Origin of the sequence: Flavobacterium sp. K5-23 (assembly GCF_023278045.1) — a bacterium.
GTDB lineage: Bacteria > Bacteroidota > Bacteroidia > Flavobacteriales > Flavobacteriaceae > Flavobacterium.
The window spans coordinates 1,455,172-1,512,842 of record NZ_CP056783.1; the positions used below are offsets into that span (position 1 = coordinate 1,455,172).

A 57,671-nucleotide genomic window follows, 5' to 3' on the forward strand; every position below is an offset into this window, starting at 1 on the left:
CAAATACGCTTCTCTTACTTTCTTGAATAAATTAGAGGAATAAACAAAGGCTACAACGGCTTCGTTGTCCGTTCTAAAGATTTCTTCTTTGGTTCCTTCCCAGGCTTTCAATCCGTTTTTCAGGAATAAAATTCTTTCCCCAATTTCCATAACCGAGTTCATATCGTGCGTGTTGATTACTGTGGTAATGTTGTACTCTTCGGTGATTTCTTTGATCAAATTATCAATCAATATTGCTGTATTTGGGTCTAATCCTGAATTTGGTTCGTCACAAAAAAGATATTTTGGGTTGTTCACGATGGCACGGGCAATAGCAACCCTTTTTTGCATTCCTCCGGATATCTCCGAAGGCAGTTTTTTATGCGCGTCGATGAGGTTTACTCTTTTTAAAACAAAATCTACGCGTTCCTCGATTTTTGCTTTGTCATCTTTGGTGAACATTTTCAAAGGAAAAGCCACGTTTTCAGCCACGGTCATCGAGTCAAATAATGCACTTCCTTGAAATACCATTCCTATTTCGGTTCTTAATTCCCTTTTTTCATCCGCTTCCAGTTCAGAGTATACTCTGCCGTCAAAACAAATTTTACCGGATTCAGGAGTGTGTATTCCCAAAAGGCTTTTTAGCATTACCGTTTTTCCGGATCCACTTTGCCCGATAATTAAATTCGTTTTTCCGGTTTCAAAAATGGTCGAAATTCCTTTAAGAACTTTACTGTCACCAAATGATTTCTCTATGTCTTTTACTTCTATCATGATCCCAGTAACAATTGCGTTAGTATATAATTGAAAAGTATTATCGATACCGATGTCCAAACAAAGGAAACCGTACTTGCTTTACCCACTTCCAGAGCGCCACCTTTCATGTAATAGCCGTGAAAAGCAGGAATTGTTGCCAGTAGCATTGCGAAGATTAAAGTCTTCATAAAAGCATAAACAATATGAAACGGAACAAAATCAATCTGGGCTCCATTAATAAATTCAGCGCTGGTGGTAAATCCACCGTAAACACCAGCCATCCAGCCGCCAAATACCCCAAGAAACATACTGATGCCTATTACAAAAGGGTACAGTAGCAATGCGATGATTTTTGGAAAAACAAGGTAGTTTAAGGAATTAACTCCCATTACTTCCAGGGCGTCAATTTGTTCCGTAACACGCATAGTTCCTATACTTGAGGTGATGAATGATCCCATTTTTCCCGCCATAATCACGGAGATAAATGTTGGGGCAAATTCCAGAATTACCGACTGTCGTGTAGCAAACCCAATAAGGTATTTTGGAATCAATGGATTGGTCAGGTTTAATGCCGTTTGAATGGCAACCACTCCACCTACAAAGAAAGAGATGAACGCCACAATACCAAGTGAATCAATAATTAAATCGTCTATTTCCTTGAAAATAAGTTTTTTCATCACAGACCATTTCGTCTGTTTGTTGAAAATTTCTTTTAGCATCAGGAAGTATCTTCCTATCTGCGTTATATATCGAATGAGCATCATAGTTTTTGAATATGGGCTAAATTACAAAAATAGTTAGGAGTAATGAATTATAGGTTATTAGTTTTTCAAATAACAATAGAGCTGATTATTTAAAAAGCTTTTCTTTCATCTTCTTTAATCGGTAAGTACGAATGAATTTTGCTTGTTCTGATGTTACCAATAATGGTGTTTTAGCAGTTTTGGCTTTCCAGAAACCTTTGATGTAATCAATAAAGAGTAAAGGTCTTTTTTTCATCATCGCCAATTTTGCCGAGGCAATTGCGGTAATAAAAAAACCATAACCCAAGGTGTAAAAAGCTTCCCCTTGTTTGTAACGTGCCGTTTTGTTATAGTTAGCTCCTGTAGGTTTTAAATGCTTAACGTGTAAACTAGCATCAGTGATTACTTTCCAATTGTAGAATTTGCAAAGCAATTCATCCACCGTGTCCCAACCCATTTGTGCTTTTAAGCCACCTATTTGTTTGAAAGTTGCTTTACGATAGGCTTTTAACGCACCGCGAATGTGATCTTTATCAGTTAGATTTTCCAGAACCCATTCTCCTTTTTTTTCGATATAACAAAATCCGCCAACCATACCAATAGTTGAATCTGATTTGAAATGGTTGATAATTGTTTCAAAATAATTAGTTGGAAAAATTAAATCGGCATCCGCTTTCATCATAATGTCATACTGGTCATCAAGTGATTCTAATCCAGTGTTAAATGCTTGAATGACTTTGCTTCCCGGTAAATGGATAGCGCTTGATTTTTTGTTTACCAATGTGATAAAAGGATATTCTTTGGCGTAAGCCAAAACAATCTCTTCCGTTTTGTCGGTTGAATTATCATTGACAATAACCACTTTTTTTGGCAAAAGTGTTTGCGAAATCAACGACTCTAATGTTAAGGTGATAAAAGCTTCTTCGTTGTGTGCTGGAATAACGATATAGTAGTCCATATGCTATATTTATAATGTTAAAATTCCAAATCCCAAAAAGTAATGGAATTTGGAATTTGTGTTTTGTTTTTTTATTTCGCTCTTTCAGCGTAAACAATATAGTATCTAGGTGTAATAAGTCTTAAAAAAGGACGAAAACCTATTTTCTTGACTGGATGAGTGAATTTTACTTTATCAATAATTTTCCAACCTGTTTTTTCTAACAGCCAGTCCAGTTGCCAATCCTCAAATTCGTGGTAATGTCTGTCCCACATATCTGTTTTGCTTCTGTAGGCAGGTGAAAACCACAGGCGCAACGGAATCGAAATTAAAAGCTTGTCTGATTTAATTTCGCTTAAAATAGTATATGGATTCAATAAATGCTCGAAAATTTCAAATGCTGTAACTACATCTTGTTTCTCTTTGGAAAAAACCGATTGGTCAAGGTCTAAATCTTCACCTGTGGTATTCTTTACGGAATAACCGTCAGCTTTCATTATTTTGGAAAAAGGATTTTCTACTCCTAAATCTAAAATAGTTTCAGATGTTGAGATGTGTTTGTTTAAAAATTCTAAAGTATGTTTGAATCTTTTATTGGGAAACGTTTTTTCGTACATAGTATTGCGAGGAACGAAGCAATCTCTCGTTCATATATTTAATTAGCAAGGCAAATATACAAAGATAAATTATTGTTTTTGCCGTTTTTTAGTCCAAGCCTAAAACTTGTGGGGAAATGAAAAATCCACACTTAAAACGAGGTTTTTTAGTGTGGATTTAAGGAATTTTCTATACCTGATTCTCATCGGGCAAGAATTATTTAATATCGATATACAAACGCATTGACATTCATACCTGCTCCTACAGAAGCAAATATTAAAACATCTCCTTTGTTTAATTCTTGATCTTTTATTTGCCCTCTTACCATAAGGTCAAAAAGGGTTGGAACCGTTGCAACACTACTATTACCCAGTTCATGGATACTCATAGGCATAATTCCTACTGGAGGTGTTTTTCCGTATTGTTTGTAAAAACGGTGTATTATAGCCTCGTCCATCTTTTCATTTGCTTGATGAATAAGTATTTTTTTAACATCATCAATTTCGATTCCGCTTTTTTCTAAACAGCTTTTCATTGCAGCGGGAACAGTGTTTAACGCAAATTCGTATATTTTGCGCCCGTGCATTTTAATGTATCTGGTGTCAGGATCTAAGTCGGGGTTGTATGATTTTCCAAAAAACAAATAATTGGCTTCATCCATGGCATAAGTGGCACTTTCGTAAGAAAGCATTCCAGTTTCATTATCTGAGGCTTCAACAATAGAAGCACCGGCACCATCCGAATATATCATAGAATCCCTGTCATGCGCATCTACTACTCTGGATAAAGTTTCTGAACCTATAACCAAACAACGTTTGGCCATTCCTGACTTGATATAGGCATTTGCCTGAAGCACACCTTCTATCCATCCCGGACACCCAAAAAGGATATCATAGGCTACACATTTAGGGTTTTTTATTTGTAACTTGTTTTTAACTCTTGTGGCTAAACTAGGAACCATATCAGATTGATTTGTACCGCATTTCACATCCCCAAAATTATGTGCGAAAATGATATAATCAATTGTTTCTGGGTCAATACCTGCACTCTCTATTGCTTTTTGAGAAGCAAAAAATGCCATATCCGAAGAGGTAAAATGATCATCAGCGTAACGCCTTTCATCAATTCCGGTTATACCTTTAAATTTATTGATGACGATATCATTTGGATAACCAAAAGCGGATCCATCTTCATTTAAAAAAACATGATTACTAAAGTCTGTATTGCTTACTTTTTTCTCAGGAATATAACTTCCTATTCCAGTTATTTGTATTTTCATCAGTTTATGTCCAAAAAATTTAGGCTAATTTATGTATAAAATATTTATTACAGCCATAAAATATACTATGCGTGCATATAATTATGAAATAATATTATTTTCCTCAATTTACTGATAATATTTGAATCAGAAGTGTGATTTTTTTGTTTTTATTCGAAAAAAACACATTCGTAAAAATTTTCAAATACGATTTTCAACAATTTTTTATTTAAGTGTCAAAATTTAAATGCTTTAGGTATTGCAAAAAAAATGCCTCGAAAGTATCGAGGCATTTTAAATTAAATATTAAAAATCTAGTTTTCCATGTAAGCCTCAATAGGCGCACAAGAACAAATTAAATTTCTATCACCATAGGTTTCATCTACTCGACGAACACTTGGCCAAAATTTATTATCACTTACATACTCTAAAGGATATGCTGCTTTTTCTCTTGAATAAGGTAATGTCCAAGTATCAGCAGTTAGCATCGCTAAAGTGTGTGGTGCATTTTTCAATACATTATTTTGCTCGTCTATTTCTGATTCTTCAATTTCTTTACGAATAGCAATCATAGCGTCACAAAAACGATCTAGTTCCCCTACATCTTCAGATTCTGTTGGTTCCACCATCAAAGTTCCTGCCACAGGGAAAGAAACTGTAGGAGCGTGAAAGCCGTAATCCATTAAACGTTTAGCAATATCAGATACTTCAATACCTTTTACTTTAAAGCCTCTACAGTCTAATATCATTTCGTGAGCTGCTCTTCCTTTTTCACCAGAATATAAAATAGGATAATGTTCCTCTAGACGCGCTTTCATATAGTTTGCGTTTAGAATTGCATATTTAGTGGCATTAGTTATTCCTTCAGCACCTAACATACAAATGTATCCGTAAGAGATTAAACAAACTAAAGCAGAACCATAAGGAGCTCCAGAAATTGCAGTGATTGCTTTTTCTCCACCCACTTGAACTAAAGGGTTACTTGGTAAAAACGGAACTAATTTTTCGTTTACACAAATTGGTCCTACACCTGGTCCACCACCTCCGTGAGGAATAGCGAATGTTTTGTGTAAGTTTAGGTGACAAACATCAGCACCAATTGTAGCTGGATTTGTTAACCCCACTTGCGCATTCATATTAGCACCATCCATATATACTAAACCACCATTGTCGTGAATGATTTGTGTAATTTCTCTAATGGCACTTTCAAAAACCCCATGTGTAGATGGGTAAGTTACCATTAAACAAGACAATTGGTCTTTATACTGAATTGCTTTTTCTCTAACATCTTCTACATCAATATTTCCGTTTTCCATTGTTTTGGTAACGATAATTTTCATTCCAGCCATTGCAGCCGAAGCAGGATTTGTTCCGTGAGCCGAAGCAGGAATCAAACAAACAGTTCTTTGGTCATCACCTCTTGATTGGTGATAAGCACGTATCGTCATTAAACCGGCATATTCCCCTTGTGCACCTGAGTTAGGTTGCAAAGTTGTTCCGGCAAAACCAGTGATTACATTTAATTGATGCTCTAATTTCTTAAGCATTTTAGTGTATCCTTCTACTTGATCTAATGGTGCAAATGGGTGAATTGTGTTCCAGTAAGGCATACTTAATGGTAACATTTCAGCAGCTGCATTCAATTTCATAGTACAAGAACCCAATGCTATCATTGAATGATTTAGCGATAAATCTTTGCGTTCTAATTTTTTGATATAACGCATCATACTGGTTTCAGAATGGTATTTGTTAAATACTTCATGCGTTAAAAATTCCGATTTTCTGTTTAAAAGCATCGGATAATTATTTTCTAAAACATATTCCGAAACTTCAAAAGCTTCTTTCCCTAATACCTCTGCGAAAATGGCAATTACTTCGTTAACATCACTAAATAAAATCGTCTCATTTATAGAAATAGAAATCGTTTCATCATCGATGTAGAAGAAATTCACTTCGTTTTTCTCAGCAATTGCTTTTACTTTTTGAGCGTCAGCTTTTACTACTATTGTATCGAAAAAAGCAGTGTTTGTTTGGTAAACACCTAACTTGTTTAATGCATCAGCTAGTGTTGAAGCCATCCCGTGCACTTTGTCAGCGATATATTGTAATCCTTTAGGACCGTGATAAACAGCAAACATTCCTGCCATAACTGACAATAATACTTGTGCCGTACAAATATTTGAAGTCGCTTTTTCACGTTTAATGTGTTGTTCACGTGTTTGTAACGCCATACGTAACGCACGGTTACCATTAGCATCTTGCGAAACTCCAATGATTCTTCCCGGCATAGAACGTTTGTACTCTTCTTTTGTAGCAAAGAAAGCAGCGTGTGGTCCACCATAACCCATTGGAATTCCAAAACGTTGTGTTGTTCCTACAACTACTGCAGCACCCATTTCTCCTGGAGGAGTTAATTTTACTAAAGATAAAATATCAGCTGCAACTGCTACTTTTATTTCACTGTCACTCGCTTTTTTGATAAAATCAGCATAGTCATAAACTTGACCGTATTTTCCTGGATATTGTAATATCGCACCAAAGAATTCATTCGAAAATTCAAATTCTTGGTGGTTTCCAACTACTAATTCTACACCTACTGGAGCAGAACGTGTTTGTAAAACGGATAAAGTTTGTGGTAAGATTTCTTCAGAAACGAAGAATTTGCATACATTGTTTTTCTTTTGATCTCTTGTACGAACATCAAATAACAAAGCCATAGCTTCAGCAGCAGCAGTACTTTCGTCAAGCAATGACGCATTTGCAATTTCCATTCCGGTTAATTCGATAACCATCGTTTGGAAATTTAAGATTGCTTCCAGTCGACCTTGAGCAATTTCTGCTTGGTACGGTGTGTAGGCAGTATACCATCCTGGGTTTTCAAAAATATTTCTTTGAATCGCTGGAGGGACAATAGTTGGGTGGTATCCTAAACCAATATATGATTTATATACTTTATTAGTACGACCTAATAATCGAATGTGATTTGCGTATTCGTACTCAGTCATAATGTGCTCCAATTCCAAAGGACTTTTTAGACGAATGTCTGTTGGAATGGTTTCATAAATTAGCTGATCTAAAGTTTCAACACCTATGGTTTCTAACATTTTTGGTAAATCGGTTTCCCTTGGGCCTAAGTGTCTTAAAGCAAATGAGTCTGTTTTCATGTATCTATGGTAATGTTGTGTTTTTTTAGTGACGCAAAATTAAGTATTATTAATAATCTAATGCCCATTTTAACATTCATTTTTTATCAAATTTTCAACTAAATGATGTTTTTATGTGTAATTGATTAATTTTGTTTAATGATTGTTTTTAAAAAAATATTTAATTTTTATATCCGAAGCAGTATTCATGTTGCTTTGTCGGTATATGCGTTAGTGTGTATGACGCATTATATGTTTCATATTAAGGACAATGGAGTTATGGCTTGGTTTGCTTTTTTCGGGACAATTGTAGGATATAATTTCGTAAAATATGATGCTTTGGCTAGAGCCAAAAAAAGAAATATGCGCACTGAGCTTAAGTTAATAGCTTTGCTGAGTTTCATTTCATTACTAGGAGTTGGTTTTTATTTTTTCCAACTTAAGTTAATCACACAAATGGTTTCGGTTTTAGTTTTGGGATTGACCTTATTGTATACACTCCCTTTTTTTCCAAACAAGAGAAATGCCAGAAACTGGGCTGGCGTGAAAATTTATATAGTGTCCTTGTGTTGGGTTGGCGTGACGCTGGTCTTGCCTTTGCTTAATGCTGATGTTCCTTTAGGACTTGATTTTTATCTCAAATGCATACAGCGGTTTATATTGGTTTTTGTGCTGATTCTCATTTTTGAAATTCTGGATATGGCTAATGATGATCCGCATTTACAAACTGTTCCACAACAAATAGGGGTGAAGCGGACTAAAATTGTAGGCTTGATGTTATTGCTTCCTTTTTATTTTTTGGAATTTCTGAAAACTGATTTTATCGAAAAACAATTGATTGTCAATCTCGTTTTAGTCATGTCACTTTCATTCTTCTTGGCTTTCGCCAATGAAAAACGCTCTAAATATTACACTTCTTTTTGGGTAGAAAGTATTCCTGTTTTTTGGTGGTTGATGGTGGTTTTCTTTTAAAACCACAGGTTTTTGGCTGCTATTCCATTTTTCAGAATCGAATATTAAATTTTCATTTATTTTCAAAATAATGGGAGTGTTTGAGGGTTTAGAAACTTCAATTCAGTTTCTCTTTGTGTTTTTCAATTCTGTAGTGACAGCACAATGAATGTCTCATATAGCAGAAAATCAACACTTGTTATAGTGGTTGAATTGTGTTCAAATCCAGATTACTAATTGAGGATTATTTTTTTTGAATTTGTATAATTAATGTAGTTGATACTGTTTTGACCCATTTCATGACAAAGAATTCCTGTCTTGTGATATTTTTATATTCTAGATTCTCTTCTTGAAGTATGTTTGATTCAAAAATCAAAAACAGGTAAAATTTGATTCTAATTAATCGATTCAAATACGGATTTATTACTCGATCAATTCTAAGAATTAGGATTATTATTTCCAAGAGATGAATTAATTGAATACAAATAAAAAAACCTTAATCAGTAAAATTTAAAAAAGCAGAAATGAAAAAAAAGATTGTGATATTAAGCATTTTATTATTGTGTATATTTTTTATATTATATAAGTTGTTTTATAATAACCCTAATTACAGCCCAATAAGTAACTGTGAAGCTCAAAGCAGTTGGTTTCCTCATTCTAAAACATTAAGTCCAGTAGAAAATGACGGTTCTAAATTTGTAACTAACTGTGATTTTCACCAATGGTCTTGGCAAAAATTTTTATACCTAACCAGAACGGATTCAAATGGGAAACTTAAATTCGAGAACTTGATTCAAGTCAATAACCACATGAGCCCTATTGGTGCAACAATAGTTTTAGATGATGTTACTCAAGCTGGTACGAGTTCTACTTTATACGATTCGAATAACAAACCAATATATTATTCAATTCATGTAAATGCTTCAATGTATAAATTTACTAACAAATATGTCAAGTTATTTGTAGATTCTTGTAGAGTAAATAAGGATTCCATTAGCCAAGTTAAACTTCATAAATTGGGATTGGATACCTTAACCTATCCTGTTGGTTCCTTCGAAGTTAAAACTTCTTGGATTTTAGCTTCTTCATTGAAAAAAGATAGTGTAGATTATTATATAACTAACGGTAAAATGAAATCAACGGGAGTTTCCACAAGGATTGCTTTGTTAGGAATGCACATAGTTGGGCGAGTAATTAATCACCCTGAGTTTATTTGGGCAACTTACGAACACAGCAATTTAGCTCCAATTGTTAAATGGCCAACTAATCACAAAAAATCGGATACAATTCCTGACTCTACACAAGTGTTAAGTAAAAAACAGCATCTGTTTTATAGTAAAGGGCTTAGGATGAATGAATGTTGTATTAATCCTCCGAAGAAAACGAATCAATCTTTTAATAATATTTTTAGTTTATTTGAACATGGTACTCAGCCGTATTATGCAGGAATTACAAAGGAGGCTAAAAAGCAGGATTTAGATAACTTGGACAATATTCGAAGTATTAATAAAAGTGTGAAGAACAAACTCGATAAAGAAAAAGGAATCTGGAAAAACTATAGTTACACCGGTTCTGTTTGGATTGATCCCAAAGTGTCAAAATTAAAGCCAGGAAACTCGTCAATAGGCGCCTTAAACGCTAAAAATTTAAGGGGTTCTAGAGCAATAAGTAATGTTACTATGGAAACGTATGCACAGTTTGATAACCCTACAACTTCTCGTTCTTTGTTCACTCCCTCAAATTCCATGAACTGTTTTGGTTGTCACGGTACAGCTGATTTTCATTTAAACCAAGGAAAAAACAAGAACGGTTCGGCTAATTATAATCTTGCTTTAAGTCATTTGTTTAGAAACAAGTTAGATACAATAATGAAGATTAAAAAAGATAAAAAATAGTTGCCTTATTTAGGATGAAAAGGAGTCATTTGAAATTGGCTTGTTTAATTAATTAAGATTTGCAATTATGGAAACTTATTTATTTGATTGTTTCATATTTGAATAAATAGGCATCAATTAATTTTATATGAATACTAATAATGAGGGCAGTTAAATCTGCCCTTTTTTTATTTGAATTTTAGAATTATTAGGTAGGCGGAACATACTCCGTTTTTTAAGTTTGGGTTTTATTCTTTTAGTGGAAATACTAAACTTCTTTTTGGGTAGAAAGTTTTCAGGGTTTTGATGGTTGATAGAGACTTACTTCTATATATTTCAATATTGGTGAATACGTTCACTGAGATTTGGGAAATAGTGTGTGTAATGTTTATTTTTACAAATAAAAAAACCGAAGCTCTCACTTCGGTTTAAATTTATAATTATATCAATCCTGCTCTTTTTAATAAAGCATCTGGACTAGGTTCGTGTCCTCTAAATCGTTTATATAAAATCATAGGATGTTCAGTTCCTCCTTTAGATAGAATGTTGTCCTTGAATTTATCGGCGACTTCTTTATTGAAAATCCCTTTTTCTTGAAAGTATTCAAATGCATCCGCATCAAGAACTTCAGCCCATTTGTAGCTGTAATATCCTGACGAGTATCCACCTTGAAAAATATGGGAGAACGAAGTGCTCATTGCATTTTCTGTAACATCTGGATACAATTGCGTATCAGCAAATTGGTCGTTTTCAAATGCTTTTATTGATGTGATTTTCGAAGGGTCTTGTGCGTGCCAACCCATATCCAGTAATCCAAAACTCAATTGACGCATTGTGGCCATTCCTTCCTGGAAATTGGAGCTCTCCTTAATTTTTTTGACCAATTCAATCGGAATCATTTCATTTGTTTGATAATGATAAGCGAATATCGCCAAAGCTTCTGGCTCGTAACACCAGTTTTCGAAAATCTGACTTGGTAATTCCACAAAGTCCCAATACACTGAGGTCCCTGATAAACTTGGATATGTAGTGTTAGCCAATATACCGTGCAACGCGTGACCAAATTCATGAAACAAAGTTGTCACCTCATTAAATGTCAAAAGTGAAGGTTTCGTCTCAGTAGGTTTTGTGAAATTACAAACGATCGAAATGTGTGGTCTTTCATTTGCACCGTCTTTTATGAATTGAGATTTATAGGATGTCATCCAGGCACCATTTCGTTTTCCTTTTCTAGGGAAAAAATCAGCATAGAAAACGGCAACCAAATTGTTGTTATTATCTTTCACTTCATATGTGGTCACTTCGTCATGGTATTTGTCAATTTCGAAAGTTTCTTCAAAAGTGATTCCGTATAGTTTTTGAGCCACTGTAAAAGCACCATCCAATACTTTTTCCAATTGAAAATAGGGCTTTAATTTTTCATCGTCTAAATTGAATAATTCCTGTTTCAATTTCTCCGAATAATAAGCGCCGTCCCATTTTTCAAGTTGCTCGATTCCGTCTAGCTTTTTGGCGAAAGCCGTTAATTCAGCAAATTCTTTTAGGGCAGCTGGTTTTGCTTTTTCCAATAAATCATGAGAAAAAGTTTTTACCTTTTCAGGACTCTCGGCCATTCTTTCTTCAAGGACAAAATGCGCATGAGTGGCATAACCTAAAATCTGGGCTCTGTCAAAACGAAGTTTGGCAATTTTAAGCACGTTTTCTTGATTGTCAAGAGCATTGTTTTGAAAGCCTTTTGATCCAAAAGCGATTGCCATTTTTTTTCTAAGTTCACGGTTATCAGCATATGTGACAAAAGGAACATAACTTGGGTAATCTAAAGTGAAAAGCCAACCTTCTTTTTCTTGGCTTTTCGCCAAAGAACGAGCGGCTTCTATAGTGCCTTCAGGTAAACCGGACAGTTCTTTTTCATCAGTAAGATGCAATTGAAAGGCTTGGGTTTCCGCCAAGACATTTTCGCCAAAGTTGAGGCTTGTTTTTGAAAGCTCTTTGTCTATTTCACGAAGTTTTATTTTTTTGTCTTCAGGTAGATTGGCTCCATTTCTAGAAAAACTTTTATATTTTTCATCCAGTAAAGTAGTCTGTTCTGGGTTGAGGTTTAAATTCTCTTTCTGTTCGAATACTGTTTTTACTTTGGCAAACAAATCAGCGTTAAGGCGAATGTCATTTCCGAATTCTGATAATAAAGGAGAAACGTCCTGAGCTATTTTTTGGATTTCATCATTGGTTTCAGCCGAATTCAAATTGAAAAAAACACTTGAAATTCTATCTAAAATATGTCCGCTGAAATCCAAAGCCTCAATGGTGTTTTCGAAAGTTGGTTTTTCCGTGTTTTGTACTATAGCATCAATTTCCGTTTTTGCTAATGCAATCCCTTCTTGAAAAGAAGGAAGGAAATCTTCATTTTTTATTTTTGAAAAAGGCGCTGTATCGTACTTGGTATTGAATTTTGATGTAAGTAAACTCATTGTGATATGATTAATAACTTTGTGTTTATAATTTAAAAGTCAAATGTAAGGATTTAATAAAATACAGAAGAATAGAATGAAGTAAAATCAGAAAGACTTAAAAGTATTATAATAGAGGACTTTTATAAATAAAACTGGACAACAAGAATTTTACTCTTTTTTAAAAAGCGACACTATACATAAGTTTTTTTTATTTGTATTATAATTTTTTCTAAATTAGAAACTTGGATTATTACTAACAATAATCAAAAAGGATATGAAAAAAATATTTATATTGTTTCTTGTAGTTGCAATGAGTTCATGCGCAACTAAAATTGATTTGCCAGTTTCTTCAATAGTACCGGCAGCTGAAGGTACTGTAAAAGTAACTAAAGACAAAAACAAAAATTATGTGGTTGATTTAGAGGTAAGGCATTTAGCTAATGCTGATCGTTTGAATCCTGCTAAAGCGTTCTACGTAGTGTGGATTGTAAGCGAAGATGGTCAAGCAAAAAACATAGGGAAATTAGTTAGTGGTAGTTCTAATAAAGCATCCTTAAAAAGCACAACTCCATTTCAGCCTGAACAAATTTTTATAACTGCTGAGGATGATGGTTCTATTTCTTGGCCTGGAGGTCAAGAGATATTTCGAACAGAAACATTTAAAGTTAAGTAAAAGAAAAGGCTTCCAGAAACAGTGGAAGCCTTTTTTATAAGTTTTATTTTTTAAGATTGTCAGAAGCTTTATCAACCGCTTCTTTTAATTCTGTTTTGTATTGAATTATTTTGTCTAGGACATTCTTATTTTGACTTCCTATGATTTGTGCTGCTAGGATTCCTGCGTTTTTCGCACCGTTTAATGCTACAGTTGCTACTGGAACTCCTCCAGGCATTTGTAAAATAGACAGCACACTGTCCCATCCATCAATTGAGTTGCTAGATTTTACAGGTACTCCAATAACAGGTAGCGGAGACATTGATGCGACCATTCCCGGTAAATGAGCTGCGCCACCAGCACCAGCTATAATAACTGTAATGCCACGAGTGTGTGCGTTTTTACTAAAATCAAATAATTTTTCAGGTGTTCTATGTGCCGAAACGATATCTACTTCAGTTTCTATGTCGAATCCTTTTAGGATGTCTATGGCGTCTTGCATTACGGGCATATCTGAGATACTTCCCATGATTACGGCTACTTTCATTTTTGTTTAAAGTTTAAGGTTTAAAAGTTTAAAGTTATGCAATGGCAACTGAAAACTGCGACTGAAAACTGATCACTGACCACTGATTACTCTAATCGTGTTCTTCACATCCTCGGCAATTCGTCTTGCTTCTTTGATGTCTTCGTTTACTATTGTTACGTGACCCATTTTTCTAAAAGGGCGAGTTTGTTTTTTACCGTAAATGTGCGGCGTAACACCATTCCATTCTAAGATGGTCTCGATGTTTTCATAAATCACATTTCCTGAAAACCCTTCGGCTCCAACTAAATTCACCATAATTCCAGCCACTTTACTGTCCGTGTTTCCTAGAGGTAAGTCTAGAATGGCGCGTAAATGGTTTTCGAATTGAGAAGTGTAACTTGCTTCGATGGAATAATGACCTGAATTGTGTGGACGTGGGGCAACTTCGTTTACGAGAATTTCGTCGTTCTCGGTTTGGAACATTTCTACTGCCAATAAACCTACATGATTGAATTTTTCAGAAACATTTAAAGCGATAGCTCTTGCTTTTTCGGCAACAGTTTCATCTATACGAGCTGGACATATTACATATTCCACTTGGTTAGCCTCCGGATGGAATTCCATTTCAACTACAGGATAAGTCTTGATTTCTCCTGATGGATTGCGACAAACGATAACTGCCAATTCATTTTTGAAAGGCACCATAGTTTCGGCTATGCATTCTACATTGGGTAGATTATCAAGGTCGGTGTTTTTCCGAATAACTTTTACTCCGTTACCGTCGTATCCAAATTCAGTACATTTCCATACAAAAGGCAATTGGATTTCGTTGTTCTCAACTACTTTTTGAAGAGTAGTTAAATTGTTGAATCTTTTATAGTCAGCTGTAGGAATATTATTTTCTATATAAAAATCTTTCTGAATTCCTTTATTTTGAATTCCTTTAAGTGTTTTAGGGGAAGGGTAGACTTTAAGACCTTCGTTTTCCAATCTCTCTAAAGCTTCAAGGTTTACAAGTTCAATTTCGAATGTAAGTACATCTACTTTTTTACCAAAATTATATACCGTTTCAAAATCCATCAAATCCCCTTTGAAGAAATGATTGCAAGCGATTTTACAAGGAGCCTCGTCACTAGGATCCAGGACGTAAGTTTGAATATCAAATTTTCGAGTGTCAAATAAAAGCATTTTGCCTAATTGGCCACCACCTAATATTCCTAGTTTGAATTCAGAAGAAAAATAATTCATTGTTGCGTTGTTTGTTGCCGGCAAAGATACTTTATAAAGCTTGAATTGGAAAATGCTATTTTATTTTCTTCAATATTTCTCTTGCAATTGCTTTGTATCCAGCTGAATATTTCATGTAGTCATCGTTAAGTATGCGTTGTAAATCAGAATAAATCCACTTGTGTTTTTTACCAAGTTCAAACAATGCCCTGATAGAATAAGCTTTTGGCGCAACTTTAAGATCTTCCTCAATGAGCCAATCCAAACAGCTTTTAATTATTTTTTGCTCTTGGAGTTCAGTTAAAGAAAGGTGTTGTGTTGCAAACATATATGTTTTAGAAACAGACCGTAGTGCACTGTTATTATTGGATTTTGAGTGACTTTGACAAAAACGATCTAGATAATTGATGAGTAAATAAAGTTGATCTTCTAAGACTAATTCGAGAATCCAGTATGCTTTATGGTGGTTTTTGTCTTCTGTATTTAAAGAGAGTTCTAATAAATCAGGATATAAATCAGGGTTGGCTAAAATTAGAGATGCGTTTTCTTGACGGCTCGCCCTATATGCAGTGCTGTTTGATATGTTTTTATAAAGTTTAATATTCATTGTTGGTGTAAAAAAGCTCGTTATTTTTAACTGTATATATTCTTATGGTTTTAAATCTGAATTCTCAATTCAGAAATACCTATCTTTGCACATTATTTTAAATACAAAAATAATGATTCAACTTCACGATAAACAATTTGTTCCGTTTATTTCAGCTAAAGAAATAGAATTTGCAATAGCGAAAATGGTGGCTCAAATAGAAGATGATTTTACTGACGAAACACCGGTTTTTGTGGGTGTTTTAAACGGTTCTTTTATGGTAGTTTCTGATTTTATGAAAGGCTATAAGAAACCCTGTGAAGTCAGTTTTATAAAACTGGCTTCCTATGAAGGGACTTCCTCAACAGATGAGGTAAAGCAATTGATTGGTTTAAACCAAGATTTATCTGGGAGATCTGTTGTTATAATTGAAGATATTGTAGATACGGGGAATACATTAGTTGTTCTCAAGGAATTATTCAAAAAACAAAATGTAAAACATTTAAGAATAGCGACACTTTTCTTCAAGCCAGAAGCATATAAAAAAGATATAAAAATTGATTATATAGGAGTTAGAATTCCTAATAAATTTATAGTGGGTTTTGGTTTAGACTATGATGGTCTAGGTAGAAATTTACCAGAAGTATATCAATTAAAAGAATAACTACGTAATACACAACTATGATTAACATTGTTTTATTTGGGAAACCAGGTGCGGGAAAAGGAACACAAGCTGAGTTTTTAAAAGAGAAATACAAATTAATACACATTTCTACAGGAGATGTATTTCGTTTTAATTTGAAAAATAATACTGAACTAGGTAAGCAAGTACGAGTTTATATGGATGCAGGTGATTTAGTTCCTGATGAATTAACGACTAAAATGTTAATTGATGAGGTAAATAAAAACTTGGATTCTAACGGTATTCTATTTGACGGTTACCCAAGAACAATTTCACAAGCACAAGCTTTAGATGAATATCTTGAAACAATAAACTCAGCTGTAACTGCAACTGTTGCGCTTGAAGCGGATGATGAAATCCTTATTCAAAGATTGTTAGAAAGAGGAAAAACTAGTGGCAGACCTGATGATCAAGATGAAGACAAAATCAGAAACAGATATCAGGAATACAACGAAAAAACAGCTCCTTTGATGGATTTTTATAAGTCACAAGGAAAGTTTTATGCAGTGAATGGTATTGGAACAATTGAAGAAATCACTGAACGTTTAAGCTTAGTGATTGATGAATTAGAAGTGAAAGTAAAAGGATAAGAATTAGCGTTTAGAAATTTCTGATTTCTGAATTATACTCCTAACAAATTTAAAACTTTGGAAATACTAATAATACTTTTTCTAATACTCCTAAACGGACTTTTTTCCATGTCAGAAATCTCATTGATTTCGGCTAGGAAAAATAGATTAGAGACAGCTGCAAAAAAAGGGAATAAAAATGCACAGATCGCATTAGATTTGGCTAATTCTCCAAATAAGTTTTTATCTACGGTGCAAATAGGAATTACCCTTATCGGGATTCTTACGGGTATTTATAGTGGGGATAAAATCACAAAGGATGTTGAAGCTTTTGTTAGAGGTTTTGAGTTTATGGCTCTATATGCACACACAATTGCAGTAGGTTTAGTAGTAGTAGTGTTGACTTTTTTCTCATTGGTTTTAGGAGAGTTATTGCCAAAAAGGATTGGTCTGAATCATCCGGAAGCTATTGCTAAAGCAGTCGCTTTGCCGATGAAGATGGTTTCGATTGTTACTGCACCATTTATTTGGATGTTGACTCATTCAACTGATTTTTTATTAAATGTCTTAAATATAAAACCTACAGCTGACGGTAAAGTAACCGAGGAGGAAATTAAAGCTATTATAAAAGAAGGTACCGAAGGGGGAGAAGTTCAGGAGATTGAACAAGATATTGTAGAGCGTGTTTTTCATATTGGAGACAGAAAAATAAATTCTTTAATGACCCATAGAAAGTCTGTGGTTTTTTTACCATTGCATGCTACTAAAGTTCAGGTAAAGGAATTTATGCTTGAAGAATTGCATTCTATTTATCCTGTTTACGATAAGGATTATGATGATATTGTGGGGGTTGTTAACCTGAAAAGTATTTTTGCTAATATTGATAAGGAAAATTTCAATTTGCAGCATATTATGACAGAGGCTCCTTTTATGATGGAGCAAACTACAGCTTATAAAGCTTTGGAAAGATTTAAAAAAACGGGTATTCATTATTCATTTGTTTCAGATGAGTATGGTATTTTTCAAGGGGTGATAACTCTGAACGACATTTTGGAAGCTTTAGTTGGAAATGCGTCCGATTTTTATAAAGAAGATTTTCAATTGCTAGAAAGAGAAGATGGATCTTGGTTAGTTGACGGACATTATTCGTTACATGATTTCCTGACTTACTTTGAACTAGACGAGTTGATTAATGATTATGAAGTAACCACGGTAAGCGGACTAATTATGGTGGAGCTTTCTCATATTCCAAAACAAGGCGAAAAATTGATTTGGCAAAAATTTGAATTGGAAGTGATTGATATGGATGGGGTTAAGATTGATAAAATAATGGTGAAATCATTATATAAATAAAAAAGTTAACGGATTTAGTTTCTGTTTTCAGTACCATTACACTGAGAATACCAGCTATTAACTGTGACTTAAAACTGAATATTTAAGAAAAGATGACTGAAGGGAATTTTGTAGATTACGTAAAAATATATGTTTCTTCCGGAAAGGGAGGAAAAGGTTCAACGCATTTACACAGAGAGAAATTTATTGAAAAGGGTGGTCCCGATGGTGGTGATGGTGGACGTGGTGGACACGTATTTCTTGTAGGGAACAAAGCGCTTTGGACTTTGTTTCATCTTAAATTTGCGCGACATGTCAAAGCTGGTCACGGTGGAGATGGTGCTGGAGATAGAAGTACTGGTGCTGATGGAGCTGACAAATACATTGAGGTTCCTTTAGGAACTGTTGTTAAGGATAAAGAAACGGGCGAAACCTTATTCGAAATTACTGAAGAAGGGGAAAAACAAATTCTTTCTAGAGGAGGTAAAGGAGGACTAGGAAACTGGCACTTTAGAAGTTCTACAAATCAAACACCTAGATATGCTCAACCAGGATTGCCTGGAGTAGAGATGGATGTTATTCTAGAACTTAAAGTATTAGCTGATGTAGGTCTAGTAGGTTTTCCTAATGCTGGAAAGTCAACTTTGTTATCTGTATTAACTTCTGCAAAACCAAAAATTGCTGATTATCCATTTACTACTTTAAAGCCCAACTTAGGTATTGTTGCTTATAGAGATTTTCAATCTTTTGTAATTGCTGATATTCCAGGAATTATAGAAGGAGCAGCCGAAGGAAAAGGTTTAGGACATTACTTTTTACGTCACATTGAACGTAACTCAACACTATTGTTCTTAGTGCCTGTAGACACTCCAGACATCAAAGGAGAATATGATATATTAGTTAATGAATTGACTAAGTATAATCCTGAAATGCTTGATAAAGAACGTTTGTTAGTGATATCTAAATGCGATATGCTTGATGATGAATTAAAAGCAGAACTTAAAGTTGAACTGGATGTTGCTTTCAAAGATGTTCCCTATATGTTTATTTCATCTGTTGCTCAACAAGGATTGACAGAGTTAAAAGATAAGCTATGGAAAATGTTGAATGATTAATATTCATTTTTAATATAGTAAAACCGTCTCATTTTATAAGTGAGACGGTTTTTTTTATTTAATTTTTACTCGAATGCCTTTGGTGTGACTACTAAATTCAGGAGCGTACATACTTTGAATGGTTGTGATTCCATTGGAGAAATCACCTTTGTTATTTACTAGAATGTCATATTCTATTACATAAGTTCCTTTATTAATCGAGTCGAAAAAGAAATGTGTGGCAACATCTTTAGTGCTTTGATAAAAACTTAACCCATCTTTGTATTGGTGTTCAGACAATGTTTTTACAGGTTCAAAACAAGATGCTCGCATGTCTTTTAGGTGAATAAATTCCATGTTTTCCTTGGCAGTAATTATTAACCTTACACTTACTAAATCACCAATTTCCATTAGGTAATTTGATGTTGCCTTTTGTAGAATTTCACCTTTGTCTGTGTTTTTCTTTAAATACAATTCTTTAGTAACTGATAAAACACTACCGTTATGATCTTTTATTTTATCGGAATCTTCAAAATACTGCCAATATATACCACCAAAACCGGGGACTTTAGATTTGTTTTCGATAGAAATTACTGCTGTTTCTTTTTTAATTTCGTCTGCTTTCCAATTGAGTTTTAGGTAGCCTGTTTCAGCTTCTTTCTCGTTTTCGGTCAGCTTTTTGGTTAGTATTTTTTCGTCCCCAATTTTAATCCTAGTGTTGTCTTTAATACTCAGCCAATCTGTTCCTTGCATCAGTAAAGCATATACTGCTTCGGTTGTTGCTTTTGTGGTGGGCCAATTTTTAGTTTGCTTATTTTTTAAAAGCCACACTTTCATTGCATCTACTGACTTAGTATCGTTGTCGATTTCGGCGAAAGCCTCAATAAGCAAGGCCTGTGTTTCTATGGGCGCCTGATGCCAATACCAACCAGCTTTGTTTGCAATCCAATACATACCCCAGTCTTCATTATTAGAAGCGGTTTCTCTTAAATTTTCAAGTATTTTCTTGGCCGTATTTTTTTCGCTAAAACGATTTAACACCAAGGACGCCATTCCCTTTTCATATAAAGAATAGGACAGCCAATTTTCTTTGGCATTTTCTAAATAGATATCAACTATTTTTTTCAACGTATCCGAAATGGGGTTACTTTCAATGTAAAAACTTCGGGTGTATAGATAATGCAAATCCGTGTTTGGTTCTAACCAGATGGGTTTGCCGTTTTCTTTCTTGTTTTTAGTTCTTTGTTTGTAATTCTCTTCGAATCTTTTGTCCAAAAACGGAATTCCGGTTTTTGAGATTTGTTCTGTTTTTATTCTGCTGTTTTCGCTTTTGTCCAGTTTCGCTAGATGTCCCAAACCAGATAAAATATGTCTGGTGATGTATTCGTTTTCCTCGTTTCCACCAAACCATACAAATCCTCCCGATGTTTTTTGCTTTTGCTTTAACTTATCAAAAGTAACTTCTTGTTTGTTTTTCATTTTTTCTAAATCAAAAAGCAGTGCTAATTTGCTTTTCTTTTCATCCTCGCTTTGGGCATCATTTAACCAAGGTGTTTCAGCTAGAACAATCGATTTTAATTCTTCGTTTTCTTCCAGCTTCGAGTTAATTTTGCCATTCTTTCTCCAAGTATCGAAAACAGTAGCGATTTTTGGATTGCTTGAAATAATTGCTGAAGCTAATGCATTTGCGTAAAAACGCGCAAAAGTTTGCTCGGCACATTCGTGTTCATACTCCATTAAATAAGGAAGAGATTGAATCGCTATCCAAGCTGGATTTGAAGTGTATTCGAATGTGAATTGATGATTACGTAAAGTGCTTGAATTATTGTTTTTTAGATTGTCAAAAGTATATTCCTTTGTACTGTTTTCTCTAACCCAAATAGGAATGCTTTCAGTAACAATCATTTTATTTGTCAAAACAGGTAATATGTTTTCCTCTCCATCTGAGAAATTACCCGCTTTGGCTAGAACTTTGTACTGAACGCCTTGTAATCCTTCAGGGATATAAATATTCCAACTTACAGTTGTATTGCCGTTAGCGGAGACAGTATAATTTCGTATACTTTTTTCATTCAACATTTGCACATCAATAGCTTCCATTGTTGATGCATCAAATAGTTTCAAAATAGCAATTCCTGTTTTGGGTTCACTAGTCATATTTGCAATTTTGGTAGTTATTTGAATGCTGTCCTTTTCTCTGAAAAATCGAGGGAAATTGGGAATTACCATTAGATCTTTTTGGGTGACAACAATTTTTTCTAAATATCCTGAAACTGCATTTTTATTGTGCGCCAGTAAACGAAGTTTCCATGCTGTCAGTGCTTCAGGTGAATTGAAGTTGAAGTTGATATTTCCTTTACTATCTGTTTTTAAATGAGGATAAAAGAAAGCTGTTTCAGATAGATTTTTTCTTGCCTTTACATTTGCCAAAGCCACAAGTGACATGGTGGTGGTGATTATTACGACTCCGTTTTCTGCTTTTTTACCATAAAGATTGACTGCTTTTTCTTTTTCTAAGAATTCAATGGTAAGGATGTTAGAATAATCGAGTGCTTCGGCTTGATTTTGAGTTGCAAATTCAGAATCAATAATATAAAGTGCATTTGTAATGTCTTGATTTTTTGTTGCGTTTTTTATCATGATTCCTGCGGCACGGCTTTCAAGCTGAAAGTTGCTACCGGCAGTGTTGTATACTTGATTGTCTGCTTCTTCAACTATGCGCACTGCAGCAACAGCTCGAATCGATTCGGCGCTTACTTTTCTATCTAGTATTTGAGTGGAATATGCTGGTGACTTTTTTTCTCTACTGCTATAATTATATATAATTACTTCCTCTTTTAAGTCTGAGGAACCTTCTTTTAAAGCAACATCAATAGTGTTTTTGTCAATAGCAATAGTTTGAGTTTGATACCCTATATGTGAATAAATCAGTGAATCTGTTTGTTTAGCATTGATTTCATAATAGCCTTCATAATCACTTATAGCGTTTATTCTTTTATCCTTTACGTTAATTCCTACGCCAGGTATGGATTCTCCCCTTTGATCTGTAATATATCCTGAAATGTGTTCGTTATTTACTTGTCTTGGATTCTTCTTATAAAGATATTTTTGATACTTATTTAGGGAATAATAATCATTTGGGTTAGTGAAATTAAATCCAAACCACATTAATTGTGTTGCTTCCTCTTTCAAGTAAGTTGAGGTTGCGCTTGGATTTAGATTACGTAATGTTGCATAGGTTTTGTCAAAAGTTAATTGCTCTCTAAACTGAATTCGGTTGTAACTAGTTTGATTGCCATTTAGGTTATTCCAGTACCCTTTGTGGATTTGATCTAGTGAGCTGTCATACATAGAAGCAAGTACTTCCGATTCTACATTTGTATTTGTGGCAGCAATTTTAAAAGACCAGTTTTCTTCCTTGCCTGGTTGAATTTTGTTTCTAAAGCTTTCTACAGAAAAATCTAGCTTTTTTTCTTCTTCTATTAAAGGTACTATTAGTTCCTGGTTGAAATATTGATTTTCGAATATTGTTTCAAGACCAATTTTTATTGAGTTTTTAAATGATTTGTTTAAAGGTATTTGTAAGGTTAGCTGATTGTTTTTTAATTTTTTATTTTGGTTATAGAATAATATGCTTTCATAAAAGCTTATGATTTTAATATATTGATTAGGAATTATAGAGCTAATATTTAGTAGAACAAAGCCATCCTTTTTTGGATTTTCATTCAGTAGCTCAACTGTAAATATTTTATTGTGATTTAATTTTTCAGCACTCTGATTGACTTCAATGATTGCTTGACTTTCCAGAGGAAAGTTGTTCTCGTCGACAGCGGTGAGGATTGCTTTGTAGTAGCCAGATTTATAATTTGAGATAAAGTCAAGGGCAATATTTTTATCTTTCTCAGTGTCTATTTTCCTAGAATAAACGAGTGTCCCTGTTTCTTTTCCAGTTATGGGTTTTTCATTATTCTCGAAAGGGAATAATTTTTCAAACTCAGGTTTTGCGATAGTTTCAATTTCAGGAATTGGCCAAGTTCTTGGTTTTATTTTATTTGGAAATGCCCTGATGAAATATAGATTTATTTCGCCTTTAACGGCTACAAACTGACCGTTAAGATTTTTGGTGCTAATTTCTAAAGCGTTTTTGTCTTTAGTATTGATTTCTTTCGGGGCATTTATTTTTAAGTTGATAGTATGATAACCAACGTTGATTGTATTAGTTGAGGAATGTGTTTCGCCATTACTATCTGTAACATCTGCCGTAATACGATAACTAAAAACGGGTAAATTTTCCTTAGGGAAACGATCATCGGCTTTAGCAAGAAAGTTGATCGTGAATTTTCCAGAAGCATTGGTTGTTGTCTCTCCAGTCCCAATTACTCCACCTTGCCCTCTATAGATATAACTATCTTGATTATTATTATAAACTTCATAGGAAATTCTATAGGTTACTTTTGAATCAGAAATGTTTGCGCCCGAGAATGATTTCGCGGTGCCTTCAACTTTAATGTTTTGATTTATTAAATTATTCTGTTTATTAGGCTCAAAATAAACTTCAAATTTGGGACGTTTGTATTCTTCTAATTTAAAATTGATTCTTGAGTTTTCAAACTTCACTTTGTCCCAAAAAGGATCCTCGTCTTCAGTGTCATCTGGCCTTCCTGCTTCAAGTGTCATATTGCCACTCAAACCATTTTTTGGAAGGATTACTTCTCCTGAAAAAGAACCAAAAGAATTAGTGGTTACTTCAAAGTTTTGGATTTCTTTATTGTTATGGTCTTTAAGAATGATTTTTATCAAAACATTGGGAACAACTTTTGTTTCTGTTCTTTCATCGTCTTCACGAAAAGCAATTCCTTTGTAATACACAGTTTGCCCAGGACGATAAATTGCTCTGTCTAAATAGAACTCAACTTTTGCTTTAGGATCTTCTTTAATTTTGATTGTATTGTAATTATCAGCTCTTTTATAGGTAATTAAAGTGTCATTTTCTTTAGTGATTGTAATTTCAAAGTTATTGTAATTATTGTCCCCTCGTTTAAAAAAAGCATCGCCGTTTTTATCTGTGGTTAATTCAGTATTATTGAATTTTATACTTGCTTTTTCTATTGGATTTCCAGTTTTACGATCTAAAACTTGATAGTAGTCGGTATTGTTTTCAAAACTTGTTAATACAGAAAGGTTACTGACTATAATAGTTTGGTAAGCAAATGCCTTTGTGTTTTTTAAGTCGGAATCGCTTTCAAAATATACCATATAAGTACCAATCTCAAGTTGTGGCAATACAATTTCGGTAGTATAATTAAAGTAGTCATTTTTATTTGTTAGCGAGTAATTGATGCTTTTTACTAAAATATTTTTTTCAATGATACCCGCAGCAAGACTATCTCTTTCTTTTCGCCAATTGTTTAGTATTGCTAAAGTAGTATTGTCTATTTTAAAAAAGGAGACGCTTAAGTTATTTACATTTTTGGAACTTATAAATGCTCTGGTATTTTCGTTTTGATAACTATTTTGAAGAAGTTGTATGTTAAGGACTTTATCTTCGATATTTTGTTTTTTTTGTCCGGCTATTTTGTGTGCATTGGATCTGTTTTTTATAATAAGTATACTATCGAGTAGTGTGAGCGCTTTGATATTGTAATCAGGGTAAGTATCCTTTGACGCTAGGCTTGCATATAGTTTAGCTTTTTCAAGTTGTATTGTTTGTTGGGTTTCAGGATCGCTGTTTTGATATTGTATTTTTTCTAAAACATTTAAATAATCAATGTCGCTTTTAATAACGGTATTGCAGAATTGCATACGTTTGAACCGATTGATTAAAGAGTTGGTTTCTGTTTCTTTTATTTGGTAAAGTGTAATTAGTTTTCTTGAAATAGGATCTTTTACAAAATCTAGATTTAGGGTAGTAAAGCCATTTGAATCCCCAAATAATAGGTCTTTATATTTCTTGTAAATACTCGTTTCTATATTCCAATGATTTAATTTTTTAGTGTAATAATTAATGTTTTCATCTAATAGGAAATAATATAAATTTTGTTCGCTTATTTTTGAAAGAACATCTTGATCAAATATGGATTGATACGATTTTAAGGAAGTTTTTTTTAAAATATTTTTGCTTACAATGCTATTTTTATAAGCAATGTCTATTTGAGATTTCAAATCTTCATTAGACCATAACAGGAAGTTGGTGCTTAAGCTATCAGTGGTTATTCTTGATCTTAATTTATAACTATTCTGGTCATAATAATCGGCCAAACATTTACCGTAAACAAAATTCAATATTGCTTTAGATGGTTCTGAAACTGCGTTTATGTGATGTTTTAGATTCCTTAAAATTTTGGTTTGTGCGTCTTCTTCTAATGTTTGTATGTATTTTGAATTATAAAAGAAACATTTAATTATTTGTGTTTCATTATTGTTAGCAACTGCTGTTTTGTATATTTTATCCACAAGAACACTGGCGGATTTAATTTTGCCCTCTTTTTCTAATGTGATTACGGTATTCCATTTTTCATCAAATTGTTGAGCAATAGAAGAAATAGAAATAAAAAGGAAGTATAAAAATATTTTTTTCATGTAATTTTTTCAAATAATGAGTAATGATTTTACTGATGTGAAATTAGTACTATTTATCTTAAGTGTTCTTTGTTTTTATTTTTTATTACTAGTGTTTTTTGCTAATACAAAAAGGCTAGTTTATTTCGATAATCGGTCGAATAAAATGTAAAAGATTAAATATAAATTTTATTATAGTTGAAAGTCGCTCTTGAGGCAGAGCGTCTTTTTTGTTTTAATGCGGGATTCATAAAATTGACTTCTAATTTTTAGTTTTTATTATTTAATTAGGAATAGAATTGTGAAAATGAAGTATATTCGCACTGAAAAAAAATACAATCAAAGTATGAAAAAAATAATTTTATTTTTAGCGATGTGCCTTGTGGCATTTCCTGTAAGAGCCGACGAAGGAATGTGGTTCTTGATGTTTATTGAACGTTTGAACCATAGAGATATGGAGAAAATGGGATTGCAACTTACAACAGAAGAAATTTACAGTATCAACAATCACAGTTTGAAAGATGCTATTGTTCAATTCAATGGCGGTTGTACTGCTGAGATTATTTCTAAAGAAGGATTAGTTTTAACTAATCATCACTGTGGTTACAATGCCATTGCTGAACTTTCTACTGCTGAGCAGAATTACTTAAAAGATGGTTTCTGGGCCAAAGAAAAAAGTGCCGAAATGAAACCAAAATCATTGTATGTTCGTTTTTTCGTTCGTATGGATGATGTGTCAAAAAGAATTTTATCTAAAGTAAATGATAAAATGACTGAGACAGAAAGAAACAAAGCGATACAACAAGAAATGGCTTTGATAGAAAAAGAAAATAATGAAGGTGGAAAATATACCGTTTCCGTTCGTCCTTTCTTTCAAGGTAATGAATATTACTACTTTGTTTACCAAGATTATAAAGACGTACGTTTAGTGGGGACTCCTCCTGAAAGTTTAGGGAAATTTGGTGGAGATACTGATAACTGGGAATGGCCACGTCATACTGCAGATTTTTCTATGTTTAGAGTATATGCTGATAAAGATGGAAATCCTGCTGAATATTCAAAAGCGAATGTGCCATTGCAACCAAAACATTACTTACCTGTAAGTATGAAAGGGGTTAAAGAGAATGATTTTGCAATGATTTTGGGTTATCCAGGTAGAACAAACCGTTGGATGCCTGCAGGTGGAATTGATCAAAATGTTAAGTTTGCTTACCCTGCTTGGGTTGAAGGTGCCAAGACTGGAATGGACCAAATGAAAAAGTATATGGACAAAGACGCTACTGTTAATTTACAGTACGCTTCTAAATATGCTTCTACAGCAAATTACTGGAAAAACCGTCAAGGAATGATTGATGCTTTAACAAAAGCGGGAACTGCAAAAGCAAAATTTGTTGAGGAGGCAAAATTTAATAAATGGGCGAAAAAGTGTAAAAATAAAGCGCAGTATGGTAACATACTAGCTACTATTAATAATTATTACGAGCAAACAAATTTAAAGGCGCGCCACGATAATTACCTTATGCAATTAATGCGTACTTCAAGTTACGGTACTACTCCTGCTAGTTTAGGAAATGCACTTATTGCTTATAGCAAAGAGAACGAAGCTAAAAGAATGGAAATACTTCCTAAAATAAACAGTCTAATTGAGGGAGTTTACGGTGATTTCTACGCTCCTTTAGAAAAAGATGTTTTAGCTGCTCAGTTGAATTTATATTCTTCAAAAGCTGGTGAATATGGATTAGCTCCTTTAGTTGAAAAAATGAAATTAGCTAACAATGGTGATTTTACAGCGGATGTAAATGATGCAGTTTCAAAAAGTATTTTTGCTAACAAGCAAAGTGTAGAAGTTTTTATGAAAAACCCTAATGTTGAAGCTATTGCAAACGATCCTTTGTATTTAATATCAACTGATTTAATGACAAAAATACGTGCGAAATCAGATGAGCTTGCGAAATTAGATGATGATTACGCTACCGCTTACCGTGATCTTGTTCAGGGTTTGAGAGTGTCTAAACTAAATTCAGTTAAATACCCAGACGCTAACTCTACATTACGTTTGACTTATGGTAAAGTTCGTGCTTTACCAGCTGATGATCGCAATGATGCCACTGTAAATAATTATACTACAATGGAAGGTTTGGTTAAAAAGTACAAAGCAGGAGATCAAGAATTTGACTTACCGGCTCGTATGTTAGAATTAAACAAAGCGAAAGATTTTGGCGAATATGCTGATAAAAACGGTTATATGCCAGTGAATTTCTTGACTGATAATGATATTACAGGAGGAAACTCAGGTTCTCCAGTAATCAACGGAAAAGGAGAATTAATAGGTTTAGCATTTGACGGAAACATTGAAGCTATGGCTGGTGATGTTATATTTGATTCAAAATTACAAAGGACTATCAACGTAGATATTCGTTACATACTTTGGATTATTGACAAGTATGCAGGGGCGAAAAATATTATTGACGAAATGGTGATTGTAAAATAATTCAACCGCTTGTTTAGATTAAAACCATCAAAATTTTATTTTGATGGTTTTTTTATTTTAATACTTATTGATGTCTTCTATATTTCCTTATTTTTGAGGTATGCAAAAAACAACTTTACTTTTTCTACTACTCCCTGTACTATTATGGGCCCAATCTAATTTTGAGAAAGGAGAGGAATTGTACAAGGCTTCCAGTTATAATAAGTCGGCAACTTATTTTCAATTGGTTTTAAATAATTCTCCTTCTGATTTGAAAACGATAGAATATTTGGGTGACATTGCAGGGCATAATAAGGAATGGGATAAAGCCATTGGGTATTATCAACGATTAAAACAATTGAGGCCTTCAGAATCAAATTATCATTATAAATTTGGAGGTGCTTTAGGTATGAAAGCATTGGAGGTAAACAAGTTTAAAGCATTAGCTATGATTGGTGATGTGAAAGAATCTTTTGAAAAAGCCATAATCCTAAATCCAAAACATATTGAATCCAGATGGGCTTTAATAGAATTATATATTAAATTACCTGGTATTGTAGGAGGAAGTGAAGCAAAAGCATTGAAATATTCGAATGAATTATTGAAATTGTCTGCTATTGATGGGTATTTGTCTAGAGGACATATCGAAGAATGTTTTAAAAGATATAGTACGGCAGAAATATATTATAAAAAGGCAATTGCCATTGGAGATTCAAAAACAGCCTATATAAAACTATCAGATTTATACAAGAATAAGATGAATGAACCTGGAAAAGCTAGATCAATTCTTGAAGAGTATAAAGAAAAGAAACAGTAAAGATTAATCTAAATTTGGATAAATCTGTAAACATATAAACGCATAACAGTATAATAAAACCATGAAAACACATTTCATTGCAATTGGCGGAAGCGCAATGCACAACTTAGCATTAGCATTACATAATAAAGGATATCAAGTTAGTGGAAGCGATGATGCTATTTTCGAACCATCAAAATCAAGGTTAGATAAAAAAGGAATTTTACCTGTTGAATTAGGTTGGTTTCCTGAGAAAATCACTAAGAATATTGAGGCGGTAATTCTTGGAATGCATGCTAAAGCGGACAATCCAGAATTGTTAAGAGCACAGGAATTAGGGCTAAAAATTTACTCTTATCCTGAGTTTTTATTCGAACAATCTAAAAATAAAACAAGAGTCGTTATAGGTGGTTCACATGGAAAAACAACCATAACCTCTATGATTTTACACGTGATGCATTACCATGATATTGCTGTGGATTATATGGTAGGGGCTCAGTTAGAGGGTTTTGACACTATGGTTCATCTTACCGAAGAAAATGATTTTATCGTATTAGAAGGAGATGAATATTTATCCTCACCAATCGACAGAAGACCAAAATTTCATTTGTACCAACCTAATATTGCCTTGATTTCAGGTATTGCCTGGGATCATATTAATGTTTTTCCAACGTATGATAACTACGTAGAGCAGTTTGAGATCTTTATTGGGAAAATCACAAATGGTGGAATCCTAGTTTATAATGAAGATGATGCTGAAGTGAAAAGAGTAGCTGAGGTAGCTGTTAACCCAATTAGAAAGTTAGCTTATTCAACGCCAAACTATAAAGTGGAAGTCGGAACGACATTGCTGGAAACTCCAGAAGGGGATATGCCTATTGAAGTTTTTGGGGCTCATAATTTGAATAATTTGGCTGGGGCCAAATGGATATGTCAAAATATGGGAGTTGATGAAGCTGATTTCTATGAAGCAATTGCCAGTTTTAAAGGAGCTTCTAAGCGATTAGAAAAAATTGCCGAAGGTAAAAACAAGGTTGCGTACAAGGACTTTGCCCATTCACCAAGTAAAGTGGCTGCAACTACAAAAGCGGTAAAAGAGCAATACCCAACTAGAACTTTAGTTGCTTGTCTGGAATTGCATACGTACAGTAGTTTAAATTCTGAATTCTTAAAGGAATATGAAGGAGCACTTGAATATGCTGATGTCGCAGTTGTTTTCTATTCTCCTGATGCGGTTAAAATTAAGCAACTGGAAGAAGTAACTTATGAGCAAATTGCTAGTGCTTTTAAAAGAAAGGATTTAATTATATATACAAATCCAGCGGATTTTAAAGAGTACCTTTTCAATTTAAATCTTGATAATTCAGCTTTGTTACTGATGAGTTCTGGAAATTATGGAGGTTTAGATTTTGATGATGTTAAAAGCTTAGTAAGTTAATTAAAGTAAGGATGGGAGGCAAAATAATAATTAAGAAAACCACCAGTGAAAATTTAGATTTCATTAACTTAGTTGCTGAACTAGATAAGAGTTTATGGGAAAGATACCCTGAGTTGAAATCAAATTATTGGGGAAATAATATTTTAGAAATAAATCCAAATGTCGTAATTATATACTTTGAAAATGAAGCTGTTGCTTGTGGTTGTTTCAAGAAATATGACAAAAACACAATAGAAATCAAGCGAATGTTTGTTTCGCCAAAAGTTAGAGGATTGGGTTTGGCAAAACAAATGTTACTAGAATTGGAATTATGGGCAAGTGAATTAGGGTATGTTTTCTCTGTTTTAGAAACTTTGAATAAACAACAAGAAGCCATAGGTCTATATCAAAAGGTGGGGTATTCCATCGTAGAAAATTACGAACCCTATGTTGGTTTGATTAATAGTATATGTATGAATAAGAAAATATAGTTGTGAATAACTTAAGCCTTAAATTTTTCTATGGAGCAAACTAATTTTCCTATTACCCATTGGTCCGAAGACGACAAACCACGTGAAAAACTTATGCTTAAAGGCAGGGTAGCGTTGAGCGATGCTGAATTGATTGCTATATTAATTGGTTCGGGCAGTAGGAACGAATCCGCAGTGGAGTTGAGTAAAAAAATTCTGAAAAGTGTTGAGGGAAATCTTAATGCTTTGGGTAAATTATCAATTTCACAGCTAATCCAATTTAAAGGAATAGGAGAGGCCAAGGCAATTTCTATTATTTCAGCATTAGAACTAGGAAGACGTAGAAGAGCTGAAGAGGCAGTTGAATTAATTAAGATTACTTCAAGTAAAATGATTTTTGAAATCATGCAGCCTATTATTGGAGAATTACCGCACGAAGAATTTTGGATTATTTATTTAAACAATTCGAATAAAATTCTTTCTAAATCGCAATTGAGTAAGGGTGGAATCACAGGGACTTTAGTTGACGTACGAATTGTATTTAAAGCCGCTTTGGAATTTGGGGCGACAGCATTGATATTATGCCATAACCATCCTTCGGGCACCTTAATTCCGAGTGATGCCGACAAGCATATAACTAAAAAATTAAAATTAGCAGGCGAAAGTTTAGAGATAAAAGTTCTCGACCATTTGATTGTGACTGAGAATAATTATTTTAGCTTTGTCGATGAAGGAATTTTTTAAAAAAGGTAGTGATGAAAATTGATAATATAAAAGATGTTTTTTTTGATTTAGATCATACCCTTTGGGATTTTGATAAAAACTCCGAAATAACTTTTGCGAATATCTTTAAAAGGAGCCATCCCGCAATTGAAATTAAAACGTTTATCGAGAAATATGTTCCTATCAATCAAGCTTGTTGGAAGTTGTATCAGTACGATAAGATTTCTCATCAGGAATTGCGTTATAATAGATTGAAACATTCTTTTGATGCGTTGAATTATACAATTTCTGATGAAGACATAGATTTGATTTCGGTTGAGTATATTCAGTTTTTACCAGATAATAATCATCTTTTTGACGGTACTATAGAGGTGTTGGATTACCTAAACGAAAATTACAATTTGCATATTATCACTAATGGTTTTGCTGATGTGCAATCCAAAAAAATAAGTAATTCAAATTTATCTAATTATTTCGATACAATTACAAATTCGGAAATGGCTGGTGTTAAGAAACCAAATTCTATCATATTTGATTATGCTTTAAACTTAGCTAAAGCCAAAAAAGAAACGAGTATAATGATAGGGGATTCACTGGAAGCAGATGTTCAGGGTGCATTGGATTTTGGGCTTGACGCTATTTTTTTTAATGAAAATAAAGTTGACGCAGCACCATATATTAAACAAATTAATCATTTATTAGATCTTAAAAATTACTTGTAAATTTTGAGATAAACACAGCTGAAATTCGACACGAACACGAATGAAGATGTGCCATTTTACCAAGAAATTATAATTCAATAAATAACTTTTTATGAAAAAACAAATTCTTTTTCTATTCCTTCTTGTTTCAAGCCTTGGAATCGCCCAATCTGTAAATGATTACTCAGCAGTTATTGTGCCTTTAAAATATGATTTTTTAAGTGTTGAGAATGCGTATCGTTTAAACACAATTTCCAAGTATAATATTCAAAAAGCAGGTTTTGAAGCTTTTTATGTTTCTGAAATTGCTGAAAATGTAATAGGAGATAAATGTGATTTATTATATCTTGATGTAGAAAAAGAAAGTGGCTTACTGACTACTAAACTTTTTGTACTACTTAAGGATTGTAATGGGAAAGTAGTTTTTCAATCAAATGTTGGGAAAAGTAAGGAAAAAAGTTATGATGAAGCCTACCGGGAAGCATTAAACGATGCCTTTTTATCTATTTATAAATTGAATTATAAATACAATGGCAATTCTAATAAAAATGAAATTAAAAAGGAGCTTGTCGAAGTTAAGGTTAAGGATGAAAAGGTGAAAGTAGAGAGCAGTGTTCTTGTCAGCTCAGATTTATTGTCAGTTGAGAAAATAATTAATGGATACATATTAATAGATTCTCAATCCTCTAAAGTAGTCTTGAAAATGTATAAAACTTCTAATGACAACATTTTTATAGGACAATCCAAAACTAAAAACGGAGTTGTAATCATAAAAGGAGACAATGCTACTTTTGAATATTATGAAAACGATAAATTAATTACGGATAAATTAAACTTTAAGTTATAAAAAAGCTGTCTGAATTAATAGACTAATAACCATATTTACCCTTCCATCTGTTTTTTAAGAACTCGCGTGTGGTGTTTTCTCTTGAGTTATTTCCGGGGATATACAAAGGCGTGTTGCTTACAGCGTCAGGTAGAAATTCCTGTTCTGCAAAATTATTCGCGAAATCATGAGAATATTTATACTCTTCACCATAGCCTAATTCTTTCATTAGTTTTGTTGGTGCATTGCGTAGATGAATAGGAACGGGCAAATCACCAGTTTGTTTTACCAGTTGCTGTGCACTACCAATAGCTAAATAAGACGCATTACTCTTAGGAGATGTGGCAAGATAAATTGCACATTGACTTAAGAGAATTCGGCTTTCGGGATATCCTATGGTTGTAACTGCCTGAAAAGTATTGTTAGCCATTATCAGTGCCGTAGGATTTGCATTTCCTATGTCTTCACTAGATAATATTAACATACGTCGTGCAATGAATTTCACATCTTCACCACCTTCTATCATTCTGGCTAGCCAATAGACAGCTCCGTTTGGGTCACTCCCACGTATTGATTTTATAAAAGCTGAAACTATATCGTAATGCTGTTCTCCACTTTTGTCATATAAAACCGTGTTTTGTTGCACTAATGCAAATACGCGTTCATTGGTGATGATAATTTCATCTTCAGAGGATGCATTTACGACAAGTTCAAAGATATTTAATAGCTTACGTCCATCTCCGCCAGAAAGGCGCAACAACGCCTCTGTTTCACTTAGTTTTATGTTTTTCGAAGCTAAAAAGCTATCTTTTGTCATAGCGCGTTGTAAAAGAGATTCTAAATCTTCTTTTGTAAATGCGTTTAAAATATACACCTGACATCTGGATAGTAAAGCTGGAATAACTTCAAAACTTGGGTTTTCTGTAGTTGCTCCAATAAGAGTTATCCATCCTTTTTCTACAGCGGCTAATAAAGAGTCCTGTTGTGATTTACTAAAACGATGAATTTCGTCAATAAATAAAATTGGGTTTTTAGAAGTAAAAAGTCCGCCACTTTGTTTAGCTTTATCAATAACATCTCTAATGTCTTTTACCCCAGAATTTATTGCGCTCAAAATATAAAAAGGACGTTTCGATTCTTGTGCGATAATTTGGGCTAGAGTCGTTTTCCCCGTTCCTGGAGGTCCCCATAATATTAATGAAGGGATTATTCCTTTAGCGATTTGTTGTGTCAGAGAACCATTTGGCCCTATCAAATGGGATTGACTGATGTATTCTTCTAGTTTTTGAGGACGTATGCGTTCTGCTAAAGGTGCTTCCATATTGCAAAATTACTGTTTTTTATTAAAAGCTAATTCAGCATCACATATTATCTTCTTTGAAATTGTAGTTTATGATTTAGGCGAATTCTTCTTTAAATAGAAGCCTTATATTTTATGCTATGACAAAATTGCATTAAATTGTCTTTGGTTACATATTTGTTATGTATTTATTATTAATTTAATTGTTTAAAATCAAAGAAATACTAAATGGATAAAAATTTTAAATTCACAAATGCTGTAGTTGGACTTCCACTTTTTTTTGTGTTGTTTCTATGGTTTATTTATTGGCTTGAAATCCGTTTTGATTTTGATTTTGTTACAAATGGAGTTTTTCCCAGGACATTTTCAGGGTTACAGGGAATTATATTTAGTCCATTTATTCATTCTGATATTGATCATCTTTATAATAATTCCATCCCGCTTTTAGTTTTATTAGCTGCTTTACAGTTTTTTTATGCTAAGGAATCTCTTTATGTTATTTGTTATGGAATTTTATTTTCAGGTTTTTTAACCTGGGTTATAGGGAGATCAAATTATCATATTGGGGCAAGTGGTTTGATATATGTATTAGTGAGCTTTATCTTTTTTAAAGGGATCTTGACAAGATATTATCGACTGGTTGCTTTGTCACTTACTGTTATTATGTTATACGGAGGAATGGCTTGGTATGTTTTTCCCGAAGTAGATAATGCCGTTTCCTGGGAAGGCCATCTTTCAGGATTTATAGTGGGTTTTGTCTTTGCCTTTATGTTTAGGACACCTGAATATAAGAAAGTAATTAAATACGATTGGGAACAGCCAGATTATAATCCTTTGGAAGATAAATTTATGCAGCGATTTGATAAAAATGGAAATTTCGTGAATTTGCCTCCTGTTATTGAAGTAGAAAATGGGTTTTCTACTTATTATACTTCAAGTTGTTCTGTGGGTTATTGTATAATTCCAAATAAAGAAAATGATTTAGATACTGATAATTAATTCTCTTCAAGTTTTTTATTATTGCTATATAAAGTTTTATAGAAGGAAACTTGTGTGTTGTTCTGGGTTTTATTTTGTTTTAAATTTTATTATTTTCCAAAAAAAAAACAGTTACAAGATTTAACTTGTAACTGTTTTGAAATATTAATATATCATCTAAAATAAAATTTTGAATTCTCTAGATGAAATATATTTTTGTATTAATTTGGATTTTGAACAATGTTAGGGTTAGCATTTATTTCCGATCTTGGTAAAAGCCATTGCCATCTTTTGTCTCCTGCTGGAATACTCATTACAAGTGCAACTGAAGCAATATGGTTAGAAGTAGTAGCTGGTACTGTAGTAGGACCAACTCTGTCTAAAGGAGAGTCAGTTCTTTTTAAATCGTAAAATCTAAATCCTTCACCCCATAATTCAATTCTTCTGTGTAAGTAAATCTCATTTAATAAAGTTTGTCCTGTAGAAGTAGATTTTACATATGCAGGATTTCTTGTTGTAATTAAATTGAATAAAATTTGAGAAGCAGTAGCGTCATTCATTTTTGCTTTTGCTTCAGCTTCAATTAGGAACATTTCAGCAATACGCATATAAGGAACATCACATCTACTGTCTCCTGTACTTACCGCAAGGAATTTTTGGCTAGTATATGGAAATTTAACAGCAGTTGAAACTAAAGTAATATTTGGGTGCTGTCCTGTTTTGCTAAAAATTGTTGAACGCACATCAGTAGCAGGGAAAGGATCTAAAAGTTTATTAAAGATTGCTTTTGGACAAGAACGAATTACAGTTGAACTGAAGTTTCTTGACATATATGCGCCAAAATTCGCAAAAGATTCTGATTGAAGTTCATTCACGAAACTTCCCCACATCCATTCTGAATTAGTGTAAGAATTGAATCCTGAAGTGTAAGCAGTTGTACTCATTAGAGATTTTCCTGCTCTTGCAAGTATTGCGTTTGCAGATGCTACTGGCCAGTTTTGTTGAACTAAAGCAACACGAGCTTTTAATCCTTGTGCAACTCTTAAATCTAAGTGAGAGTTGTTTGGTTTAGTATATCCAACTAATAAAGCTAAAGCATCGTCAATATCTTTGTTGATTTGCTTATATACTTCTTCAACTGTAGCACGAGGTAATTGTTCGTTAGACACTTTTAATACAAGAGGTATACCTAACTGGTTGTTTGGTATTGCAGTTGCATCATATCTTTTTCCGTACAATTGCACTAATTGGAAATGACTAAACGCACGATATAATAAAGCTTGACCTTTAATTATTTTTTTGTCTGCATCTGATCCTGATGCTACATCTACAGCTTCTAATATAGTATTTGCATTTCTGTTTATTCTATAAAAAGTTCTGTATGGGAAAGCAACATCTTGTGAGTTTTCATTGCTTAGGTTATTCCAATTGTATACTCCTAAAAACCAACCGTTAGATATTGGGTAAACAATGTCTTCACCAGCAATATCTACTTGTTGCATACATCCTGCAATACCAGTTTCGTTTTGTCCTTCATATCTAATATAAAGTGATCTGTGGACTCCGTTTAATAAAGAGAATAAATTTGCTGTTGTAGAAGTTGCTGATTCGAAATCTACAAACTCCGTAGGTTTTTTCACTAAGAAATCTTCTGAACACGAGCTTAATGACAGTATCGATAATACCACCAATAAAATTGTTTTGTTAAGTGTTTTCATGATATTGTATTAAAAGTTTAAATTGATTCCTAATGAAATAGTTCTTGATGGTGAGAATCTATTTTGTGTAGTTCCATTAAAATTCGCTTGAGGGTCCATTCCTTTGCTTTTAGTGAATAACGCTATGTTTTCCCCATTAATATAAAACTTAGCTGCATCAATTTTTAATTTCGAAATTGCGTTTGTTGGTAAGTTGTATGATAACGAAACTTGTCTTAAAGATAAGTAATCTGAATCTACTAACCAACGATCAGAAGCTGCATTATGTTGAGCACTTCTAGCAATGTTTAATACTGGAACATTAGTAATGTCACCTGGTTTTTGCCATCTGTTTAAGGCGTCAATGTGTAAAGCAGAACCATAGCTGTTACCTGAATGCATTAAAGCAGCATAGTTAGAATCGTAAGTTTTCCCTCCTAATTGGTATGTAAATAATACATCCATCTGGAAGCCTCCAATTTTAAAAGTATTCGTGAAACTACCAAACAAATCAGGTAAAGACGAACCATTGTATTGGTATAACGCTTTGTTTTGATTTGTTGTAACATTAACTCCATTTACTGTTCTTGAATCAGTATCAGTAGGTGTTGTTAATAATGGATCAACGATATATAAAGCAAATCCATCAGTTGGATCTACACCATACCAAGTTCTTAACCAATAGTCGTAAATAGAACTTCCTACTGAATATTTTTTAGTACCAGTAATAATTTCTTTTTGTGGTAATGCAGTTATTTCATTTTTAATCGTAGAAGCATTGATGTTTATGTTCCATGAGAATTCTTTTGTTTTTACAATCATTCCATCTAATGAAACTTCAAATCCTTGATTAAACATAGATCCAATGTTTTCAGTTTTAGAATCTAATCCTGAAGAAACTGGTACAGGTACGTTAAAAATCAATCCGTCAGTTGTTCTGTTGTAGTATTCTACAGAACCTCTTAATCTATTTCCAAAAAAAGCAAAATCTAGAGCGACGTCTTTTTGAGTGTTTTTTTCCCATTTTAGATTAGGAGCTCCTTGATCATTAGTTAAAATTCCAACTTCGCTGGCATTATTTAATCCTAATGAAAATGTTGGGGCACCTATGTAATAATTCAAACCACCATAGCTAATATGAGAATCATTACCTACTTCTCCTACAGAAGCTCTGAATTTTAAATCATTTATCCAAGATTGTTTTTCAAGAAAAGATTCTTTTCCTAAGTTCCATGCAGCACCTACAGAGTAGAAATTACCCCATTTGTTAGCTTCAGCAAACTTTGAAGAACCATCTCTACGTACAGAAGCAGATAAAATATATCTTTCATTATAATCATACCCTACACGAGAGAAATAGGATTCAGTAGCATAATTTCTTGTATATGAATTTAATGTAGATACCGTAAGATAGTTGATAAATTCATTATTGTTAGGTACACCTTGTCCTCTTTTTGAACCAAAAATGTAATTATACTCATAATCAAAACTTTCATGTCCAGCTAATGCGCTGAAATTATGATTTTTTATGCTTTTACTATATTCAAGTAATTGATTAAATGTAATTCCTGTAGTGATAGTGTTAGTTCGAGATGCATATCCATCAGGAGCACCATCTCCAATCAATGTGTTCCAAAAAACATTATTGTTGAAATGAGTACCGTCATATGCAAAGTTAGTAGTGAATTTAAAGTCTTTTAGGAATTTAAACTCTAAATACGTACGTCCATTTACAGCAAGTCCTTTGTCTCTATTTTCATTATTTAATGTTTCGTAAATAACGTTTCTTCCGTTTGATGCACTTGATCCACGTAAATCTGAATATCTTGGTGTTCCATTTGCATTAAGCAATATCGCTCCAGTTGTCGGATTGTGACTAAACACAGGATATATAGGACCCATATAACGAATAGTACGGAATGGATTATTGAATGAAGTAGAGTTTGCCGCTCCGTCAACTGCTTGATTTGAATCAGTAAAAGTTGCTGCTAGATTTACACCTGTTTTAAATGATTCATTAAGTTTAGTGTTCACATTTAAACGTGCTGTAGTTCTTTGGAAATCAGAGTTCAAAATAGCTCCTTCTTCATTTAAATTTCCTAAGGAAACAAAATAATTAGTTTTTTCTGTTTTTCCTTGGTAAGAGAAATCAATATTTCTTCTAACACCAGCTCTTTGTAGTTGTCTTTCCCAATCTAAATCATCTGCATATAAAAGTTGTGCATCTGGGTTTAATTTTCCGTTAGCATCAAATAAATTTGCATTAGTTACATTAAAAGGATTGTTAACTAAATCTATAGGAGTTCTAGTTGAAGCAAAAGCATTAGCTGTAGCTAATAATGCAGGTGTACTCATAGGTCTACTGTTTCTGATAGCTTCCCATGTTAATGGGTAGTATTGAAAAGCATTAACTCTTTCATATTCAGGAATTGATCTTGTAGAAAGACCAGTACTCATATTCAATGTGAATTTGTCTTTTGCTGCAGTTCCTTTTTTAGTAGTAATCATTACTACTCCGTTTGCTGCTTTAGATCCATAAAGAGATGTTGAAGCTGCATCTTTTAATATTGTCATACTTTCAACATCAGCTGCGTTAATGTTGTTTATGTCACCTGAAAAAGGCACTCCGTCAACAACGTAAAGAGGTGTGTTTGAGCCACTAATAGAACTAAAACCTCTAATCCTAACTGCTGGTTGAGAACCTGGTTGCCCTGATCCACTTTGAATTTGAACACCTGAAACGGCACCTTCAATTCCAGAAAGAATATTGGTTACAGCTCTGTTTTCCAGTTTTTCTCCTTTAATGGCAGTGGCTGAACCTGTGTAAGAAGATTTTTTAGCTTTACCATAGGCAATAACTACTACTTCATCAATAGCTACTGCACTAGATTGCATTGTAACATTTATTGAATTAGAATTTGCAATAGTTAATGTTTTTGTTTCCAATCCAACAAAGGATAGAATCAAAACATCTCCTGTTTTTGCATTGATAGAATATTTTCCATCAAAATTTGTTTGAACACCGTTTGATGTTCCTTTTACTTTTACATTTACTCCAGTCAGAGGTTTCCCTTCATTGTCTGAAACAACCCCAGTTATGGTTTTGTTTTGAGCAAATGTGATTTGCGTCATTAGTACTACCAATAGTACTAAAAAGCCATTAAATTTTAGTTTCATATAATATGATTTGAATTAGTGCGCCAAATATCACAACTATTTGTTAAATAAACAATAGGTATATTTTGTTTTTGTCTTTATTTTTAACGCTTGAATAAGTTATTTTAAGGTGATAAGTTTGTTTGGAATGTTAAAAACGTATTATAAAGTCAGTATATACCTTAAAAAAGCATATTTAATTAATATTATTTTTTTGTTTTTCTTAATTTGGTGTCAAAACAAAATATTTTAAAATGACTTAAAATGTTATAAAAAACCGTGATTCCAAATTAAAACAACAACTATTGTTTTTTAAGTTAAAAAATTATTGTGGCTTTTGTAGATTTCAAGGTATAAAGCAGGGTATGCACTTCAAAAACAGATCCCTTTTTTAGAGTTTTGTTTAAGTTATAGGTGTTGATTTATGTTTTGCTTAAAAAAAATGTTCTCATAACAAAAAAAATGAATCAAAACCGGAGTCTTAATTCATTTTAATAGAATGTTATTTCAATTCGTTTATTTTTTAAAAGAAAGCCAGAGATTAACTTCTTTGTCTCACCGCTTCATAAAGAAATGCTCCACACGCAACGGATACATTTAATGATCCAATTGTTCCGTACATAGGCAGTTTTGCTTTTTCATCCACAATCTTAAGTACAGATGGGTTTACTCCGCGATCTTCAGATCCCATTATAATTGCTACAGGTTCATTTAGATTTATGTCGTATATGTTTTGATCTGTTTTTTCAGTGGCAGCAACTGTTTTTATACCGCTTGCTTGCAAAAGAAAAATAGCGTCTTTAATATGTTCTACTTTGCAAATAGGAATGTTAAATACTGCTCCAGCTGATGTTTTAACCGTATCTCCGTTTACAGGTGCTGAACCTGATTTTTGGACAATAATCCCATTTACACCTGTACACTCAGCAGTTCTAATAATTGCTCCAAAATTACGTGCGTCAGAAATTTGATCTAAAATTAAGAATAATGGTTTTTTTCCGTTCTCAATAACAGTTTCAATAAGTGACTCTAAATCAAAAAAGGAGATAGGGGAGATGCTTGCTACGGCACCTTGATGGTTATTTGGTGTAAGTCTATTTAGCTTTTCAACTGGTACATAAGAAAAGTTGATGTTTCCTCTCTTCATCACTTTCATTAAGTCTTTCATTAGTTCGCTACTCGCTTCCTTTTGAATGTAAACTTTATCAACTGTTGCGCCCGCTTGAATTGCCTCAATAATAGCTCTAATCCCAAATATTTGATGTTCTTTTTCCATGGTGCAAATATATAAAAAAAAACCACCACTATTTAAAGTGATGGTTTTTTAGATATTGTAATCCTTTATTAGTTGTTTACTGGTGTTTTAGTAACAATTGTTGGGATAGGTTTCGGTGTATTAGGATTAGCATTAATCTCAACTTGTGGGTATAAAAACCTTTGAGGAGTACCTGCATTTCCTGCTTTTAATTGAATACCTGCTAAATTGTTAGTTCTACCAAAGTCAGTGAAACCTTCAAATGATCCAATAAAATAAATATATCTTTCTTGGTATATTTCTCTTAATAAAGCATTTTGATTAGAAAGACTTCCAGATACATTTTCCATTCCTGCAATTGCAAAATCAAGAGCGTCATATGGTAAGTATCTAAATGATTCGCCATAATAACCCGCATTGTCAATACCAATAGAATAACCAGTATTTAATAATGCTCTATAATTATTGTAAGATGTTAATCCTGTTACAAATGATGTTCTAGCATCTGCTTCTGAAATAATTAATAACATTTCACCATAAGTTACTAATGGCATAGATGTACTAGTTCCAAATCTTCCGTCTGGTTCACCCCAGTCAAATTGACTGTTAATGTTCATTTCATATATCGGGAAATAATACCATCCCGGTAAATATGTGTACAAAAATCTTGCAGATTCATCCGTTTTTGCGTTACCTCTGTATAAAGCATTAGATGGATCTAATATTCTAGCAGCATAACCGTCACCTGACATATAATCATCTCTGTCGTAAACTAAAAATGAATAAAAAGGATTGAAACTTTGTCCGTATGAATTACCGAACTTAGCTTTGAAATCACCTGAAGGATTGCTAATACCTAAAACTGCATTTGCTTTAGCACTAGGGTAATTTTTAACGTGAAGATAAAATTTTGCTTTAAGTGAATAAGCTAACTTTATCCATTTAGCAGCATCACCTTCATAGTAAATGTCTTTACCGCTTGGGATTCCTTTTCCAGTTGTAGCTTGCAAATTAGTGATCGCTTGATCTAATAAAGTTTGCATTTTAGCATAAATAGATGCCTGAGTATCATATTTAGGAGTAAGGTTTTTACCAGTAATGTCAATCTCAGAATAAGGAGCGTCACCCCATAGTGAAGTTACAGTACCCATACAGTGTGCTTCAATAACTTGAGCAGCACCTTTTAATCTTGGGTTTAGTTCTTTACCAGCTTTTTCTTGAGTGATTTTAGCTTGAGTAATACAGTTTACATAAGCATTATTCCAACTATCGTCAAATTCTGACGCAGTTGTATTGTTCCAGTTATTTAAGGAAACATATTGTCTATTCTCACCATTTGCTTGGTTTAACCAAAGCATGGCATTTCTTGTAGTCGAACTAGTTTGAAAAAACTGATTAGCCAAAAGTACTCCTTGGAATAAATTTGTAGCATCAGAATCTGTCAAGTTGTCTGGATCTACATTCATGTCTTCAACAAAACTTGTACAACTAAAAACTGATGCAATAAGTAAGCAAAGACTCGCTTTTTTTATAAAAATATTTTTCATTTTTTTAGAATTTTAAGTTTACGCTAAATATTAAAGATTTAGTGTTTGGACTGTTGAAATATTGTAATCCTCTTCCGTTAGATCCTCCAGTTAGGTTAGTTTCAGGATCTTGACCTAGATCTTTAGCTTCTGTCCATAACCATAAGTTTCTACCTGTTCCTGAGAAAGTGATACTTTCAACTCCTACTTTACTATCTTTTAATTTTAATGAATATGAAAGTGTTAACTCTCTCCATTTAACCCAAGAAGCAGATTTAATAAATTGCTCACCTACTGGACCAAATCCACCACCTAAACTTTGGTACCATGATTGATCTAATAATACTGGACCAGCTCCAAAGTCTCTAATGTTACCTCTAATTGTTCCAACTGGAATAGTACTTCCAGAGTAATTTTTTAATGGTGTAGTTAAAGTAGCTTCATTTGCAGTTTCCCATGTTCTACCAAAGTTGTTTAATGCTCCATTCGTACCATCCCATAAGTCACCTCCAATAGAAGCATCAAATAAAGTGCTTATTTTAAAGTTTTTGTATGAAATAGATGTTCCGATAGCACCTCTCCAATCTGGATTAGGATCTCCAATTACACCTTCTGAATTAGCTACAGTTGGGAAACCGTTAGCGTCTAATATCATTTTTCCGGTTGTGTCTCTGTCAAATTGACCTCCCCAAAGAACTCCTAAAGGTTGACCTAATACTGCACGAGAAGACGAACCTGTAAATCCGTTTAAGAATAAAGATTCAGTTCCTTCTAATTTAGTTACTTTGTTTCTGTTTCTACTCCAGTTTCCAAAAACATTCCATTTAATAGCTGAAGTAGACGATAATAAATTAGCGTCAAATTCAATTTCTAGACCTTTGTTTTCAATTGTAGCAAAATTTCCATATATACTACTGTAAGTTGAACTACCGTTTAATGGCACATCTACTAATAAATCTTTAGTTTCATTTGAGTAATATGTAGCATTTATTTTAACATTGTTAAAAAATTCTAAATCTGCACCTACTTCAAATTCTGTTTTGATTTCAGGCTTCAAATTTGGATTACCAGCTGTACCAGATCTTTGGAATGAACCATTGTAAACACCTGAATCATATGCAGGACCCCATCCTTCAGCACCTACAGCTGAGTTGAAATAAGTAACTCCAGAATATGGTCTTGGGATAGAAGCAATTTGACCGAATGTTAATCTTAATTTACCGTCTGTAAGTATTTTGCTATCCATGTCTTTTGTGAACTTGTATGCAAATTCAGCAGTTGGGTAGAAATATACTTTCAAATTTGGATCGTAAGAAGAAGATGTCTCTAAACGTCCACCTACAGTTAAGAATAAATAATTTTTATAATCAAAAGCTGTAGAGAAATAAGCACCGCTTAATCTTGAGCTTGTTCTGTTTAAAAATGTTGTTTTATCAACGATTAGTGCATTGTCATATGAAAACGCATTGTTGTCTAATAAGAAGTTTTTATAAGTACCACCTCTTGAGTCATAACTTGATTGAGCAAAGTTTATACCTGTTAAATAGTTTAAACCTATGTTTTCGCTAATGTTAACATCTCCTAATGCAATAAAATCAACATTGTATTGTTGGAAATCAGTTACGCTTTCTGTAGCATTACCGTTTCCACCATTTTCTGCTGAGTTTTTAGGAAACATACTGATTCTCTTGTCACTATATCCATCTAAACCTAGTCTTCCAACTAATGTTAACCATTTGTTCACATCATGTTTTAATTCAAAACCTGCAACATAACGGTCTACCGTGTTAGGGTTTTTTTGAACATTTGTAGTCCATAATGGGTTGTTATAACTTGGATTTGAATCTCCATCGTACGTACCAACATCTTGTCTGTATGCTCTATGGCTATTAAAAGAGGGTACTCCGCTTCTAAAATTTGTTCCGATATAATCTCTGTTGTCAAAATCTGCAGGAGATCTGTATAATCCTAAGAATAATCCAGCTAAATTAGATCCCTGTTGTGTTCTGTTTGAGTTGATAGAAGAATATCCAAATTTACTTTTAAAGCTTGTTTTTTCACCTATTTTTGATTCAGATGAGAAGTCAATACTTGTTCTTTCGTAATCTGCATTTCTAACAACACCTTCTTGGTTTGTGTTTCCTATTCCTAAATAAAAGTTAGTGTTGTCTCCACCACCACTAATACCAATATGATTGTCAATGTTGTAACCATCTCCTAACACTGAATCCATATTAGAATCATTGAAATTTGCTGTACTTCTTTTTCCGCCTGTAGCAATTGGATAAATAGTAGCTCCACCTTGAGAAACAAAATATTGTCCAGAAGTGTCAAAAACGTCTAATCCACCTGCTCTTGTAGCAATTTTATCCCCGTATGAATTCGCATTGTTTTTTCTCCAAGAACCATTTAATCCTTGTCCAAAACGATCTTGAAGTTCCATTCTTACGTTAACCTTATCGAATGATACGCTAGAGTTAATATCCACAGATATTTTTCCTCTTTTACCTTTTTTTGTTGTAATAAGAATTACACCATTAGATGCTCTATATCCCCAAAGTGCTGCAGCTGAAGCTCCTTTTAGAACTTGTACTGATGCAATGTCGTTAGGGTTGATGTCATTTAATCTACTTTGTTGTCCTACCCCAGCAGTTCCTCCACCAAGTTCGTCATTTGTAACTGGGTTACCATCAATAACGTAAAGCGGTTGAGTTGATCCTGTAATAGAGTTTTGACCTCTAATTTGTACGTATGCTCCTGATCCTGGATCTCCAGAGTTAGATACGATACTTACACTTGAAGCTTTAGCAGATAAACTTTTCAATACAGATGTTTCACCTGAATTTTTAAGTACATCCCCTTTTACTTTAGAATAAGATGAAGCACTTTGGTTTTTTTTAACCTCGATACCAAGTACGTTAATCACAACTCCTTCAAGTTCGAAAGCGTCATCCTTCATTTTCACTTTAAGGTTTGTTGATGATGCGTTCATTTCTTGGGTTTTCATACCAATGTAGCTAAAAATCAAGACTTGGCTTGATGTTGCATTGATGGTGAATTTACCATCGAAATCAGTTTGGGCTCCGGTTTTGGTTCCTTTAACTAATACACTCACACCTGGTAAAGGCATTCCTGCATTATCAGAAACAACACCCGAAACGGCTCTCTCTTGCGCAAAAGTTAGTTGCGCCACTAGTACTAATAATAGTACTAAGAATCCATTGAACTTTAGTTTCATTTTTAATTATTTTGAATTAGTTTCACAAAACTCTTAATAATATGTTAACAATCCTAATATTTGAAACTCTTTTTTTTATATGTATCTAAAATTTAACATTATAACATAATTGTATAATTGTGTTATAAAATTTAATTTTTTGACCTTCTTTGCTTCCGTTTGCTGCTGATAAATTTAGTAAGCCGCTTTTTGTTTTTATTCCCATTCCGATCCCTAGCCCTAATAATGTTTTGTTGTTGTCTTTTTTATCTATTATTGTTGGGTCGTATGATATGCTGTAATCCGTGATAGTATGGACATATGTATTGGAGGATAAAATGTATCGGTATTCTGTAGAAAGGGCGTATAGAAAATTTGCTTGAAGGCTGTTTTCCTCAAACCCTCTAATTGAATTAATTCCGCCAAAGCGAATAAGTTCATTTGTTAAGTAGTTGTCGCTTTTTAAGTAGTGTAATTGACTATTTATATTGATTATGTTTTTGTTGTTTAAATGAAAATTATGTATTCCTTGTAGGTTTATGAAGTATTGATTGTTTGTTGGGGTCGAATTTTGTGTTTGATTTCTTTTTCCTGTTCCTGTTGTTATAGTATAGCTTGTTTCTGTGGGGAATAACGGGTTTGTGTTGTCAGTTTTTAAGTAGATCAACTTTGATGTGATAAATTTGTTTTTAAAGTCGCTTATGTTATTGTTGTTTGTGTTTTGAATATCGCTTGATTCGGTTGTTTGGTATCCGAGGTAAAGTCTAGTGTTGTAATTTAAGAAATAACTTATGTCTAATTCTGTTTTTGTGTTTTGAAAAACGGTGTCTTGTTTGAAAATGTTTATCTGTGCTTTTAGTCCTATTGGACTTTTAAATAGATAGGGTATTTCAATATTTGATCTAAATATTTTTTGTTTATTACCGTCGCTTTTCCAAAACAATGAAAATTGTTCGCCTGCTTTTAATGTGTTTTTAAGTGTTAAGTCTAAGTAGCCTTTGAATTCTATTTTATTGCTTTCGTTATTCCCGAAGCCAATGAAACCATCAAAATTATTTGCTTTGCTTTTTTTTAGATAGATGTAGACTTTGGTGCTATCTTTTGTGAATAATATTTCTGGATATTTTGTTTGCCTTACAAAACCTAAATTTTCAAAATCGTCATGAATTTCTTTTGTAATTTTTTTATTAAAAGTTTTGTTTTTGTATTTACGATTGATTTGCGCTAAATGCCCTTTCGGAAAATTCAGATTTCTTTCATTTAGAATAATTGCATTTAATTTTCTCAAATTGTTTGTTTCAATTATTAAATCTGCTAAGAGAATATTTTTTTGTTTTTTTATATTCTCCAGTTTGAGTTTAGCTAGAGAGAATCCTTTTTGTTCTAGCTTTTTTAAATTTTCGTTTAAAAAAGTTTCGATTTGTTGAAAAGCTATTTTAATTGTGTCCTTTTTTGTTTCGAATATGTTTAAATCTTCATTAGTTTTATTGTTACCTATATATATATGTACGCTTTTTATTTTTACTCCTAATTTTATTTTGGCGTAAAAAGAGGAGTCGTTTGTTTTGTTATTTTCTGTAATTTGGTTTTCAATATATCCTGTTTTCGTGAGTTTTTGAGCTAGTTTGTTAATTTCCTCTTTTATGGATTTTGCGTTTTTGTGTATCTGGGTATAGTTTAAGGAGTCTATGGTTTTATTTTCAACTTGGTTACTTCCTTCTATTTTTAAGCGTATATTTTGGGCTGTGCATTGCAGGTTTATTGTAAATATTAATATATATATGAGGATTTGTTTCAATGGAATTTTATGTTTGATGTGTGTATTGCAAATATCTTATTTTTTGTTAAGAATCAAATGTATAAATAATCTTGTTGAAAATTAATGGATTAACGTTTGTAGAGTAAAAAATAAGTTATACATTTGCAACCCCGTAAAAAGCGGGAATTTAATATACATAATAAATTTTTAGTATTAATTATGCCAACAATTCAACAATTAGTAAGAACAGGAAGAACTCAGATAACTAAGAAGAGTAAATCGGTTGCTTTAGATTCTTGTCCTCAAAGAAGAGGGGTTTGTACGCGTGTTTACACTACAACACCTAAAAAACCAAACTCTGCAATGCGTAAAGTAGCGCGTGTACGTTTGACAAATGGTAATGAAGTAAATGCCTACATCCCTGGAGAAGGACACAATTTACAAGAACACTCGATAGTATTAGTTAGGGGTGGAAGGGTAAAAGATTTACCAGGAGTTAGATATCACATCGTTCGTGGTGCGCTTGATACGTCAGGAGTAGCAGGAAGAACGCAAAGGAGATCTAAGTATGGTGCTAAACGCCCAAAAGAAGCAAAAAAGTAATTTAAAACGTTGCGCTTAAAGATGTGATTTATTGCATTCAATTAGGTGTGGCATTTTATTAAAAAAAAGACATGAGAAAAAGAGCGGCAAAGAAAAGACCACTTTTACCAGATCCAAGGTTTAATGACCAATTGGTAACACGTTTTGTGAACAACTTAATGTGGGATGGTAAGAAATCGACAGCTTTTAAAGTATTTTATGATGCAATTGACATTATAGAATCAAAAAAGCAAGATGCAGAAAAATCATCATTAGAAATATGGAAAGATGCTTTAACAAACGTTATGCCTCACGTAGAAGTACGTAGTCGTAGAGTTGGTGGTGCTACATTCCAGATTCCAATGCAAATTAGACCAGATAGAAAAATTTCTTATGCGATGAAGTGGTTGATACTTTATTCTAGAAGAAGAAATGAGAAATCTATGGCTCAAAAATTAGCATCAGAATGTTTAGCTGCGGCTAAAGAAGAAGGTGCTGCTGTTAAGAAAAGAATGGATACTCACAAAATGGCAGAAGCTAACAAAGCTTTCTCTCACTTTAGATTTTAATTCATAAGAAATGGCTAGAGACTTAAAATATACAAGAAACATTGGAATCGCTGCTCACATTGATGCTGGTAAAACAACAACAACAGAGCGTATTCTTTTTTATACTGGTAAATCACATAAAATTGGTGAAGTACACGATGGTGCTGCAACAATGGACTGGATGGCTCAAGAGCAAGAAAGAGGTATTACAATTACATCTGCAGCGACTACTTGTGAGTGGAATTTCCCAACTACGCAAGGTAAGCCGTTACCGGAAACATTGCCTTACCACTTTAATATTATTGATACTCCTGGACACGTTGACTTTACAGTTGAAGTAAACCGTTCATTACGTGTTCTTGATGGTTTAGTTTTCTTATTTAGTGCTGTTGATGGTGTTGAGCCACAATCAGAAACTAACTGGAGGCTAGCTGATCAATACAGAGTTCCACGTATTGGATTCGTTAATAAAATGGATAGACAAGGATCTAACTTTTTGATGGTATGTCAACAAGTAAGAGATATGTTGAAATCTAATGCTGTTGCAATCACTTTGCCAATTGGTGAAGAAAATGATTTCAAAGGTGTGGTAGACTTGGTGAAAAACCAAGCTATTGTATGGCATGAAGAAGGTTTAGGAGCTACATATGATATTGTGCCTATTCCTGAAGACATGCTTGAAGAGGTTAAAGAATACAGATCTATTCTTATCGAAGCAGTTGCTGATTATGATGAGAATTTGCTTGAAAAATTTATGGAAGATGAAAACTCTATTACTGAGGAGGAAATCAACATAGCTTTAAGAGCGGCTGTTATGGATATGGCTATCATTCCTATGATTGCTGGTTCTTCTTTCAAAAATAAAGGTGTTCAATTCATGTTAGATGCGGTATGTAAATACTTACCATCTCCAATGGACAAAGACGGGATTGAAGGAATTCATCCTGATGATGCTGAATTATTAGAAGAAGATCAAGTTAAAATTTTACGTAAACCAGATGTAAAGGAGCCATTCGCTGCTTTGGCATTTAAGATCGCTACTGACCCATTCGTTGGACGTTTGGCTTTCTTCCGTGCTTATTCTGGACGTTTAGATGCGGGTTCTTATGTTTTGAACACTCGTTCAGGAAATAAAGAAAGAATATCTCGTATTTACCAAATGCATGCTAACAAGCAAAACCCAATCGATTATATCGAAGCAGGTGATATTGGAGCGGCAGTAGGATTTAAGGATATCAAAACTGGAGATACATTGTGTGATGAAAAACACCCAATAATTCTTGAGTCAATGAAATTCCCTGCACCGGTAATTGGTATTGCAATTGAGCCTAAAACTAAAGCTGACGTTGATAAAATGGGTATGGCTTTAGCTAAATTAGCTGAAGAGGATCCTACATTTACTGTTAGAACTGATGAAGCTTCGGGTCAAACTATTATCTCTGGTATGGGTGAGCTTCACTTAGATATCTTAGTTGATAGAATGCGTCGTGAATTTAAAGTTGAAGTGAACCAAGGTGAGCCTCAAGTTGAATACAAAGAAGCTTTTACAAAAGTTGCTCAACACAGAGAAACATACAAGAAACAATCTGGAGGTCGTGGTAAATTCGGTGATATCGTATTTAAACTAGAGCCTGCTGAAGAAGTTGACGGTAAGGCTGCTGTAGGTTTGCAATTTGTGAATGCGGTAAAAGGTGGTAACGTTCCTAAAGAATATATCCCTTCTGTTGAAAAAGGTTTCAGAGAAGCTATGAAAACAGGTCCTTTAGCAGGATACCAGGTTGATAGTTTGAAAGTAACTTTATTAGATGGGTCTTTTCATCCAGTCGATTCTGATGCACTTTCTTTTGAACTTGCAGCTAGAATGGGGTACAGAGAAGTAGCTAAAGCTGCTGGAGCTGTAATTCTTGAGCCAATCATGAAAATGGAAGTTATTACACCAGAAGAAAACATGGGAGATATCGTTGGAGATATTAACCGTCGTAGAGGTCAGGTTAATGACATGGGTGACAGAGCTGGTGCTAAAACCATCAAAGCAGATGTGCCATTATCAGAAATGTTTGGTTATGTAACAACGTTAAGAACACTTTCATCAGGTAGAGCAACTTCAACAATGGAATTCTCTCACTATGCTGAAACACCTTCTAATATTTCAGAAGCAGTTATCAAAAAAGCAAAAGGAAACGCTTAATCTTTAAGAAAATGAGTCAAAAAATCAGAATAAAACTAAAATCTTACGATCACATGTTGGTAGACAAGTCTGCTGAGAAGATCGTAAAAACGGTAAAAAGTACCGGTGCAGTAGTAACAGGACCAATTCCATTACCAACTCACAAAAAACTTTTCACAGTACTACGTTCTCCACACGTTAACAAAAAAGCTAGAGAGCAATTCGAAGTAATGTCATACAAGAGATTGATCGACATTTATTCATCTTCATCAAAAACTATTGATGCATTGATGAAACTTGAATTACCTTCTGGAGTTGAAGTAGAGATCAAAGTTTAAGTAGCTTACTAGTAAGAAAAGGGCACAATATTTAGGTGGAAAATATTTTTTTGGTTTGTATGTAAATAAGTTATACTTTTGCAACACTTTAAAAAAATAGGATTCGCTTAAATGTTGTGTTCTATATTTATATTTAATAATTAATAATTAATAATTATGTCTGGGTTAATTGGTAAAAAAATCGGCATGACTAGCATCTTTGATGAAAACGGGAAGAATATTCCTTGTACAGTAATCGTAGCTGGTCCATGTGTTGTTACCCAAGTCAGAACCAAAGCGGTTGACGGGTACGAAGCGTTGCAACTTGGTTTCGATGACAAGAACGAGAAACATTCCACAAAAGCGGCTTTAGGTCACTTTAAAAAAGCGGGAACTGTAGCTAAGAAAAAAGTCGTTGAATTCCAAAATTTTGCAACTGAACAAAAACTAGGGGATCTTATAGATGTTTCTATGTTTGTTGAAGGAGAATTTGTAGATGTACAAGGTGTGTCTAAAGGTAAAGGTTTTCAAGGGGTTGTTAAACGTCACGGTTTTGGTGGTGTTGGACAAGCAACTCACGGTCAACACAACCGTTTAAGAGCGCCAGGTTCTGTAGGGGCTTCTTCTTATCCATCTAGAGTATTCAAAGGAATGCGTATGGCTGGACGTATGGGAGGGGAAAATGTAAACGTTCAAAACCTTAGAGTTTTAAAAGTAGTTGCTGAAAAGAATCTACTTGTTATAAAAGGATGTATTCCTGGATGTAACAACTCTTATGTAATCATTCACAAGTAATGGAAGTAAAAGTATTAGATTTCAACGGAAAAGATACTGGAAGAAAAGTTCAACTTTCTGATTCAGTATTCGCAATTGAGCCAAATAATCACGCAGTATATCTTGATGTTAAACAATATTTAGCAAATCAAAGACAAGGGACGCATAAAGCTAAAGAAAGAGCTGAAGTTACTGGAAGTACGCGTAAGATTAAAAAGCAAAAAGGAACAGGTACAGCTCGTGCTGGTAGTATTAAAAACCCTTTGTTCAAAGGTGGAGGAAGAGTTTTTGGACCAAGACCAAGAAGTTATTCATTCAAATTGAATAAAAGCTTGAAGCGTTTGGCTAGAAAGTCAGCTTTCTCAATTAAAGCAAAAGAGTCAAATATAATTGTACTTGAAGATTTTAATTTTGAAACGCCAAACACTAAAAATTTCATTAACGTTTTGAAAGCTTTAGAGTTAGAAAATAAAAAATCACTATTTGTGTTGGGTGATACGAATAAAAATGTATATTTGTCGTCACGCAATTTAAAGGCAGCTAATGTTGTAAGTAGCTTAGAATTAAGCACTTACGCTATATTAAACGCTAATAATTTAGTGCTTTTGGAGAGTTCTTTGGAAGTAATTGAAGAAAATTTAAGTAAATAATAGGATATGAGCATCATAATTAAACCTATAGTAACGGAAAAAGTAACCAAAGAAAGTGAAGTTTTAAACCGCTTCGGATTCGTTGTTAACAAGAAAGCAAACAAAGTTGAGATTAAGAAAGCTATTGAAGCTGCTTATGGTGTAACTATTGTTAGTGTTAACACGATGAACGTAAGGCCGGATAGAACTACAAAATACACTAAAAGTGGTTTAATCAGTGGAAAGACAAATGCAATTAAGAAAGCAATTGTTCAAGTACAAGAAGGAGAAACAATTGATTTTTACAACAATATCTAAGATAGAAAAATGTCAGTAAGAAAATTAAAACCTATTACCCCAGGTCAGCGATTTAGAGTTGTGAATGGTTATGACGCTATTACAACTGATAAGCCGGAACGCTCTTTGATAGCGCCGATAAAAAACTCTGGAGGTAGAAATAGTCAAGGAAAGATGACCATGCGTTATACGGGTGGTGGTCACAAGCAGAGATATCGTATTATTGATTTCAAAAGAACTAAGGAAGGAATTCCTGCAACTGTGAAATCAATCGAATACGATCCAAATCGTACTGCATTTATCGCTTTATTAGCTTATGCTGATGGTGAAAAAACATATATCATTGCTCAAAATGGATTGAAAGTTGGTCAGAAATTAGTTTCTGGTCCTGAATCTCAACCAGAAGTTGGTAATGCTATGTCATTAAGCAGAATTCCTTTAGGAACTGTAATCTCATGTATTGAGTTAAGACCAGGTCAAGGAGCAGTAATTGCTCGTTCTGCTGGAACTTTTGCTCAATTAATGGCAAGAGATGGAAAATATGCTACAATTAAAATGCCGTCTGGTGAAACAAGATTGATCTTGTTGACTTGTTCAGCTACTATTGGAGCTGTTTCTAATTCAGACCACCAATTAGTTGTATCTGGTAAAGCAGGTAGAACAAGATGGTTAGGAAGAAGACCTAGAACAAGACCTGTTGCAATGAACCCTGTCGATCACCCAATGGGTGGTGGTGAAGGACGTTCTTCTGGTGGACATCCACGTTCAAGAAATGGAATACCAGCTAAAGGTTATAGAACTCGTTCTAAGAAAAACCCGAGTAACAAGTATATCGTAGAACGTAGAAAGAAATAATAAGATATGGCACGTTCATTAAAAAAAGGACCTTTCGTTCATTATAAGTTAGACAAGAAAGTTCAAGAAAACATAGCAGGTGGAAACAAAGGAGTTGTAAAGACATGGTCTAGAGCTTCTATGATTACTCCAGACTTTGTTGGGCAGACTATCGCAGTTCATAACGGTCGTCAATTTGTACCAGTTTACGTAACAGAAAACATGGTAGGTCACAAATTAGGAGAATTTTCACCAACTAGATCTTTTAGGGGTCATGCTGGAGCAAAAAATAAAGGTAAAAAATAAGAAGCAATGGGAGTTCGTAAAAGAGAAACAGCAGATGCGAGAAAAGAGGCTAATAAGTCTATAGCTTTCGCAAAATTGAATAACTGCCCTACTTCACCTAGAAAAATGCGCTTAGTAGCGGACTTGGTAAGAGGTCAGAAGGTAGAAAGAGCACTAAACATCTTAAGATTCAGTTCTAAAGAAGCTTCAAGAAAATTAGAAAAATTGGTTTTATCTGTTATTGCCAACTGGCAAGCAAAAAACCCTGACGCTAATATGGAAGAAGCAGGTTTATTTGTTAAAACGATTACAGTAGATGGTGGAATGATGTTGAAAAGACTTCGTCCAGCTCCGCAAGGTCGTGCTCACAGAATTAGAAAACGTTCTAATCACGTAACAATCGTGCTTGGATCTATTAATAACACACAAGCAATTTAATACAAGATGGGACAAAAGACAAATCCAATTGGAAATAGACTTGGTATCATCAGAGGATGGGACTCAAACTGGTATGGTGGAAATGATTACGGTGATAAACTTGCCGAAGATTATAAAATCAGAAAGTATATCCATGCTCGTTTATCAAAAGCTAGTGTATCAAAAGTAATCATCGAGAGAACTTTGAAACTTGTAACCGTTACTATCACTACTGCTAGACCTGGTATCATTATCGGAAAAGGTGGACAAGAGGTAGACAAGTTGAAAGAAGAACTTAAGAAAATTACTGACAAAGAGGTTCAAATTAACATCTTTGAAATCAAAAGACCTGAACTTGATGCTTTTTTAGTTGCAACAAGTATCTGTCGTCAAATCGAAAGCAGAATTTCTTACAGACGTGCAATCAAAATGGCTATTGCTGCTTCTATGCGTATGAACGCTGAAGGTATCAAAGTTTTGATTTCTGGTCGTTTGAATGGTGCAGAAATGGCACGTTCAGAAGGTTTCAAAGAAGGTAGAGTACCTCTATCAACTTTCAGAGCTGATATTGATTACGCACTTGCTGAAGCTCATACTACTTACGGTAGAATGGGAATCAAAGTATGGATCATGAAAGGTGAGGTTTATGGAAAGAGAGATCTTTCTCCACTTGCTGGAATGGACAAAAAACAAGCTGGCGGAAAAGGTGGAGATGCCCCTCGTGGTAAATCTAACTTCAATAAAGGTGGTAAGCCAGACGCTCGTAAAAGAAAGTAATTTTTAAATTAAAGAAAAATGTTACAGCCTAAAAGAACAAAATACCGTAAGGTACAAAAAGGTAAAATGAAAGGGAACTCTAATAGAGGACATGAACTTTCTAATGGAATGTTTGGTATTAAATCTGTACATGAAGATGGAATGTTCTTAACTTCTAGACAAATCGAAGCTGCGCGTATTGCTGCAACTCGTTTTATGAAAAGAGAGGGACAATTATGGATCAAAATATTTCCAGACAAACCAATTACTAAGAAGCCTCTTGAGGTACGTATGGGTAAAGGTAAAGGAGCAGTTGAGTATTGGGCTGCCGTTGTTAAACCCGGAAGAATTATGTTTGAAGTTGGAGGAGTACCTTTGTCAGTTGCAAAAGAGGCGTTACGTCTTGCGGCTCAAAAGCTTCCAGTAAAAACTAAATTCGTTGTTGCTAGAGATTTCGAAGCATAATTTATATTATATTATGAAACAATCAGAAATAAAAGATCTTTCTGCAGCGGAGTTGCAAGAAAAGCTTAGCCAGACTAAGAAAACGTATGCTGACCTAAAAATGGCTCACGCTTTATCTCCAATTGAGAACCCACTACAAATTAGAAGTGTAAGAAGAACAGTTGCAAGATTAGCTACAGAGCTTACTAAAAGAGAATTGCAATAATTGTAATCTGCTGAAAGATGGAAGAAAAAAGAAATTTAAGAAAAGAAAGAATTGGTGTTGTAACGTCTAACAAAATGGATAAATCTATTGTTGTTGCACAAGTTACTAAAGTAAAACACCCATTATACGGTAAGTTCGTGTTGAAAACAAAGAAATTTGTAGCACATGACGAAACAAACGACTGTAACATTGGAGATACTGTAAGAATTAGCGAAACGCGTCCTTTAAGTAAATTAAAATGTTGGAGATTAGTTGAAATCCTAGAAAGAGCTAAATAATTATGGTACAACAAGAATCAAGACTAAAAGTAGCAGATAACACAGGGGCTAAAGAAGTTTTAACTATCCGTGTTTTAGGAGGTACCAAAAGAAGGTATGCCTCTGTTGGTGACAAGATTGTAGTTTCTATCAAAGATACAACTCCAAACGGAAGCGTTAAAAAAGGAGCTGTTTCAACTGCAGTTGTTGTACGTACCAAAAAAGAAGTGAGAAGAGCCGACGGTTCATACATTAGATTTGATGACAACGCATGTGTGTTATTAAATGCTGCTGGTGAAATGAGAGGAACTCGTGTTTTTGGTCCAGTAGCAAGAGAACTTCGTGAAAAACAATTCATGAAAATTGTATCATTAGCACCAGAAGTGCTTTAATTCGTTTTAAGATGATAAAGCTAAAAATAAAAACAGGCGACATTGTAAGAGTAATTGCTGGAGACCATAAAGGTTCAGAAGGTAAAGTATTACGTGTTGATCGTGAGAAAAACAAAGCGATTGTTGAAGGTGTAAACATGGTTTCAAAACATACGAAACCAAGTGCAAAAAGCCCTCAAGGTGGTATCGTGAAGAAAGAAGCTTCTTTGCAAATTTCTAACATCTCTCTAATTGATCCTAAAACTAAGGAAGCAACAAGAGTAGGTATTAGAGTTGAAGGAGATAAGAAAGTAAGATTTTCAAAAAAATCTAATCAAGTACTATAGTAATGGCGTATACACCTAGATTAAAAGAAGAGTATAAGAACAGAGTTATCTCTGCTCTTAAAGAGGAGTACGGATATATAAACGTAATGCAAGTTCCTAAATTGGAAAAAATCGTTTTGAGCCGTGGAGTTGGTGCAGCTGTATCTGATAAAAAATTGATTGACTATGCAGTTGATGAATTAACAAAGATCACTGGACAAAAAGCAATATCT

At 33.7% G+C, this 57,671-nt stretch carries 50 protein-coding genes (2 of these 50 only partly in view); 32 read left to right on the forward strand and 18 right to left on the reverse strand.

Going from position 1 to position 57,671, the window contains the following annotated elements; translation table 11 throughout:
* The 6 genes from FLAK523_RS06390 to gcvP form a co-directional block, all read right to left on the reverse strand.
* A protein-coding gene (locus tag FLAK523_RS06390) for an ABC transporter ATP-binding protein (protein ID WP_248907665.1) crosses the window boundary here: on the reverse strand, positions 1 to 753 show its 5' portion. The gene continues 9 nt to the left of window position 1, outside the view; 753 of the gene's 762 nt are visible here — the first part of the coding sequence; it begins with the start codon at positions 751 to 753; its stop codon lies off the left edge, out of view.
* Positions 750 to 1,499, reverse strand: a complete 750-nt coding sequence (locus FLAK523_RS06395; protein WP_248907667.1) for an ABC transporter permease — start codon at positions 1,497 to 1,499, stop codon at positions 750 to 752. The genes FLAK523_RS06390 and FLAK523_RS06395 overlap by 4 nt, the downstream gene beginning before the upstream one ends.
* An 85-nt stretch (positions 1,500 to 1,584) precedes the next feature.
* Complete coding sequence (locus FLAK523_RS06400; protein ID WP_248907670.1) at positions 1,585 to 2,436, reverse strand: glycosyltransferase family 2 protein; 852 nt, start codon at positions 2,434 to 2,436, stop codon at positions 1,585 to 1,587.
* A 71-nt stretch (positions 2,437 to 2,507) separates the two neighbouring features.
* Positions 2,508 to 3,032 (reverse strand): class I SAM-dependent methyltransferase, encoded by a 525-nt coding sequence (locus FLAK523_RS06405; protein WP_248907672.1) that lies wholly within the window; start codon positions 3,030 to 3,032, stop codon positions 2,508 to 2,510.
* A gap of 200 nt (positions 3,033 to 3,232) precedes the next feature.
* Positions 3,233 to 4,291, reverse strand: a complete 1,059-nt coding sequence (locus FLAK523_RS06410; protein ID WP_248907675.1) for a 3-oxoacyl-ACP synthase III family protein — start codon at positions 4,289 to 4,291, stop codon at positions 3,233 to 3,235.
* Positions 4,292 to 4,584: 293 nt separating this feature from the next.
* On the reverse strand, positions 4,585 to 7,434 hold the full coding sequence (gene gcvP / locus FLAK523_RS06415) for an aminomethyl-transferring glycine dehydrogenase (RefSeq protein ID WP_248907677.1): 2,850 nt from the start codon (positions 7,432 to 7,434) through the stop codon (positions 4,585 to 4,587).
* Between the two features lie 138 nt (positions 7,435 to 7,572).
* Here gcvP and FLAK523_RS06420 point away from each other — a divergent pair, with 138 nt between their 5' ends.
* Positions 7,573 to 8,385 (forward strand): hypothetical protein, encoded by an 813-nt coding sequence (locus tag FLAK523_RS06420; RefSeq protein ID WP_248907678.1) that lies wholly within the window; start codon positions 7,573 to 7,575, stop codon positions 8,383 to 8,385.
* A gap of 503 nt (positions 8,386 to 8,888) precedes the next feature.
* Positions 8,889 to 10,259, forward strand: a complete 1,371-nt coding sequence (locus FLAK523_RS06425) for a hypothetical protein (RefSeq protein WP_248907679.1) — start codon at positions 8,889 to 8,891, stop codon at positions 10,257 to 10,259.
* Positions 10,260 to 10,678: 419 nt separating this feature from the next.
* Here FLAK523_RS06425 and FLAK523_RS06430 read toward each other — a convergent pair whose 3' ends face one another.
* Positions 10,679 to 12,706: a M3 family metallopeptidase gene (locus FLAK523_RS06430; protein WP_248907680.1), complete on the reverse strand. Its 2,028-nt coding sequence runs from the start codon at positions 12,704 to 12,706 to the stop codon at positions 10,679 to 10,681.
* 256 nt (positions 12,707 to 12,962) lie between these two features.
* Between FLAK523_RS06430 and FLAK523_RS06435 the strand changes: the two genes are divergently transcribed.
* Complete coding sequence (locus FLAK523_RS06435) at positions 12,963 to 13,361, forward strand: hypothetical protein (protein ID WP_248907681.1); 399 nt, start codon at positions 12,963 to 12,965, stop codon at positions 13,359 to 13,361.
* 43 nt (positions 13,362 to 13,404) lie between these two features.
* Here FLAK523_RS06435 and purE read toward each other — a convergent pair whose 3' ends face one another.
* The 3 genes from purE to FLAK523_RS06450 form a co-directional block, all read right to left on the reverse strand.
* Complete coding sequence (gene purE, locus FLAK523_RS06440) at positions 13,405 to 13,887, reverse strand: 5-(carboxyamino)imidazole ribonucleotide mutase (protein ID WP_248907682.1); 483 nt, start codon at positions 13,885 to 13,887, stop codon at positions 13,405 to 13,407.
* Positions 13,888 to 13,959: 72 nt separating this feature from the next.
* The gene (locus FLAK523_RS06445) at positions 13,960 to 15,117 is read right to left on the reverse strand and encodes a 5-(carboxyamino)imidazole ribonucleotide synthase (protein ID WP_248907683.1); all 1,158 of its coding nucleotides are present in this window, start codon (positions 15,115 to 15,117) and stop codon (positions 13,960 to 13,962) included.
* 55 nt (positions 15,118 to 15,172) lie between these two features.
* Positions 15,173 to 15,703, reverse strand: coding sequence for a hypothetical protein (locus tag FLAK523_RS06450; RefSeq protein WP_248907685.1), 531 nt, complete (start codon positions 15,701 to 15,703; stop codon positions 15,173 to 15,175).
* A 112-nt stretch (positions 15,704 to 15,815) separates the two neighbouring features.
* On the opposite strand from FLAK523_RS06450, the gene hpt reads away from it, so the two are divergent.
* The 4 genes from hpt to obgE all read left to right on the forward strand — a co-directional run bounded on the left by hpt (position 15,816) and on the right by obgE (position 19,380).
* Positions 15,816 to 16,346 carry a hypoxanthine phosphoribosyltransferase gene (gene hpt, locus FLAK523_RS06455; protein WP_248907686.1) on the forward strand — a complete coding sequence of 177 codons (531 nt, stop codon included), beginning with the start codon at positions 15,816 to 15,818 and terminating at the stop codon, positions 16,344 to 16,346.
* Positions 16,347 to 16,363: 17 nt separating this feature from the next.
* Positions 16,364 to 16,954: an adenylate kinase gene (locus FLAK523_RS06460; protein ID WP_248907687.1), complete on the forward strand. Its 591-nt coding sequence runs from the start codon at positions 16,364 to 16,366 to the stop codon at positions 16,952 to 16,954.
* Positions 16,955 to 17,062: 108 nt separating this feature from the next.
* Entirely contained in the window at positions 17,063 to 18,286 is a 1,224-nt protein-coding gene (locus FLAK523_RS06465) for a hemolysin family protein (RefSeq protein WP_248907688.1), read from the forward strand.
* A gap of 92 nt (positions 18,287 to 18,378) precedes the next feature.
* Entirely contained in the window at positions 18,379 to 19,380 is a 1,002-nt protein-coding gene (gene obgE, locus FLAK523_RS06470; protein ID WP_248907689.1) for a GTPase ObgE, read from the forward strand.
* Between the two features lie 54 nt (positions 19,381 to 19,434).
* On the opposite strand, the gene FLAK523_RS06475 is transcribed toward obgE, so the two are convergent.
* Positions 19,435 to 25,938: an MG2 domain-containing protein gene (locus FLAK523_RS06475; RefSeq protein WP_248907690.1), complete on the reverse strand. Its 6,504-nt coding sequence runs from the start codon at positions 25,936 to 25,938 to the stop codon at positions 19,435 to 19,437.
* A gap of 325 nt (positions 25,939 to 26,263) precedes the next feature.
* On the opposite strand from FLAK523_RS06475, the gene FLAK523_RS06480 reads away from it, so the two are divergent.
* The 7 genes from FLAK523_RS06480 (at position 26,264) to FLAK523_RS06510 (ending at position 33,341) form a co-directional block, all read left to right on the forward strand.
* Positions 26,264 to 28,408: a S46 family peptidase gene (locus FLAK523_RS06480; RefSeq protein WP_248907691.1), complete on the forward strand. Its 2,145-nt coding sequence runs from the start codon at positions 26,264 to 26,266 to the stop codon at positions 28,406 to 28,408.
* Between the two features lie 100 nt (positions 28,409 to 28,508).
* The gene (locus FLAK523_RS06485) at positions 28,509 to 29,204 is read left to right on the forward strand and encodes a lipopolysaccharide assembly protein LapB (protein WP_248907692.1); all 696 of its coding nucleotides are present in this window, start codon (positions 28,509 to 28,511) and stop codon (positions 29,202 to 29,204) included.
* Between the two features lie 61 nt (positions 29,205 to 29,265).
* A complete protein-coding gene (gene murC, locus FLAK523_RS06490) occupies positions 29,266 to 30,621 on the forward strand; it encodes a UDP-N-acetylmuramate--L-alanine ligase (RefSeq protein WP_248907694.1) in 1,356 nt (451 codons plus the stop codon).
* 11 nt (positions 30,622 to 30,632) lie between these two features.
* Complete coding sequence (locus FLAK523_RS06495) at positions 30,633 to 31,091, forward strand: GNAT family N-acetyltransferase (RefSeq protein ID WP_248907696.1); 459 nt, start codon at positions 30,633 to 30,635, stop codon at positions 31,089 to 31,091.
* Positions 31,092 to 31,121: 30 nt separating this feature from the next.
* Positions 31,122 to 31,814: a DNA repair protein RadC gene (gene radC / locus FLAK523_RS06500; RefSeq protein ID WP_248907697.1), complete on the forward strand. Its 693-nt coding sequence runs from the start codon at positions 31,122 to 31,124 to the stop codon at positions 31,812 to 31,814.
* An 11-nt stretch (positions 31,815 to 31,825) separates the two neighbouring features.
* Complete coding sequence (locus tag FLAK523_RS06505; RefSeq protein WP_248907698.1) at positions 31,826 to 32,515, forward strand: YjjG family noncanonical pyrimidine nucleotidase; 690 nt, start codon at positions 31,826 to 31,828, stop codon at positions 32,513 to 32,515.
* 91 nt (positions 32,516 to 32,606) lie between these two features.
* Positions 32,607 to 33,341 (forward strand): hypothetical protein, encoded by a 735-nt coding sequence (locus FLAK523_RS06510; RefSeq protein WP_248907699.1) that lies wholly within the window; start codon positions 32,607 to 32,609, stop codon positions 33,339 to 33,341.
* Between the two features lie 22 nt (positions 33,342 to 33,363).
* On the opposite strand, the gene FLAK523_RS06515 is transcribed toward FLAK523_RS06510, so the two are convergent.
* Positions 33,364 to 34,641 carry a replication-associated recombination protein A gene (locus FLAK523_RS06515; RefSeq protein WP_248907700.1) on the reverse strand — a complete coding sequence of 426 codons (1,278 nt, stop codon included), beginning with the start codon at positions 34,639 to 34,641 and terminating at the stop codon, positions 33,364 to 33,366.
* A 207-nt stretch (positions 34,642 to 34,848) separates the two neighbouring features.
* Between FLAK523_RS06515 and FLAK523_RS06520 the strand changes: the two genes are divergently transcribed.
* Entirely contained in the window at positions 34,849 to 35,619 is a 771-nt protein-coding gene (locus tag FLAK523_RS06520; protein ID WP_248907701.1) for a rhomboid family intramembrane serine protease, read from the forward strand.
* Positions 35,620 to 35,819: 200 nt separating this feature from the next.
* On the opposite strand, the gene FLAK523_RS06525 is transcribed toward FLAK523_RS06520, so the two are convergent.
* The 6 genes from FLAK523_RS06525 to FLAK523_RS06550 form a co-directional block, all read right to left on the reverse strand.
* On the reverse strand, positions 35,820 to 37,316 hold the full coding sequence (locus FLAK523_RS06525) for a RagB/SusD family nutrient uptake outer membrane protein (protein ID WP_248907702.1): 1,497 nt from the start codon (positions 37,314 to 37,316) through the stop codon (positions 35,820 to 35,822).
* A 9-nt stretch (positions 37,317 to 37,325) separates the two neighbouring features.
* Positions 37,326 to 40,472, reverse strand: coding sequence for a TonB-dependent receptor (locus FLAK523_RS06530; RefSeq protein ID WP_248907703.1), 3,147 nt, complete (start codon positions 40,470 to 40,472; stop codon positions 37,326 to 37,328).
* A gap of 520 nt (positions 40,473 to 40,992) precedes the next feature.
* Positions 40,993 to 41,727 carry a 23S rRNA (guanosine(2251)-2'-O)-methyltransferase RlmB gene (gene rlmB, locus FLAK523_RS06535; protein WP_248907705.1) on the reverse strand — a complete coding sequence of 245 codons (735 nt, stop codon included), beginning with the start codon at positions 41,725 to 41,727 and terminating at the stop codon, positions 40,993 to 40,995.
* Positions 41,728 to 41,795: 68 nt separating this feature from the next.
* Positions 41,796 to 43,253 (reverse strand): SusD/RagB family nutrient-binding outer membrane lipoprotein, encoded by a 1,458-nt coding sequence (locus FLAK523_RS06540; RefSeq protein WP_248907707.1) that lies wholly within the window; start codon positions 43,251 to 43,253, stop codon positions 41,796 to 41,798.
* Positions 43,254 to 43,257: 4 nt separating this feature from the next.
* Positions 43,258 to 46,470 carry a SusC/RagA family TonB-linked outer membrane protein gene (locus tag FLAK523_RS06545; protein ID WP_248907709.1) on the reverse strand — a complete coding sequence of 1,071 codons (3,213 nt, stop codon included), beginning with the start codon at positions 46,468 to 46,470 and terminating at the stop codon, positions 43,258 to 43,260.
* A gap of 85 nt (positions 46,471 to 46,555) precedes the next feature.
* A complete protein-coding gene (locus tag FLAK523_RS06550; protein WP_248907711.1) occupies positions 46,556 to 48,247 on the reverse strand; it encodes a hypothetical protein in 1,692 nt (563 codons plus the stop codon).
* 180 nt (positions 48,248 to 48,427) lie between these two features.
* Between FLAK523_RS06550 and rpsL the strand changes: the two genes are divergently transcribed.
* The 17 genes from rpsL to rplE all read left to right on the forward strand — a co-directional run.
* The gene (gene rpsL / locus FLAK523_RS06555; RefSeq protein ID WP_007136570.1) at positions 48,428 to 48,811 is read left to right on the forward strand and encodes a 30S ribosomal protein S12; all 384 of its coding nucleotides are present in this window, start codon (positions 48,428 to 48,430) and stop codon (positions 48,809 to 48,811) included.
* A gap of 71 nt (positions 48,812 to 48,882) precedes the next feature.
* Positions 48,883 to 49,359: a 30S ribosomal protein S7 gene (gene rpsG, locus FLAK523_RS06560; protein ID WP_007136569.1), complete on the forward strand. Its 477-nt coding sequence runs from the start codon at positions 48,883 to 48,885 to the stop codon at positions 49,357 to 49,359.
* A 10-nt stretch (positions 49,360 to 49,369) separates the two neighbouring features.
* Positions 49,370 to 51,526, forward strand: a complete 2,157-nt coding sequence (fusA, locus tag FLAK523_RS06565) for an elongation factor G (RefSeq protein ID WP_248907714.1) — start codon at positions 49,370 to 49,372, stop codon at positions 51,524 to 51,526.
* 11 nt (positions 51,527 to 51,537) lie between these two features.
* Positions 51,538 to 51,843, forward strand: a complete 306-nt coding sequence (rpsJ, locus tag FLAK523_RS06570) for a 30S ribosomal protein S10 (protein WP_011963470.1) — start codon at positions 51,538 to 51,540, stop codon at positions 51,841 to 51,843.
* Positions 51,844 to 51,999: 156 nt separating this feature from the next.
* The gene (gene rplC, locus FLAK523_RS06575) at positions 52,000 to 52,617 is read left to right on the forward strand and encodes a 50S ribosomal protein L3 (protein ID WP_248907716.1); all 618 of its coding nucleotides are present in this window, start codon (positions 52,000 to 52,002) and stop codon (positions 52,615 to 52,617) included.
* On the forward strand, positions 52,617 to 53,246 hold the full coding sequence (gene rplD / locus FLAK523_RS06580) for a 50S ribosomal protein L4 (RefSeq protein WP_248907718.1): 630 nt from the start codon (positions 52,617 to 52,619) through the stop codon (positions 53,244 to 53,246). The genes rplC and rplD overlap by 1 nt, the downstream gene beginning before the upstream one ends.
* Positions 53,247 to 53,252: 6 nt before the next feature.
* Positions 53,253 to 53,543 (forward strand): 50S ribosomal protein L23, encoded by a 291-nt coding sequence (gene rplW, locus FLAK523_RS06585; protein WP_248907719.1) that lies wholly within the window; start codon positions 53,253 to 53,255, stop codon positions 53,541 to 53,543.
* 9 nt (positions 53,544 to 53,552) lie between these two features.
* Entirely contained in the window at positions 53,553 to 54,377 is an 825-nt protein-coding gene (rplB, locus tag FLAK523_RS06590) for a 50S ribosomal protein L2 (protein ID WP_248907721.1), read from the forward strand.
* Between the two features lie 6 nt (positions 54,378 to 54,383).
* Positions 54,384 to 54,662, forward strand: a complete 279-nt coding sequence (rpsS, locus tag FLAK523_RS06595; protein ID WP_007136562.1) for a 30S ribosomal protein S19 — start codon at positions 54,384 to 54,386, stop codon at positions 54,660 to 54,662.
* A 6-nt stretch (positions 54,663 to 54,668) separates the two neighbouring features.
* Positions 54,669 to 55,079: a 50S ribosomal protein L22 gene (gene rplV, locus FLAK523_RS06600; protein WP_007136561.1), complete on the forward strand. Its 411-nt coding sequence runs from the start codon at positions 54,669 to 54,671 to the stop codon at positions 55,077 to 55,079.
* Positions 55,080 to 55,085: 6 nt separating this feature from the next.
* A complete protein-coding gene (gene rpsC, locus FLAK523_RS06605; RefSeq protein ID WP_248907724.1) occupies positions 55,086 to 55,835 on the forward strand; it encodes a 30S ribosomal protein S3 in 750 nt (249 codons plus the stop codon).
* A gap of 18 nt (positions 55,836 to 55,853) precedes the next feature.
* Positions 55,854 to 56,279 (forward strand): 50S ribosomal protein L16, encoded by a 426-nt coding sequence (rplP, locus tag FLAK523_RS06610; RefSeq protein ID WP_066313233.1) that lies wholly within the window; start codon positions 55,854 to 55,856, stop codon positions 56,277 to 56,279.
* Positions 56,280 to 56,292: 13 nt separating this feature from the next.
* Positions 56,293 to 56,484, forward strand: a complete 192-nt coding sequence (rpmC, locus tag FLAK523_RS06615; protein WP_248907726.1) for a 50S ribosomal protein L29 — start codon at positions 56,293 to 56,295, stop codon at positions 56,482 to 56,484.
* 17 nt (positions 56,485 to 56,501) lie between these two features.
* On the forward strand, positions 56,502 to 56,762 hold the full coding sequence (gene rpsQ, locus FLAK523_RS06620; protein WP_248907728.1) for a 30S ribosomal protein S17: 261 nt from the start codon (positions 56,502 to 56,504) through the stop codon (positions 56,760 to 56,762).
* Positions 56,763 to 56,764: 2 nt separating this feature from the next.
* Complete coding sequence (rplN, locus tag FLAK523_RS06625) at positions 56,765 to 57,133, forward strand: 50S ribosomal protein L14 (protein ID WP_072945394.1); 369 nt, start codon at positions 56,765 to 56,767, stop codon at positions 57,131 to 57,133.
* 11 nt (positions 57,134 to 57,144) lie between these two features.
* Positions 57,145 to 57,459: a 50S ribosomal protein L24 gene (gene rplX, locus FLAK523_RS06630; protein WP_248907730.1), complete on the forward strand. Its 315-nt coding sequence runs from the start codon at positions 57,145 to 57,147 to the stop codon at positions 57,457 to 57,459.
* A 2-nt stretch (positions 57,460 to 57,461) separates the two neighbouring features.
* On the forward strand, positions 57,462 to 57,671 hold the beginning of the coding sequence (rplE, locus tag FLAK523_RS06635; protein WP_248907731.1) for a 50S ribosomal protein L5. It continues 342 nt past the right edge of the window; only the first 210 of its 552 coding nucleotides appear in the window; it begins with the start codon at positions 57,462 to 57,464; the stop codon falls past the right edge of the window.

Bases quoted from the DNA above. Each gene is read 5' to 3' on its own strand.
- FLAK523_RS06395 (WP_248907667.1), bottom strand. From the start codon at position 1,499: ATGATGCTCATTCGATATATAACGCAGATAGGAAGATACTTCCTGATG.
- FLAK523_RS06400 (WP_248907670.1), bottom strand. From the start codon at position 2,436: ATGGACTACTATATCGTTATTCCAGCACACAACGAAGAAGCTTTTATC.
- FLAK523_RS06405 (WP_248907672.1), bottom strand. From the start codon at position 3,032: ATGTACGAAAAAACGTTTCCCAATAAAAGATTCAAACATACTTTAGAA.
- FLAK523_RS06410 (WP_248907675.1), bottom strand. From the start codon at position 4,291: ATGAAAATACAAATAACTGGAATAGGAAGTTATATTCCTGAGAAAAAA.
- gcvP (WP_248907677.1), bottom strand. From the start codon at position 7,434: ATGAAAACAGACTCATTTGCTTTAAGACACTTAGGCCCAAGGGAAACC.
- FLAK523_RS06420 (WP_248907678.1), top strand. From the start codon at position 7,573: ATGATTGTTTTTAAAAAAATATTTAATTTTTATATCCGAAGCAGTATT.
- FLAK523_RS06425 (WP_248907679.1), top strand. From the start codon at position 8,889: ATGAAAAAAAAGATTGTGATATTAAGCATTTTATTATTGTGTATATTT.
- FLAK523_RS06430 (WP_248907680.1), bottom strand. From the start codon at position 12,706: ATGAGTTTACTTACATCAAAATTCAATACCAAGTACGATACAGCGCCT.
- FLAK523_RS06435 (WP_248907681.1), top strand. From the start codon at position 12,963: ATGAAAAAAATATTTATATTGTTTCTTGTAGTTGCAATGAGTTCATGC.
- purE (WP_248907682.1), bottom strand. From the start codon at position 13,887: ATGAAAGTAGCCGTAATCATGGGAAGTATCTCAGATATGCCCGTAATG.
- FLAK523_RS06445 (WP_248907683.1), bottom strand. From the start codon at position 15,117: ATGAATTATTTTTCTTCTGAATTCAAACTAGGAATATTAGGTGGTGGC.
- FLAK523_RS06450 (WP_248907685.1), bottom strand. From the start codon at position 15,703: ATGAATATTAAACTTTATAAAAACATATCAAACAGCACTGCATATAGG.
- hpt (WP_248907686.1), top strand. From the start codon at position 15,816: ATGATTCAACTTCACGATAAACAATTTGTTCCGTTTATTTCAGCTAAA.
- FLAK523_RS06460 (WP_248907687.1), top strand. From the start codon at position 16,364: ATGATTAACATTGTTTTATTTGGGAAACCAGGTGCGGGAAAAGGAACA.
- FLAK523_RS06465 (WP_248907688.1), top strand. From the start codon at position 17,063: ATGTCAGAAATCTCATTGATTTCGGCTAGGAAAAATAGATTAGAGACA.
- obgE (WP_248907689.1), top strand. From the start codon at position 18,379: ATGACTGAAGGGAATTTTGTAGATTACGTAAAAATATATGTTTCTTCC.
- FLAK523_RS06475 (WP_248907690.1), bottom strand. From the start codon at position 25,938: ATGAAAAAAATATTTTTATACTTCCTTTTTATTTCTATTTCTTCTATT.
- FLAK523_RS06480 (WP_248907691.1), top strand. From the start codon at position 26,264: ATGAAAAAAATAATTTTATTTTTAGCGATGTGCCTTGTGGCATTTCCT.
- FLAK523_RS06485 (WP_248907692.1), top strand. From the start codon at position 28,509: ATGCAAAAAACAACTTTACTTTTTCTACTACTCCCTGTACTATTATGG.
- murC (WP_248907694.1), top strand. From the start codon at position 29,266: ATGAAAACACATTTCATTGCAATTGGCGGAAGCGCAATGCACAACTTA.
- FLAK523_RS06495 (WP_248907696.1), top strand. From the start codon at position 30,633: ATGGGAGGCAAAATAATAATTAAGAAAACCACCAGTGAAAATTTAGAT.
- radC (WP_248907697.1), top strand. From the start codon at position 31,122: ATGGAGCAAACTAATTTTCCTATTACCCATTGGTCCGAAGACGACAAA.
- FLAK523_RS06505 (WP_248907698.1), top strand. From the start codon at position 31,826: ATGAAAATTGATAATATAAAAGATGTTTTTTTTGATTTAGATCATACC.
- FLAK523_RS06510 (WP_248907699.1), top strand. From the start codon at position 32,607: ATGAAAAAACAAATTCTTTTTCTATTCCTTCTTGTTTCAAGCCTTGGA.
- FLAK523_RS06515 (WP_248907700.1), bottom strand. From the start codon at position 34,641: ATGGAAGCACCTTTAGCAGAACGCATACGTCCTCAAAAACTAGAAGAA.
- FLAK523_RS06520 (WP_248907701.1), top strand. From the start codon at position 34,849: ATGGATAAAAATTTTAAATTCACAAATGCTGTAGTTGGACTTCCACTT.
- FLAK523_RS06525 (WP_248907702.1), bottom strand. From the start codon at position 37,316: ATGAAAACACTTAACAAAACAATTTTATTGGTGGTATTATCGATACTG.
- FLAK523_RS06530 (WP_248907703.1), bottom strand. From the start codon at position 40,472: ATGAAACTAAAATTTAATGGCTTTTTAGTACTATTGGTAGTACTAATG.
- rlmB (WP_248907705.1), bottom strand. From the start codon at position 41,727: ATGGAAAAAGAACATCAAATATTTGGGATTAGAGCTATTATTGAGGCA.
- FLAK523_RS06540 (WP_248907707.1), bottom strand. From the start codon at position 43,253: ATGAAAAATATTTTTATAAAAAAAGCGAGTCTTTGCTTACTTATTGCA.
- FLAK523_RS06545 (WP_248907709.1), bottom strand. From the start codon at position 46,470: ATGAAACTAAAGTTCAATGGATTCTTAGTACTATTATTAGTACTAGTG.
- rpsL (WP_007136570.1), top strand. From the start codon at position 48,428: ATGCCAACAATTCAACAATTAGTAAGAACAGGAAGAACTCAGATAACT.
- rpsG (WP_007136569.1), top strand. From the start codon at position 48,883: ATGAGAAAAAGAGCGGCAAAGAAAAGACCACTTTTACCAGATCCAAGG.
- fusA (WP_248907714.1), top strand. From the start codon at position 49,370: ATGGCTAGAGACTTAAAATATACAAGAAACATTGGAATCGCTGCTCAC.
- rpsJ (WP_011963470.1), top strand. From the start codon at position 51,538: ATGAGTCAAAAAATCAGAATAAAACTAAAATCTTACGATCACATGTTG.
- rplC (WP_248907716.1), top strand. From the start codon at position 52,000: ATGTCTGGGTTAATTGGTAAAAAAATCGGCATGACTAGCATCTTTGAT.
- rplD (WP_248907718.1), top strand. From the start codon at position 52,617: ATGGAAGTAAAAGTATTAGATTTCAACGGAAAAGATACTGGAAGAAAA.
- rplW (WP_248907719.1), top strand. From the start codon at position 53,253: ATGAGCATCATAATTAAACCTATAGTAACGGAAAAAGTAACCAAAGAA.
- rplB (WP_248907721.1), top strand. From the start codon at position 53,553: ATGTCAGTAAGAAAATTAAAACCTATTACCCCAGGTCAGCGATTTAGA.
- rpsS (WP_007136562.1), top strand. From the start codon at position 54,384: ATGGCACGTTCATTAAAAAAAGGACCTTTCGTTCATTATAAGTTAGAC.
- rplV (WP_007136561.1), top strand. From the start codon at position 54,669: ATGGGAGTTCGTAAAAGAGAAACAGCAGATGCGAGAAAAGAGGCTAAT.
- rpsC (WP_248907724.1), top strand. From the start codon at position 55,086: ATGGGACAAAAGACAAATCCAATTGGAAATAGACTTGGTATCATCAGA.
- rplP (WP_066313233.1), top strand. From the start codon at position 55,854: ATGTTACAGCCTAAAAGAACAAAATACCGTAAGGTACAAAAAGGTAAA.
- rpmC (WP_248907726.1), top strand. From the start codon at position 56,293: ATGAAACAATCAGAAATAAAAGATCTTTCTGCAGCGGAGTTGCAAGAA.
- rpsQ (WP_248907728.1), top strand. From the start codon at position 56,502: ATGGAAGAAAAAAGAAATTTAAGAAAAGAAAGAATTGGTGTTGTAACG.
- rplN (WP_072945394.1), top strand. From the start codon at position 56,765: ATGGTACAACAAGAATCAAGACTAAAAGTAGCAGATAACACAGGGGCT.
- rplX (WP_248907730.1), top strand. From the start codon at position 57,145: ATGATAAAGCTAAAAATAAAAACAGGCGACATTGTAAGAGTAATTGCT.